Here is a 56,225-nt window from a genome sequence, read left to right as displayed (position 1 = left end):
GCCTGCGCGAAAGTGGCGTAACCGCCTTTTTCACCCGCAGCTCTGCCGCAAATATTCCGGTTAACATGGCGCTGGCGAAGAAGCTGGGTCTGGATGAAGATACCTATTCCGTATCGATTCCGATTGGCGCCAACATCAGTATGGCGGGCGCGTCGATCACCATCACCGTGCTAACGCTGGCGGCAGTCAATACGCTGGGCATTCACGTCGATACCGGCACGGCGATTTTGCTGAGCCTCGTGGCTTCTGTCTGCGCCTGTGGCGCTTCCGGCGTAGCTGGCGGTTCACTGCTGCTGATCCCGGTTGCCTGTAATATGTTTGGCATTCCTAACGAAGTCGCCATGCAGGTGGTTGCCGTTGGCTTTATCATCGGCGTGTTGCAGGATTCCGCGGAAACCGCGCTGAACTCCTCAGCAGATATTTTGTTTACCGCCGCGGCCTGTATGGCCGAAGAACGTCAGGTAGAACAAGAAGCGTAGGTGGCCTGTATGGCCAGGGAGCTGGTGAGGGAAACCCAGGCCTTCAATAAAGACGCAAAAGGCGGCCCTCTGTCGGCCGCCGACCATCGCCCGTAACGCTTTATTACAGGCTAATGCTCCCACGCCATCGTGGAGACGCTATGTTTACTGAAAATCCGCTTTGGACAGCCAATCTCCGCCAAATGCCTTAAAATAACCCTTTCTGCTGCACGCGGGCACCATTGTCGCCGCCACAATACTGGCAATTATGTCAGCCTGTGTAAAACTTCTTTGCACACTCATGTTGCGCCTGTAAAACATCCCAGGCATCGGGTTTCCCCTGTCTCATTTGACAGCGTTTTGTTACAGTTAAGCGCTTTTTGGCCGCTTTACTGGATGACTACCACAGGCCATTACTGCAAATCCTTTAAAGTTGCCCGTGTTAAGACACTGTTCCGAACGCATACTAACGATAAAAAATGTGAAGAACGCCGCCAGAACATGGCTAACAATGATGTTCAGGAACACTCAATGGATATTTTAAATGAATTAGTCCACGCCCTCTGGCATCAGGACTATGAATTGCTGGCTAATCCTTCACTGGTCTGGGCAATTTACTGCGTTCTGTTTGTGATTCTGTTTCTGGAAAACGGCCTGCTTCCGGCCGCTTTTCTGCCAGGCGACAGCCTGCTAATCCTGGTTGGCGTGCTGATTGCCAAAGGCACAATGACGTTCCCCCTTGCCTTACTTATTCTTACCGTCGCTGCCAGCCTTGGCAGCTGGATCGGCTATATACAGGGACGCTGGCTGGGGAATACGCCTACCGTCCAAAAATGGCTGTCACACCTGCCCGCACAGTATCATCAGCGCGCGCATCAGTTATTCCACCGTCACGGCCTTTCCGCACTATTGATGGGGCGTTTCATTGCGTTTGTCAGAACGCTATTACCAACGATTGCTGGCCTGTCCGGTTTGAATAATGCCCGCTTCCAGTTTTTCAACTGGATGAGTGCGCTATTATGGGTGCTCATTCTCACCGTGCTCGGCTTTGGCCTTGGCAAAACCCCCCTTTTTCGTAAATATGAAGATCAGCTGATGTTCTGTCTGATGCTGCTGCCGCTGGTGCTGCTGGTCTTCGGGCTGTTTGGCTCACTGTACGTTTTATGGAAAAAAAAGCGTAGTATTAACAATGAGAAAGGAAACTCATAATGTGGAATGTGATTAAACACTACGCCTCACCCCGGCTGATCGGTATAGGGGTTTTAGGGATATTTGCCCTTATAGTGGTGACGGTGCTGCCGGCTTTATTTCGTAGCGAAACCGCTTTACAGATACGCGCATCACGTCAGGGCACCGTGTTACCCGATGGTTTTTATGTTTATCAGCGGCTGAACGCCGAAGGGATTCATATCAAAAGCATCACCCCGGATAATAACTCGCTAATCATCAAGTTTGATTCGCTGGAAGAGAGTACCGCCGCGGAAAAAGTGCTGCGCGAACTGCTTCCTGAAGGTTTTGATATCGCCCAGCTTGAGCAACCCTCTTCATCTGAATGGATAAGCCGTATCAGCCTGCATAAGCAGTCAGTAGGTTGATCCTTGCCTTTGCCCGTCGCTCAGCGCTACGGGCATCGCTATCTCTAAGAATCTTCTCTCTTTTTGAGCTTTTCAGGTTTTCTGACTATGCTTAATGAAGCCAGAATTAACCTCTATGCACAACAGGACTAACCGGGGCATTTGAGCGCCCCAAACAATGGAAGGTCAAAACCATCATGAAATACCGGATCCTGGGACTCAGCCTCTTAACCCTGACCACTTTCGCTCAGGCGGCCGAATCGCTTTGCCTGCAAAAAGAGCAGGATATACAGCATGAAATTGACCTGGCGCGCCAGCATGATAATCAGCGTCGTGTCACCGGACTGGAGCGTGCGTTAACGGAAGCACGTGCGGGCTGTACGGATGCAAAGCTGCGCGATAATCATCAGGTAAAGATTAAAGAGCATCAGCAGAAAGTGGATGAGCGGCAGAAAGAGCTGGATCAGGAAAAAGCTGACGGCGATGACAGTAAAAAAATTGCAAAGCGTGAACAAAAGCTGGCAGAAGCAAAACGTGAACTAAAGGAAGTCCTGGCAGCACCGTACTGATCGGCCCAGGATACTCATTACTGACTGTTAAAGGAGTTTATTATGTCAAAAGATACCACTTCCGAGCATCTGCGTGCAGAACTGAAAAACCTGGCTGATACGCTGGAAGAAGTTCTCAGCAACACCGGCGAAAAGTCTAAAAACGAGCTGGATAAACTGCGCAGCAAAGCTCAAAGCGCGCTGAAAGACACCCGCGCTCGTCTGGGTGACTCCGGCGACCGTATTGCGCAGACTTCACGTGAAGTCGCCGATCATGCTGACGTTTACGTGCGTGAAAATCCCTGGACCAGCGTAGGTATCGGTGCCGCCATTGGTGTGGTGCTCGGTGTCTTGCTGACGCGTCGATAAGATGGCGGATTATCAGCAGAGCCAGGGCCCCGGCAAAGGGGTCGTTAACATTGGACAGCGCATTATCACTACGCTGGTAGGGATAGTCGAAACCCGTGTCAGGCTGGCGGTTGTTGAGCTTGAGGAAGAGAAAGCGAATCTAATCCAGATGCTGATTATGATTGGCCTGACGATGCTCTTTACTGCTTTCGGTTTGATGAGCCTGATGGTGCTGATTATCTGGGCAGTTGATGCGCAATATCGCCTGATGGCAATTGGCATCACGACCGCCGTGCTGTTCGCTCTCGCTATTATCTTCGGACTCTGGACGCTGGCTAAGTCACGGCGCTCCACGCTCCTTAACGCTACGCGCAAGGAACTAAAGTCCGATCGTAAATTACTGGAGGACGAGTAATGAGCCGTGAACGTAACGAGCGTAAAGCCGAACTGCTGCGCCAGATCCATCAGCAGCGGTTGGATCTCAGTATCAATACGAAATACTGGCTTGAAAGCACCGCCCGTTACGATCGCGGCTGGCTGACCGTTGTCAGTTTACGTCGCTACTTTGCGGTAGGAAGCGGGCTGATGGCAATCTGGTCAGTGCGTAATCCGCGTTTTATTACCCGCTGGGCTAAACGCGGCCTTGGCGCATGGAGTACCTGGCGGATGGTGCGCAATTTCCTGCCAAACCGCTAACCCCTTCTTTCTTAGTAATCTTGTCTCGCTTTATCTCTTCAGACCCGGCTGTCCCTGGGTCTGAAATCTCAATCAATTTTCCTGAAAAACATTAGCAATTTAACTCGCTTACAATGATTTCCTTTCGCGAATATTATCTTCTTCAACGAACGGCGATGACCGCTAATACAGCATCATCACTGGGCTAAGAGAGGTTGGAATTTTTTCAACCCATAAAAACTTACCAGGATTAATCATGAAAAAATCAGAAGATGTGGGCTTTTTAGTGGCGCGTATTTTACTGCCGGTGCTGTTTATCGTAGCTGGCTGGGGTAAAATTACCGGTTACGCGGGTACTCAACAATATATGGAAGCGATGGGCGTACCCGGCTTCTTTCTGCCGTTAACAATCCTGCTGGAATTTGGCGGTGGACTGGCAATTCTGTTTGGTTTTCTGACGCGCTTTACGGCAATTGCTACAGCAATTTTTACCCTCATTACCGCACTGGTATTCCATACCAACTTTAGCGTTGATGGCAACTCCATCAACTTTATGAAGAACCTGAGTATTGCCGGTGGCTACCTGCTGCTGTTTATTACCGGCCCGGGTGCTTACAGCATCGACCGGATCTGGCGCAAAAAGAGCTAATTTAGCTAATAAAATAAAGCAGGACAAAATGAGGTCCTGCTTTAAGTTCTAAGCCATTTAGATACAAAATAATTTTATCAGAATCTTATTTAACGCCTTCCATTTATCCTGCCGTGGAAATAACGGTTAATATGGAAACTTCAGGAAGCACCCTTAAAATAAGTCGTCGTTTTAAAAATATTTTTATGGCTGAGATGCATAATCAGGATGACTTTTTAGCAGCAATTTGTGATATGGCGCTGATACCGACGTTAACGATACCCACAATCCCCGATCCAATATTGCTGATGGCGCTGACAATATCCAGCTCAAGAATACTGCCAATGCCAGAGCCCAGCGTACCGCCTGCCGTTGTTGCATCTGTCGTCAAACCACCAGCAGAAGTGCCTAAATCAACAATTCCGCCAATAGCACTGCCAATACTCTTACCTAAATCAGCAAAAAACCGGCACCTGAAACAGCTTCAACTTCCTGAGTGTTTAACTCGCGCATAACCTCTCCTTGTCAATATTATGTCCTGTGATTTTACAGAACAGGGTAAGTTTATTGGCAGAGATATTAAAGTCAACCATAATACTAAGCAGATCGCGTTAATGACCAAAATTAAAAAACCCAAATAGAGCCAAAAGTTAATTTGAAAAATTAATTTAAAGATCGGTAAAGAAATTACAGCGCTAATAAATATCATATTCACCCCAAAAAAAAAGAGATGCAATTCAATATTTACTCAATAAAAATCCTCTTCAAAACGCGCTGATTAAAATTTATTTCAATGTAAACCCGACATCCTGGCTATACCAGGTTATATTTTATTGAGTAATAATCGGTAATTTTAATATGAGGAAGTTTGTATGGGACAGCTAATCGACGGTGTCTGGCATGATAACTGGTATGACACCAAATCTACCGGCGGCCGCTTCAAGCGCTCTGAATCCGTCTGGCGCAACTGGGTAACCGCCGATGGTTCTGCTGGCCCAACGGGTAAAAGCGGTTTTCGCGCTGAGGCAGACCGTTATCACCTTTATGTGTCTCTCGCCTGTCCGTGGGCACATCGCACTTTACTCATGCGTACGTTGAAAGGGCTTGAAAGCCTGATTGCCGTTTCGGTGGTGCATCCGTTGATGCTGGAGAATGGCTGGACCTTTGATGAAGATTTTGCGGCCGCAACCGGCGACAGCCTCTATCAAAACGACTTTCTGTATCAGCTCTATTTACATGCCGATAAAAACTACACTGGACGCGTTACCGTGCCGGTACTCTGGGACAAACAGCAAAACACCATTGTCAGTAATGAGTCAGCAGATATCCTACGCATGTTCAACAGCGCTTTTGATGCGGTGGGCGCACGCGCAGGCGATTTCTATCCGGCCGATCTGCGTGGGAAAATCGATGAGGTGAACAGCTGGGTTTACGATACGGTGAATAATGGCGTTTATAAAGCGGGGTTTGCAACCTCCCAGGCAGCCTATGATGAAGCCGTTACCGCTCTGTTTCACTCCCTGGAAAGGCTGGAGCAGATGCTTGGCCAGCATCGTTATCTGACTGGCGACAGGCTGACCGAAGCGGATTTACGCTTGTGGACGACGCTGGTGCGCTTTGATCCGGTGTACGTCACGCATTTCAAATGTGATAAACATCGTATCGGTGACTACCTGAACTTAAACGGTTTTCTGCGGGAGATTTATCAGCTGCCGGGCGTGGCGGAAACCGTGAATTTAGCCCATATCCGCCATCACTACTACCACAGCCACAAAACCATTAATCCGTCTGGCGTGATTTCAACAGGACCGGCATTTGACTGGGACGAACCGCACGGACGTGACGCGCGTTTTCGCTAATTAAGGGCAGCCAAAGTGGCTGCCTGTCTATAATGAATGGCGTTTCGCCAGCAGCTTAGGGATTTCCCGCAGGCACCAGGCTTTCGCCTCGCCCATGCTGTCACGACGCCAGGCCATGATGATATCGACTTCTTTTGTATATTCAGGGCTGACCACGCGCAAACGGCCTTCGGCGATATCCTTTTCTACCATCGGATAGGGCATTGAAGCAACGCCAAGCCCGGCCAGTAACGCACGGTGCTTATCTTCAATCGAACTGACGGTCAGCCGCTGCTGCTTATCCAACAGCTGTACGGTAAGCACAGGTCGTTCTCGTGCCGTATCGGCCACCGCGATGCCACGGTATTTCACTCGTGACACTTCAGACAGGGGTTCCGGCTCGTCATGAATAGGATGGCCAGGACTCGCCACAATCACGCTCATGATGCTGTAAAGCTTGCGGGTATTGATCTCTGATGAGGCGCGAAAATGCATATCGGGCGCGATCACAATATCGGCTCGTCCCTGCTCGAGCCGCTCCCAGGCACCGGCTAACACTTCCGTTACCAGTGAAATTTGCGTGTTCGCTTTATCAGCCAGTTTATCAATCAGCGGAAAGAGATATTCGCACGGGATCAGTGCTTCAGTGACAATCGTCAGATGCGTCTCCCAACCGCGGGCCAGCGCTTCCGCATCCGTCGTCAGCTTATCCGCCGCCTCAAGCAACACTCTGCCACGTTCCAGCAGCATCCGCCCAACGTTGGTAAATTTTGTACGATGACCAGAACGGTCGAACAGAACAACGTCCAGCTCTTCTTCCAGCTTCTGCATGGTGTAGCTGAGTGCGGAAGGGACACGGCCTAACTCATCAGCCGCCGCCGCGAAGCTACCACGACGATCGATGGCATCCATCACTCGTAGCGCTTCCAGCGTCAGAGCGCGATCTTTAGCCATAGTGATTCTCTGTCAGGAAATTTGAATATAGCCAGCAGATTAACTGGCTAACATTCCTGCGTCCAGCAACTTACCATAGCAACATAATAAACGGTCGTAGCAGACCAGCCGATTAGGAGAACAACATGATTACCAGTCGCACCGCGCAAGAGTGTGGCAAGGCTGATTACGGCTGGCTGCAGGCGCGCTATACCTTTTCTTTTGGTCACTATTTTGATCCCCAGTTAATGGGCTACGCGTCACTGCGTGTGCTCAACCAGGAAGTGCTGACACCAGGGGCTTCCTTTCAACCCAGAACCTATCCAAAGGTCGACGTGCTGAATCTGATTTTGCAAGGTGAGGCGGAGTATCGCGACAGTGACGGAAATCATGTCATAGCCCGGCAGGGAGAAGCGCTACTTTTCGCCACCCAACCGACTATCAGCTACAGCGAACATAATTTAAGTAAAGATCGGCCGCTGACAAGAATGCAGCTGTGGCTGGATGCCTGCCCGGAGCGAGAAAACGCCGCGGTGCAGCGCATGACTGTTGATGAGCATGCTCGCCATACCCTTATGGCTTCTCCTGACGGGCAAAAAGGCAGTTTGCAACTGCGTCAGCAGGTGTGGATCCATCATCTTCTGCTGGAGCCGGGCGAGAGTTACACCGTTGAACTGCACGGTTCACGTGCCTATCTGCAATCTATTCACGGCAGCCTGAGTGCCGTCACCCATTCCGAAGCCGAAGAAAAACTGATATGCGGCGACGGTGCATTTATCCGCGAAGAACAGAGCGTCACGCTGCGAGCCGATACGCCGCTGCGAGCGCTGGTGATTGATTTACCGGTTTAATGCTTGCCGCCAGTGGCGTTGACTTCAAAAATTGACTTCATTGCGTTTAAGTCAGACAATAGCGTCATCAAGTGTCGCTATGGAACAGCTGATGGTTGGATTACGGAAGAAGCATCAATGCACGCTTAATAAGATATTTACGTCGCCTCCTCCGGTTAATATCAAATGGAGTGATATCGAGTCGCTGATCAAAGCTTTGGGCGGCCGGGTTACTGAGGGAAACGGCTCACGATGCAGGTTTATCCTGAACGACAGTATCGCTAAATTTCACAGGCCGCATCCTCTACCTGATACGGATAGGGACGCAATTGTAAGTCTGCGGGAATGGTTAGAAAGTACAGGAGTTAAGCCATGAGCAAAACAAACTTTTTTGAAATAGCCGGACAACCCGCCGTAGTCAGTTTTGTTCCGGAACTCAACGCGATGCGCGGTAAATTTTTAGGGCTGAGTGGCTATTGTGATTTTGTCGCTGACAGCGTTGAAGGATTAAAAAGAGAGGGCGAAATCTCGCTGAGTGAATATCTTAATGATTGCCGCGAGGCAGGGATTGATCCCTACGTCAGGCAGGAAAAAACAAAGACGTTCACCTTACGCTATAACGAGTCTTTCGCAGAAAAACTGACGCAGGCCGCTGCTGAAAAAGGAAAATCGCTGAATGCCTTTATTATCGAAATCCTGGAAGCGCAGCTGAGTCTTATATAGATAAAATGCGCAGCAGAACTGAGTCGCAGGTAGTTATCTTTCCTTTTGCTGCCGCACATAACAAAAACCCCGCCGGAGCGGGGTTTTTTGTTGAATGAGTGTGAAGCTGACCGGTAAGCCGCTTTCTTTTCATAGAGAGTGTCGTGGACAGTCATCTGCTTTTTTGCTGCTGCGCATAACAAAAACCCCGCCGGAGCGGGGTTTTTTGTTGAATGAGTGTGAAGCTGACCGGCAAGCCGCTTTCTTTTCATAGAGAGTGTCGTGGACAGTCATCTGCTTTTTTGCTGCCGCGCATAACAAAAACCCCGCCGAAGCGGGGTTTTTGTTGAATGAGTGTGAAGCTGACCGGTAAGCCGCTTTCTTTTCATAGAGAGTGTCGTGGACAGTCATCTGCTTTTTTGCTGCTGCGCATAACAAAAACCCCGCCGGAGCGGGGTTTTTTGTTGAATGAGTGTGAAGCTGACCGGTAAGCCGGGTTCTGTCGTGGACAGTCATTCATCTAGGCCAGCAATCGCTCACTGGCTCAAGCAGCCTACCCGGGTTCAGTACGGGCCGTACCTTGTGAACCCCTATTTGGCCTTGCTCCGGGTGGAGTTTACCGTGCCACGAACTGTTGCCAGCCGCGCGGTGCGCTCTTACCGCACCCTTTCACCCTTACCTGATCCCACGAATGGGCCATCGGCGGTTTGCTCTCTGTTGCACTGGTCGTGGGCTTGCGCCCCCCAGGCGTTACCTGGCACCCTGCCCTATGGAGCCCGGACTTTCCTCCCCTCTGTCTGTCTCCCCCGAAGGAGGACGGCAACAAAGCGGCGACTGTCTGGTCAGCTTCGGCGCGGATAATAGGGCATTCCGCGCGCTTTGTCACCCCTCTTGCTGTTCCAGTGCATATTTATACAGCGCATTCTTTTTCACATCGTGGATTTCTGCCGTTAACTGGGCGGCTTTTTTCAGCGGAAGCTCTTTCTGCAACAGCGCCAGCGTACGCAGCGCTTCAGGCGGCAGCGCATCTTCCTGAGCATGGTAGCCTTCTACAATCAGCACCATCTCGCCTTTGCGGCGGTTCTCGTCCTCCTGCACCCACGCCAGTAGCTCTCCTACCGGCGCCCCATAAATCGATTCCCAGGTTTTGGTGATTTCTCGCGCCAGCACCACATAACGCGCCTCTCCCCATACCGCCACCATATCCTGTAGACTCTCCAGCAGACGATGGGTTGATTCGTAGAAAATCAGCGTGCGCGACTCCTGCTCAAGCGCCCGCAGCGTATCGCAGCGACCTTTGCTTTTTGCTGGCAGAAACCCTTCGTAACAGAATCGATCGGACGGAAGCCCCGCGGCGCTTAATGCTGTAATCGCTGCACAGGCACCCGGTAATGGAACAACGTTAATGCCTGCATCACGGCAAAGACGGACAAGATGGTAGCCCGGATCGTTAATCAGCGGCGTGCCGGCATCAGAAACTAACGCTATGCTTTGCCCGTCGCGCAGCTTAGCCAACAGCGTTTCCGCCTTCTGTTGCTCGTTATGATCGTGCAATGCGAACAGGCGCGCATTGATGGCGAAATGTTGTAGCAACAGTCCGGTATGACGTGTATCTTCCGCTGCGATCAGATCGACGCTTGAAAGCACCGTCAGAGCACGTTGGGTGATATCGCCCAGGTTCCCAATCGGTGTTGGAACGATATAAAGCGTGCTGGCAGAAATCTCTTCGCGTTGTTTCATTGTTTGATCCGAATAGCCGATTTAATATTGAGCATCTTGAAAAAAACATAACTGGATACAGTATGCTTCCTTCGAAAGTCATTCATAACAAAGCAGGACGCAACCTGGCTGTTCTGCTGGCCGCCCTGATTTTTGCCGGTTGTTCCGGCCAGGGTCCGCAAACGCCTCAGGCGGATGTGCAGGCCGCAGCCACTGGCACTTCCGATTCTTACCTGCAGCAAATGCAGCAAAGTTCAGATGATAACAAGGTTGACTGGCAATTACTTGCTATCCGCGCATTGCTGAACGAAGGGAAGATCCCTCAGGCCAACGATCAGTTCGCCAGCCTGCCACAGCAGCTCAGCGACACTCAGCGCCAGGAAGCCTTGTTACTTCAGGCACAGCTTAAAATCGCCCAGCAGGATCTGAACGGCGCAGGCCAGCTTCTGCAAAAGGTGGATACCGCCTCATTGTCGAAAGACCAACAGGCCCGCTATTTGCAGCTTCAGATTAACAGCAGCCAGGGCCGTCCTTCGCTGGCGCTGCTGCGCGCTTATATCGCTCAGGAGCCGCTGCTGACCACCCCCGCCGATAAGCAAAAAAATATTGATGCGACCTGGCAGGCGCTGGTGCAAATGACGCCCGATCAGATTAACAGTCTGGTGATCAACGCGGATGAAAATACGCTGCAAGGCTGGCTGGATCTGCTGAACGTTTACAAGGCTAACAGCAGCGACCCGGATATGCTGAAAGCCGGTATCAGCGACTGGCAGACGCGCTATCCCTATAATCCTGCGGCGAAAATGCTGCCGACAGCGCTGACTCAGGTGCAAAATTTCCAGCAGGCGTCGACCGCAAAAATCGCCCTGCTGCTGCCACTAAGCGGCCAGGCGCAAATTTTTGCTAATGCGATCAAGAAAGGCTTCGACGACGCCAGAAACGGTACGTTGACGCAGAATGGCACAGTACAGCCCGCAGCCGCCGCGCAGCCTGCTATCGGAAGCGCCGCGGCGCCCGTTCAGGCTCCGACCCAGGCAGGCGGCGAGAATTCAGCTGCGCCAGCGGATGCCAACGCCGCGGTCAGCCCTTCCGCCAGCCCGGATGCCGCAGCGACGCCAGCATCTACGCCGGAGCCGGCAGCGCCTGCTGCACAAAACGCTAACGTCGCGCAAACCGCCGCGCCATCCAGTTCAACCCAGGTACAGGTATACGACACCGGTTCTCAACCTGTCGATCAGGTACTGGCACAGGCACAAAAAGATGGCGCAACCCTGGTCGTTGGCCCGCTGATTAAGAATAACGTTGAGCAGTTAGCTTCCGTTCAGACTCCGCTGAATATCCTTGCGCTGAATGAGCCGGAGTCGGTACAGAACCATCCGAATCTTTGCTATTTTGCGCTTTCTCCTGAAGACGAAGCGCGTGATGCTGCCCATCATATGTGGGATCAGGGCAAACGCTCGCCATTGTTAATGGTGCCACGCAGCGCGCTGGGCGATCGCGTCAACAAAGCTTTCGCAACGGAATGGCAGAAGCTGGGCGGCAGTACCGTGCTGCAACAGCAGTTTGGCTCCACGGGCGAGCTAAAGCAGGGGATTAACAGCGGTGCAGGCCTGCGCCTGACCGGTACACCTGTTACGCTGCAACAGCCGCCGCAGCAGCCTCAGGATGCGAACGTTACCGGTCAGCCTCCGGTACAGCCCGCGCCGGTCAGCGACAGCGGCAACGTTGATTCGGTTTATATCGTGGCAACACAGGATGAAATGGCGCTGATCAAACCGATGATCTCTATGCGCGTCAGCAGCCGCAGCATGGTACAAATTTATGCCAGCTCACGCAGCTACCAGGCGGGTTCCGGCCCGGACTTCCGCCTGGAGATGGAAGGCGTACAGTTTAGCGATGCGCCGCTGCTGTCTGGCAACAACCCGGCGCTGTTACAGCAGGCCGCGAAGAACTTTAACAATGACTACTCGCTGGTTCGCCTGTATGCCATGGGCGTGGATGCCTGGACACTGGCTAACCACTTTAGCGAAGTGCGCCAGCTGCCGGGCTTCCAGATTCAGGGCGAAACCGGCAATCTGAGCGCGACAACGGATTGCGTTATCAACAGGAAGTTGACATGGAGCCAGTATCGTCAGGGACAAATCGTTCCGGCATCCTGAGTCGTCAGCAAACGGGGGCGGGCTATGAGCAACAGGCCCGCCGCCTGCTGGAGCAAGCAGGATTAACCTTTGTCGCCGCGAACGTGCGTTTTCGGGTTGGAGAAATCGACCTGATTATGCGCGACAAAACGACCTGGGTTTTTGTGGAAGTCCGCTATCGCCGCAATGCGCTTTTTGGCGGTGCAGCAGCCAGCGTGACCCGCAGCAAGCAGCTAAAACTGCTAAAAGCCGCAGCCTTTTGGCTGAATGGACGCAGAACCAGTTTTGAGAGCGCGGACTGTCGCTTTGATGTCATTGCGATAACCGGCACGCAGATCGACTGGTTGCCTAATGCCTTTACGGCGGAGTGAAACCTCCGCCTACGACTTACCAGGTGAAAAACGTGCTGGAAAGAATAAAAGTTTGTTTTACCGAAAGTATTCAAACACAGATCGCCGCGGCAGAAGCGTTACCGGATGCGATTTCTCGCGCCGCGATGACCATTGTGCAGTCGCTGCTGAACGGCAACAAAATTCTGAGCTGTGGCAATGGCACGTCCAGCGCCAATGCCCAGCATTTTGCGGCCAGCATGATTAATCGTTTTGAGACCGAGCGCCCCAGCCTTCCCGCTATCGCTTTAAGCGCGGATAACGTGCTGCTAACGGCAATTGGCAACGATCGTCTGCACGATGAAGTTTATGCCAAGCAGGTTCGTGCACTGGGCCATGCTGGCGACATTCTGCTCGCCATTTCAACACGCGGTAACAGCCGTGACATTGTGAAGGCAGTTGAAGCAGCGGTAACACGCGATATGACGATTATTGCGCTTACCGGTTATGACGGCGGCGAACTCGCCGGCTTACTGGGACCACAGGACGTGGAGATTCGCATTCCCTCGCACCGAAGCGCGAGGATTCAGGAAATGCATATGTTAACCGTAAATTGCCTGTGCGATTTAATCGATAACACCTTGTTTCCCCACCAGGACGCTTAAAGGAGCTTAAATGAAGGTATTCTCAGCAATGGCCGTGGTGATTACCGCCCTGATGCTACAGGGTTGCGTCGCGGCCGTCATCGGCAGCGCTGCGGTAGCAACCAAATCCGCCACGGATCCTCGTACTGTTGGCACTCAGGTTGATGACGGTACCCTGGAACTGCGCGTCAGCAATGCGCTTTCTAAAGATCAGCAGATTAAAAACGATGCCCATATCGTCCCTACCGCCTATCAGGGCAAAGTCCTGCTAACCGGACAGGCACCGACGGCTGACATCGCCAGCCGGGCGAAACAGATTGCGGTCGGCGTGGATGGCGCAACGGAGGTTTATAACGAGATCCGTACCGGCAGCAAAGCCAGCTTTGGTACCGCCTCTTCCGATACCTGGATCACCACCAAAGTGCGCTCCAACCTGCTGTCGAGCGATCAGGTTAAGTCATCAAACGTTAAGGTGACGACGGAAAACGGCGAGGTATTCCTGTTAGGTCTGGTGACGAATGAGGAAGCGAAAGCCGCGGCCGATATCGCCAGCCGGGTCAGTGGCGTGCAGCACGTGACCACCGCGTTTACCATCCTGAAGTAACCTCCGCTTCCGCCTGTGCGCAGCAGCGCACGGGCGGCAATGTTCTCAGGCAAGTTCTCTCGTTCGCTCAACGCTTCCCTTATAGCCTGCTCAAACAGTCCATCGCTACCGCTTTAAAACCGGCGAAATCTTCGCAGCCGCGTAGCCGGGTCATCGCTCTCTCACGCATAAAAGTAACAAACAGATCGTAGATGGCCATCGCCTCTTCATATTCGGTTTTACTGATAGCCAGCAGGAAAATGACGCAGGCGGTTTCATCGCCCCAGCGGATGCCATGAGGAGCCAGTACGGTATAGACCACGGTTTTTTTCGCCATCAGTCCCAGTGAATGAGGCAGCGCAATGCCTTCGCCCAGCAGCGTACTGACTATCGCCTCACGTTCCTCAACCGACGCATAAAACTGCTTATCTACCACGCCTTCCCGCTCCAGCTGATCGCACAGAACGCTGAACAGCTCTGTTTGCGTCATTGGCCGATCGATAATGCGAAAATGCCCGGCATCGAAGAATTTTTCCAACATGTAAGGCCGGGTGCGATCCACCAGCACCAGCTTGCCAAGCTGCTCCAGCTGGTATTCCGTCGGAAACGGCGCCATCACCACCACCGGTTTCCCCTTTTCGCTCAGGCGTACCGTAGAGATGACAAAATCTTCATCGATCGCGACCTGCTGCTCATATTCGCGCTGGGAGACAATGTTGCTGACGATAATCTGCGGATATTTACGCATCAGCATCGCCTGGATCATCCGCACGGTTGAATTGCCTGTATCGCACACCAGCAGCACTTTAGGATGACGCTGGTAGCCCACGTTATAATGGCGCTCCAGCCCGACGCCGATATGCAGTACCAGAAAACCGATTTCGTTTTCGCTGATGTTATACGGTGTGTACTTACTCCAGCTGGCTACAGCGGCCAGAGTGACATCATAAGCCAGCGGGTAGTGCTGTTTGATATTGCCAAGCAGCGGATTCGGGATAGCAATCTGGTAGCGCACACGGGTGATCATCGTTTTTATGTGCGTCAGTAAATCGGCCCGCAGCTGCGGATCGTTTTGCAGATCAAAATTGTAGTGCGTATTCACATAGCTGAGGATGTAGTTCACCAGCGATTCACCATCATCCGGACTGATGACGCTGGCGGCGATATCTTCAGTCCGTCGCGCGGCAATGTTCACCCGTAAATAGGCTTCCTCCGAGCTGGAAATTGCCTTGCCGGTCATCGGACGCAACAGATTAACGATATGGCGGGCGGCAGCCCGAACGTCGCGATCGACATCTTCTGCGCTGAAGTCAGATAACGGATAGCCCTCACTGATTCGCCTTACCGCAACCGCGCAGTACAGCCGCAGATAGAATTCGCTGTCATCACTCATTTTAATGCTGAAACGGCTGAAGCACTGATGCAACAGTGGCTGTAGCGTATCGAGTATGCCGCTGTTCAACGCTTCCAGATTCAATAGCGGATCGTCAGTATCTTCACGGGCGATATGATAAAGCAGATCGGTCAGACAGGTGCGGATCGCCACTTCGCTGCCAAACAGCTTCATGCCGTAGCGCGGTTTGGTTTCGATTACCAGATGATAGCGGCTTAGCTTTTCGCGGACTTCGGCCATATCGCTTTGTAACGTGGCGCGGCTGACGAACCATTCGTCGGCCAGATCTTCAAGTTTGAGCGCAAAAGCCGAGGTGAGAAAACGGGTCAGCAAATAGTTCACCCGTGCAGCTGAAGTGCGGGGGATCCGCAGCGGCGAAGCCGTCTGGCATTGTAGCTGGTTGTAACGATCGCGATCGTCCACTTTCAGCTGATAGCCTGCGCCACGGTTTAACACAAACCGCGCGCCGTGCGCCGCCAGCAGCTCATTCAGCGCGGTGATGTCCGTGCGGACAGTACGCGTCGTGACCGCAAAGTGCCGTGCCAGCTCATCCTGCGGCAGCGTTTCGTTTTGTAGCAGCTCAAACAGCTGAGCCAGACGCAGATTGGGAAATCTCACTGGCTCTCCCCCATCTTCTCAGGGACACCGGCGGCACGGTAAAAAGGGATTACGGCAAAGATCGTAGCGGTAAACATAGTTTTCCTCGTGCCGGAAAGATTAGCCGGTCAGTTTTTTGGTCATCGTTAATAGCTTACTGACATCGTCTGCCCGGGTGCATCCCGTTTCCTTATCGATAATCGAGCTGTAGATATGCGGAATGATTTTACTGACGCCTGCTTCCAGCGCGATCGTCAGGATCGCCTCATAGTTTTGCAGATCGATACCGCCGGTCGGCTCCAGCCAGAAATCCTGTTGTGCACAGGCCTGCGCCACCGCTTTGAATTCATCAATCGCCTGAAGGCCGCCCATCGGAAAATATTTCACCGAGCTGCCGCCCATATCTTTTAACAGCGCGATCGCCGTTTCAATCGGAACGACGCCGTCAGGTGCCTGCGAGCTACGCGGGCCGGTAGAGATTTTCACCTGTCCCGGCGTACCGGTGGGAGAAATCAGTCCATTGACCACGGTTTGATCCTGTCCCAGCAACGCACGGCTGGTAGCCACGCCGGTAAACACCTGGTTGACGTGCTGCGGCTGAACGGCAGCAGCAATCGAGCTGACCATTGCTGACTGATTCGGATCGCCAGCGCCCAGTCCAACGGAGAGCGCGTTATCAATCAGCGCCGCATAGTCACGCATATCGTCTACCGCGCGGGTAACGCTGTCATAGTTTTTCGACAGCACGCCAACCAGCACATGGCCTTCCGCCGCCTGCCAGATGTCACGGGCGTTCTCTTTTGAGCCAGCCAGCACGTTCAGACAGACGCGGTCACGATAAAAATTCGGGGTCAGCTTCATGCAGGGTTTCCTTGCGATAAAAGACGGTTAATTTGAGTGGCAATGATCTCCAACTGACTGGGCGATACGCTGCGCACGTCCACTTCTACCAGGCCTTCGTTCGCCTTGTACCCCCGGAAATAGATCGCGATGTCACCGGTTTTTAGCGCCTGAACCACCTCAGTCGTGGTGCGGCCAAGGGTGGCCTCATCAAAATGGATCTCTGTGCGGGCAATATCACGCCCCGCTGCATCCCACACCACCCGGGCGCTGATGCCATGAATGGCATTCAGGCTGTCGATAAACGGCGTCATTTTTTCCACCATCTGTGCGCCGGAAGCTTTTTCCAGCCGCAGATAGTTTTCAATGGCCTGAGTCAGGCCAAGAATGCCTTCTTTACCCACTTTCATCGCGCGGCCAATGCCCATCGACTGACGTTTTACCCACGCCACAGGCTCTTTGCGCCCCATCACCAGACCGCTGGTCGGCCCTTCAATCGCTTTGGCACCGCTGTAGATCACCAGGTCGGCACCCTCGCGGTAATAGCATTGCAGATCTTCTTCGGCGGCCGCATCAACAATCAGCGGAACGCCATGCCGGCGCGCAACTTCTGCGGCCTGCTTCACACTAAGGTGGCTTTTCTGCACGCAATGATGCGATTTGATATACATCACGGCGGCAGTTTGCGGCGTGACGGCGGCGGAAAGCTGCTCCGCGCTGCATTCGTTGGCATAGCCGGCTTCCACCAGGCGACCGCCGCCCATCGCTACCATGGTGCCGACCGGTGCGCCAAAGTTAACGTTATGGCCCTTGGGCACCACGATATCATGCGGCACGGTAAGCGGAGCCGCATGGAGGTTTTCCAGCAGCCAGTCATCGTCTTTCACAATCACTGCCGCGACGGATTGCGCAATACCGGCAGAGGCGCAGGAGACCACGACCGCATCTTCTGAGCCAAGCAGCCCGGCGATGTAGGCACCGGTTTTATTGACCAGATCTTTCATTTCGAAGTAGTGATTCAGGCCGTAGTTGACCGTTTCGACCACGTCGGCGGCGGGCGTTGACACCCCAAGGATCGTCATGCGCCCGGAAGCGTTGATCACCTGTTTTAAGCCATATTTTTCATAAATCGAAGACATGATGCTTTTTCCCTTCGTCAGTAATAAACCATTTCCCTTTAACCATGGCGGCCAGCGGTACCAGCTGCTTTTCACCCGCTTCCGATTTACCTTCGGAATCGGTGAACACGCAGGCGGCTTCGCTGAGGTCAAAGAGGGTCAGGTCGGCATCAAAGCCCACCGCAAGCTTCCCTTTGTTATGCAGCCGCAGCCCTTCTGCCGCATGACGGGTAACGCAGGCGATTATTTGTGGCAGCGTCATTCCCACGCTGAAGAACTTCGACATCACGTGCGCCAGGGTGTAAACCGGCCCGTTAAGGCGATTGCGGCAGTAGATATCGGAGCTGATGGTATGCGGCAGAATGCCTTGAGCGATGGCGACTCGCGCCACCTCAAAACTAAAACTCGCCGAGCCGTGACCAACATCCAGCCGCACGCCGCGTTTTATTGCCTTTGCAACAGAAGCACGCAGCTCGCCAGCCGGCGTCAGAATGCGGTTCGGCTTGCCGTTATAGCAGTGGGTGATAATGTCGCCCTGACCCAGCAGCTCGGCTATCTCATCCAGATCGGGTGGGTTATTACCGATATGCACCATCAGCGGCAGATTGCCGTTTTCCTGCTGGATTTCTTTCGCACCGATCAGCGGCTGGATGCCGTTAGCGCCAACGACGCTACTGCTCATGCGGGCTTTGATGCCGATGATAAAGCCAGGCAGGCGCTGAACCGCAGCCCGCACGCTCGCTTTGTCGATCTGCTGCATATCCGCCAGTTCGTTCTGCGTGACGATGCCGGTACGGGCAATATTCAACAGGGCATGAACCTGAGTGTTGGCGGTTCGCGTCAGCTGATAAAAGTCATCGACGTCGTCCGCGCCGGTACTGCCCGCATCCACGACCGTGGTTACGCCCGTTTCCACACCAATCCGATCCGCTTCATCATGATAAATGGGCGATTTGGGATAGCAGTGGACGTGAGAATCAATCCAGCCCGCACTCAGCCAGTAGCGTCCGGCCAGATCGATCTCCTGCGTCGCCTGCCCTTGCGGCTCGCCCAGCGCGGCGATTTTGCCGTCGTGAATGGCAATCGTCGTCAGGCTGCCGTCGGCCAGACGAGCGCGGCGAATAATCAAATCAAACATCACTCACTCCTTCCGCTTCTCACAGCGCAACCGGGAAAATCGCACCCAGCAGCATGGCGCCCAAAATGGCACCACCGGTGATAGGTTTGTTCCAGAGATAGAACAGCAGCGCGCCAATCAGCGATCCCAGCCCGATAGGAATGGAGGCGGCCATGGCCGACAGAATGATTAACGGCCCGAGAAAACGCCCGGACGAGTTGCCCGCGCCCATCATCACGTCTGCGCCATACGTTGAGTCGCTGTTATTGATGGTGAATTTACGGGCCAAAATAATGACGTAGCCAATGGCCAGCCCCAGCAGCAGCCCGGTAGCCAGCGACGCGGCAAAGTTGGCAACCGGGAAGACAATGCCCGCACCGAGCAGTAATGCAGGCACACCCAGCCCGATCCCCGTTTGGATCGCGCCGCCGATATCCAGGATGCCGACCAGCGAGCCTTCGATGATTCGGGCGAAGAGAAAGCTGGCGCCAAACGCCGCCACCGCGCCATAGACGCCGGTTTCCATTCCGGCTCGCAGCATGGAAACAAAGGCGACTTCATTGAACGCGCCCAGCCCGTAGACGTAATACATATGCGTACCGGCAAACACGCCCGCGGAGAGCAGCCCGACGAAAATCGGGAAAGACCAGTCGGCATACCAGAAACCGCTTTTAGATGCTTCCATTGTCATCTCCTTATTTTCCGCTCAGGGTGTTGTGGATCATCTCAAGCCAGCCCGGCACGCCCAGCTGGAAGGATTGCAGCATTTTCATATCGAAGCCGCGGAAGAAGCCGCTGAGAACGAACAGCAGAACGATGGCGAACATCATGATTTTGGTCACTTTGTTCCAGCCGCTCTCCTCCACGCCTTTGCCGATCAGAATGCCCAGCACCAGGCCCGGCACCGCATTGCCCATGATCAGCTGGGCAAGGCCGCCAAAAATGGTGGCCCAGAAGCCCGACTTTTTACCGGCATCGATGGCGGCCAGCCAGAAGATCACCGGCATCACCGTGTTCACCAGCAGGTTAGCGGCAGGCACCAGCACTTTTACCGCCGTCACCTGCAATGCGGCGGGCACCGCAGACGCGGTAGAATTGAGAAAAGCGACAACAACCATGCCGATCAGGCCGCAGACAATCGCCATTTTTTTCGGATTGTGCAGCGTTTCCGCCACGTTACGGTTTTTCACCATCAGCGCGGCCGCGCCCCAGTTCGGGATGATGCGGTGATCCACATCCTGCGTAAACGAGCCGGCAGCCACGGAAGAGGCCCAGGCGTTAAAGAAAAAACCCAGGCCGAAAGAGAAATGCGAAGCCGGATCGCCCTCGCAGGAATTCAGTTCACCCAGCGTACGAAAAGCGCCCATCCCCTGGGTCGTGGGCGCATGGAACATTCGCGCCGCACCCGCGCCAACGCCGACACCAACCAGACCGCCGATAATGAGCGACTTAAATAAAATGATTAAAAACATTTGGTTTTCCTTATTGATCGCGCCAACGTTTTCAGGTCATGTCCATCCAGCTTTATCGCGTGGCAAAATCGATCTTTGCGGTGTCGACAATGCTGACGTTGACGGTAATTTCCAGTTCAACGCCATAGCTCCGCCTCTCCCGCGCCAGAAAGAAAAACAGGAATTTTTCTTTTCTGACCTGCTGCCACGCCTGCACCACTTTTACCTCAGCGGGTTCAATGCGCAGCAGCACTTTACCGGTCGATTTTAATAGCGTGTTTTGTACCCGGCTCAGCGCATCGGCAAAGGCTTTTTCTTTACTGTCACCCTTACCGCTGACCTTCACCGTGGTCGCAAATTGTTCCTTCATCATCAGGCACCGTACTTCTTGTTCCAGGCCTGAACCAGGCGCTCTCCCAGCTCTTCCTTGTCCATAAAGCCGAAGCCAAGCACGGTTGCGCCTTCATTGATTGCCGTAACGCCTTCATCGACGGAACGCATGCCGTGTTTCGCTTTATAGCCATATTTGTTTTGCGCGGTGATAGCACCCGCGCCGCCGCTGCCGCAGAAGGAGATGCCGAAAGTGGCATTTTCAGCCTTCATCACGTCGCCCAGCTTCATGTCGGCGGCCATCCCCGGCACCACCACGGCTTTACCGCCGGCTTTTTCAATTCCGGCCGCGACTTTCTGGCCTTTACCCAAACGATCGCCAATAACTACAATGATTTGTGACATAGTGATTTCCTTAACAGGGTTAGCCTTCGTTTTTTGCGACTTCGAAATGCACGGATAAAAGCCAGGCCTCTTCAACAGGCAGATTGCCGAACAGATCCACGACCTGCTGGGCCAGCGTCATCGAGTCGGGCGAGATGTCTTCAAACAGCGCTTCCTCGACTTCCGGCAGAGGTTCGCCGGTCCGGGAACGCAGCGCCATTGCCCGCACATGTGAGACCAGCATCTGCTGCTGTACCGGCGTGGGAGTGATATGTTGAGCGAAAAACAGGTCGGCAATCTGACTCATCACCCTGTCCGCCAGCGCCTGAATAGCGCGCTCCTCAGCCGACATGTTTATTGATACGGCTCCATCTGCCATTGCACTCCCCTTATTTCCCGCCGCGGCTTTGATTAGCAGCGCAGTTTATTTGCGATAAAAAGAAACTAACGCCGGGAACGCTTTGTGTGGAGCAGCTTTTTTTCCGTTTCAAAACGGAAATTGCATCAAGGGATGTGATCGCGGGTACAAAAAGCGTTTTTTCCTGTAGGGACAGAATTTCGAAGCTGTAATAACGTTAAATGCAGCGTTAAAACGCTTTCAATACGGAATATTCCCTCAGGAACAGAACGCGGGAGAAGATAGCGAAGGGTAACTATTGGAAAAACTTATAAATTAATCAGGGTGCTGAAAATAAAAGGTGGGGAAGGCCCTGTTTTTACTGCCTGAACCGGGACGCTACTGGCCCGGTTCAGGCGACGGATAATAACGCTTAGCCAACCGCCCGGCTAAATTTACTGTCCGGCGATTTTCATTTCTGGAATCAGTACGGAACCACACTGAATATTACTGCGGGTTTCAATGTCGCTGCCGACCGTGACCATATTGCGCCACATCTCCTGTAAATTACCGGCAATGGTAATTTCACTCACTGGATACTGAATAACGCCGTTTTCCACCCAGAAGCCTGCCGCGCCGCGTGAATAGTCACCGGTGATGCCGCTCACACCCTGGCCCATCAGTTCTGTCACCACTAAACCGGTACCCATTTTTTTCAGCAGCTGTTCGAAGCTGTCGCCCTGACCGTTAATGCGCCAGTTATGAATGCCGCCCGCGTGACCGGTACTTTGCAGGCCCAGCTTACGGGCGGAATAGCTGGTCAGCAGCCAGGTTTGCAGGACGCCATCTTTGATGATGTCACGGTTCTCGGTACGAACACCTTCGCTGTCAAACGGCGTGGAAGCCAGTCCTTTCAGCAAATGCGGCTGTTCCTGAATCGTCAGCCACTCGGGCAGGATCTGTTTACCCATTGAATCCAGCAGGAAGGTCGATTTGCGGTAGACGCTGCCGCCGCTGATCGCGCCAACCAGATGGCCGAACAAGCCTGTTGCCACTTCGGCAGCAAAGATTACCGGTGCTTTCATCGTTGAAAGCTTACGCGGCGACAGGCGCGACAGCGTGCGGCGCGCGCACTCCTGGCCTACCCACTCTGGCGTTTGCAGATCGCCAATCGCGCGTCCAATCGTGTAGGCATAGTCACGTTCCATGTCGCCATCCGCCTCGGCAATCACGCTGGCAGAAATCGAATGGCGGCTTGAGGAATAGCCCTGGATCATACCGTGGCTGTTACCGAACACTTTAATACCGACGTGGCTGTTAAAGCTGCCGCCTTCGGTGTTAGTTATACGTGAATCGGATTTCAGCGCGGCTTCTTCCGCACGAGCCGCCAGCTCGATCGCCCGATCCGGATCGAGATCGGTGGGATGGAAAAGATCCAGATCGGGCGCATCGAACGCCAGCAGTTCGCGATCGGCCACGCCAGCGTAAGGATCCGGCGAGGTATAGCGCGCAATATCAATCGCCGCCTGCACGGTGCGCTTGATGGCGTCGGGGCTGAGATCGGTGGAAGACGCGCTGCCTTTACGGTTCTGATGATAAACGGTGATGCCCAGGGCGCCGTCGCTGTTGAATTCTACGTTTTCCACCTCGCTATAGCGGGTGCTGACGCTGATACCGGTGGTTCTGGTCACGGCAACTTCCGCCCCATCGGTGCTGACTTTAGCCAGTTCGAGTGCTGTCGCTACCGCCTGTTCGAGGGTTTTACGCTGTTCTGCAACTTGGGAGAGTAATTTCATTGACCTACCATATAATTAACAGAGGGCTGCTCCGGGCAAAAATCGCCAGATTTCCAGACTCTTTAGTGATTAGGGATGATTTGAGTCTAACAGACTCAGCGAACAATTTCGCAGTGGCCTGAGTTTCCTGATAGCATTAGCCTCTTTTTTAGGGAGCCTCCCATGACCAAACAGCCCGACGACTGGCTCGATGACGTACCAGATAACGAAGAAGAAGACGAAGAGATTATCTGGGTCAGTAAAAGTGAGATCAAACGCGATGCCGAGGAGCTTAAGCGCCTGGGTGCCGAACTGGTTGAACTGAGTAAGAATTCGCTGGATAAAATCCCGCTGGATGATGATTTGCGTGCCGCTATTGAGCTCGCACAGAAGATTAAAAAAGAAGGACGTCGCCGTCAGCTCCAGCTGATTGGGAAAATGCTGCGTTCGCGTGAAGAAGATCCTATTCGTCAGGCGCTGGACAAGCTGAAGAACCGTCACAACCAGCAGGTTGCGCTGTTCCATAAGCTGGAAGTGCTGCGCGATCGCCTGATTGAAACCGGTGATGATGCGATGCCGGACGTATTGGCGCTCTACCCGGATGCCGATCGTCAGCAGCTGCGTCAGATGATCCGTAATGCGCAAAAAGAGAAAGCGACTAACAAGCCGCCAAAAGCTTCCCGCCAGATTTTCCAGTATCTGCGCGAGCTGGCTGAAGCCTCTTAAGGCTCAGCGAGCCTTTTATGGCAGGCCAGACTGTCCGGCTCTATTACCGGCCGGTCTGGCTGCTATAAAAACGCCGGCGCCCGGCCTGAATTATTTCGCCAGTCTGTCCAGCAGCTTCTGATGAATGCCGCCAAACCCACCGTTACTCATCACCAGAATATAATCGCCCGGCTGTGCCGTTTTGGCGATCATCTCGACCAGCGTATCTACGTCAGCGCTCCAGTGCGCAGGCTGCACGCAGGCATCGGCCACTTCAGATACCTGCCACGGAATATGGTGCGGCTGTAGCAGGAACACCTCATCCGCACGGCCCAGCGCCGGCGCCAGATCGTCTTTGCTAACGCCCATTTTCATGGTATTGGAACGCGGTTCCAGCACGGCCAGAATACGCGCCCGTCCACCAACCTTGCTGCGCAAAGCGGTCATCGTGGCCAAAATCGCGGTGGGATGATGAGCAAAATCATCGTAAACCTTGATGCCGTTGGCTTCGCCACGCAGCTCCAGACGACGCTTAGCGTTGATAAAATCATTCAGTGCCAGCCCGGCGTCTTCCGGCTTCACGCCTACGTGCCGTGCCGCAGCGATAGCCATCATGCCGTTATGCATATTATGCTCGCCAACCAGCGACCAGTTCACTTCCGCCACGCGCTCGCCATCCAGCCAGACTTCCCAGTGCGACGCGTCCGGCGTCAGTTTCTTCGCCTGCCAGCGGCCGGTTTCCCCTACGCTTTCCTGCTCGCTCCAGCATCCCATGGCGATCACCTGTTTCAGGTTGCTGTCCTGTTCAGGCAGGATAATGCGGCCCTGTCCCGGCACGATACGCACCAGATGATGGAACTGCCGCTGAATAGCGCGCAGATCGTCAAAAATGTCCGCATGATCGAATTCAAGGTTGTTGAGGATCAGCGTACGCGGGCAGTAATGCACAAATTTAGAACGCTTATCGAAAAAGGCGCAATCGTATTCATCCGCTTCGATAACGAAGAATGGGCTTTTTCCTAAAGTTGCGGAAACCTCGAAATTCCCCGGCACACCGCCGATAACGAAGCCCGGTTCCAGCCCGCAAGCCTGTAAAATCCACGCTGCCATGCCCGCTGTGGTGGTTTTTCCATGCGTTCCGGCGACGGCAAGCACCCAACGGTCACGCAGTACAAAATCATGCAGCCACTGCGGCCCGGAAAGATAGGGAATGTTACGTTCCAGCACCGCTTCCACGCAGGCATTACCGCGCGTCATCGCGTTACCGATGATCACCAGATCGGGTGCAGGATCGAGCTGGGACGCGTCGTAACCCTGAATTAAATCAATGCCTTGCTTTTCTAAAAGCGTGCTCATTGGCGGGTAAACGTTGGCATCCGAACCGGTAACGTCATGACCCAGCGATCGGGCCAGCATTGCCAGACCGCCCATGAAAGTGCCGCAGATACCGAGGATATGAATACGCATAAAAGATCCGTTAACTGGAATGTCCGGCGCACAGTGTACCGTCCTCATCGTGCGGAAGAAACGGATTTGCCCTATGTTCTTTACCCTTCATTCGGCTAAACTGCCCGGGTATATGTTGGCAGCTTGTTTCGCAGGCTGCTGTTCAACCGCAGATTCAGGGATTGTGTTATGAAAACGTTAGGCGAATTCATAGTCGAGAAACAACACGACTTTCCTCACGCCACTGGTGAACTGACGGCACTGATTTCCGCCATCAAACTGGGCGCGAAAATCATTCACCGTGACATCAACAAGGCTGGTCTGGTCGATATTCTTGGCGCCAGCGGAGTGGAAAACGTGCAGGGTGAGCAGCAGATGAAACTCGATCTGTTTGCCAATGAAAAGCTCAAAGCCGCGCTGAAAGCGCGTGGCATTGTGGCGGGTATCGCGTCAGAAGAAGAAGACGAGATCGTCATCTTTGAAGGCGTGGAAAATGGCAAATATGTCGTGTTGATGGACCCGCTGGATGGCTCCTCCAACATTGACGTCAACGTTTCTGTCGGCACCATTTTCTCTATCTATCGTCGTATTACGCCACCAGGCACGCCGGTTACTGAGGAAGATTTCCTTCAGCCAGGCAGCCAGCAGGTTGCCGCAGGCTATGTTGTCTACGGTTCTTCCACCATGCTGGTTTATACCACCGGCTGCGGCGTGCATGCCTTTACCTACGATCCGTCACTGGGCGTGTTCTGTCTCAGCGCAGAAAAAATGACCTTCCCGGAAAAGGGTTACACCTATTCCATTAACGAAGGAAATTATATCCGCTTCCCACAGGGCGTGAAAAAATACCTTAAGTTCTGTCAGGAAGAAGACAAGGTTTCCCGTCGTCCTTATACCTCGCGGTATATCGGTTCACTGGTGGCAGACTTCCACCGTAACCTGTTGAAAGGCGGCATTTACTTGTATCCAAGCACCGCCAGCCATCCGAAAGGCAAGCTGCGCCTGCTGTATGAATGCAACCCCATGGCATTCCTGGCTGAACAAGCCGGTGGTAAAGCCAGCGACGGCCGCGATCGTATCCTCGACCTGGTGCCGGAAACGCTGCACCAGCGCTCGCCGTTCTTTGTCGGTAATACCGAAATGGTAGAGGATCAGGAACGCTTCCTGCGCGAATTCCCGGACGCATAACCTCACCGTTCTGTTGCTGAGAACATCTCGGGTGATTGAACGATCCCCGAGATGGCTCTGTACAGAGAGCATGCGTGTATAAAAAGCGCCGTCCATGTCTGCGCTTTACGGGCCGATCCGGGCCCGTAATCCTTTGCCACCGACGCTACAGGTTCGTCAGCTGTTTGCCCTTTCTCACGCCAGACTAATTTTAAATGCCGCCATTGACTGAACCAGCTGCCGGGACTGCTCCTCCAGTGACTGAGTAGCCGCGGCTGCCTGCTCCACCAGCGCGGCGTTCTGTTGCGCCACTTCATCCATCTGAGTGACCGCGATGTTAACCTGCTCAATACCGTGGCTTTGTTCCTGCGACGCGCTGGAGATCTCCCTCATCAGTGACGTTACGCGCGTGACTTCGCTGGCGATATTGTCCATGGTTTCCCCCGCCCGGGTCGCCATCTGCGATCCTTCACTGACCCGGCTCTGTGATTCGGCAATCAGCTCCCGGATCTCTTTTGCCGCCGTCGCACTGTTCTGCGCCAGCGTGCGAACCTCGCCAGCAACCACGGCAAATCCTCTGCCCTGCTCGCCAGCCCTGGCGGCCTCTACCGCCGCGTTTAGCGCCAGGATATTGGTTTGAAAGGCAATGCCATCAATGACCCCAAGAATGTCGCCAATGCGTGTTGAGCTGCGGGTGATTTCCTGCATTTTCTCCATCACCTGGCCGACCGCATCGCTGCCCCGCCCGGCGCTGACAGAAACGGAATGCGCCAGCTGATGTGCCTGAGAGGCGTTCTCCGCATTCAGCTTCACGGTCGCGGTTAACTGTTCCATGCTGGCCGCCGTCTGTTCCAGAGAGGCCGCCGACTCTTCCGTACGTTGTGAAAGATTCAGGTTGCCGGAAGAGAGCTCGCGGCTGCCCACGTCAATTTGCAGACTGGCATCCCGTACCCGACTGACGGAAAGCTGTAACGAAGCCTGCATTGCAGCCAGGGCGCCATTCAGGCGGCCCAGCTCATTTTTCCCGCTCTCGGGCAGAGTCTGAGTCAGATCCCCCGCGGCAACAGATTCCAGATGTTCAACGGCAACATTCAGCGGCTTGAGCAGGATTTCCCGCATCAGCGTCCAGGAGACCGCCAGCAGTACTGCCGTCAGTACACCGCAAAAAACGATCAGCGCCATTAGCACTTTCTGATTCCAGGCCGCTTCAGCCAGCTGCTGCTTCGTGGTCTGGTCAGCAAACATACGGAACCGATCGACCGACTGCCTGAACGACGTATTCAACGGCGTTAGCTTTTCTTCCAGCAGCTGATAATAAGTATTGAGGTCATTTGCCTGTAAGGCAGCAATCATCGGTTTAATTCCCTCGGCGAGGTATCGCTGATAATGGGCCGCTAACGCATCAGCCAGGGTCTTGCCCTGGGCGGTCACCGTTCCGGCATTGATAAACTGCCTGAATTCATCATTGGCATTTTGAACAAAATCATCAGCCTGATTAATCACTTCCCTGGCCTGCTCCGTCTGGCCCGTTTGCATCTTTCTGGCTGCTAACGCAGAAATCGTGCGGGTGCGTAACAGATAAGTATTGGCGCTAAACAGGCTGTTCAGTTCAGCACCCTGGATACGATTAACCACATCCAGCGAGCGGTTGCCCTTGTTGATGGCGGTAATGCCCATCACGCTGACCGCCAGTAACATCAGCGTCATGGTAATCATCAGGAGGGTTAATCCTGTGCGAATTGAAATTTTCTTCATCATTGCGGCGTAATCCTCAATCGAGTCTCTGTGACGAAATATATAAGCACAACTGACTTATCGGGCCGCTAAAAGCGATCTTTAGCGGTCGGAGGGTTCGCATCGCCAGTGAAACGTCTTTAGTTGATCTGGATCAATTTTGAGCGATGATTGCGGTGAAACGCGACACGATAAAAACCGGGCATTTTATCAATCTGTCGAAAACGGTCGATGGCGTTTCAGCGCAATACTGGAGCATTCCTAAAGGCCAAAAAGGGGGGATACTTTCAGATTCAGTTGGCTATAATGAGCGTCACTTGATTAAGACTGACTAAAGGAATTAACCATGAGTTTGAACCAGGTTCCAGCGGGTAAAGACCTGCCAGAAGATATCTATGTTGTTATCGAGATCCCGGCAAATGCCGATCCGATCAAATACGAAGTAGATAAAGATTCCGGCACCCTGTTCGTTGACCGCTTTATGTCTACAGCGATGTTCTATCCGTGCAACTACGGCTACATCAACCACACTCTGTCTCTGGATGGCGACCCGGTAGACGTACTGGTACCAACTCCTTACCCATTACAGCCTGGCTCAGTGATCCGCTGCCGTCCGGTTGGCGTGCTGAAAATGACCGATGAGTCTGGCGAAGATGCCAAACTGGTTGCGGTTCCGCACACCAAACTGACCAAAGAGTACGATCACATCAAAGATGTGAACGACCTGCCAGAGCTGCTGCGTGCTCAGATCACTCACTTCTTCGAGCAGTATAAAGCGCTGGAAAAAGGCAAATGGGTGAAAGTAGAAGGTTGGGACAACGCTGAAGCAGCTAAAGCTGAAATCGTTGCCTCTTTCGAGCGCGCTAAGAAGTAATTTGCCGCCCGAACGCTGCTGCCTTGTGCGCCCTGCGCTGCAAAGCAGTAAAAAAAACACCGCTCAATGAGCGGTGTTTTTATTTGTCAGCAATCAGGCTGGATCTGATGCGTTGCGCAACAACCAGTCACCGCTTTCTATATGTTGCTTACCTTCTACCGAACGCTGGTAGACATACAGCCAGGCGCTGCCATACGGCGTTTGCACCAGTTCGCGCTTGTATTCACCGCCCTTGGTTCTGAGCGCATCCAGCTCACCCAGCGTGGATGCATCTATCCGGTAAACCTCACAATAGACCAGGCCGTCACCCACAACGACGCCGGGATAATGGCCCAGATTATACAACGCGTAGCCAGCGATCTGATGATCGCCCAGCCACTGCCCATTGGTCATCCAGTGACTGTTGCCTTGCTTACGCCTCAGGCTGCCGTAGACAATTATTCGCATTTAAAACTCAAACTGATAAAGCACATCGAGTGCCTGGTCAATTCCAGACACCGCTTCTAAATAGAGTTTCGGCATCAGGCGATAACGCAGGGTTAAGGTCGCCAGTGAATCAAATATGCCAACACCGTATTTTACCTGTAGACCCGGCAGTACGTAGCCGCTGACCTGAACCTGCTGACTGTCGCCAACGCCAGCCGTATCCAGTGCGAGATTACTCACGCCAAACGTCTCCCCGATTTTACCCACAACCTGCCCACTTTGTGCAAGCCCCAATCCAACCAGTGCGGAAGTTAATGCGCTACTGTCGCTGCCGGTGGAGTCCAGCCCCTGTCCGCGAAGCAGATAAGAGAGCGCTTCCTGTTGCGACATCGTCGGGTCAGAGAACACTTCTGCCTTGGGTTCATCGGCAAGACCGGTGACGCGAACGCCAGCCGTCACGTCATCTTCTGTTGCTTCCGGGTTACGTATTGCCTCAAAGTTCAGGTAAGGCTGATTCGCGGGCCCGGAGAATTGCAGCTCGCCTTTACGCACGATCAGATCCTGTCCATAGGCATGGAAGCGCCCGGAAGGGATATTGATCTGCCCGTTCAGCCCCAGGCCGCGTTTATCCTGCGCCAGTTTCAGATCGCCGTTCAGCTTCGCTTTCAGACCAAATGCGCTGAGTCGGACATCGTCACCGACGTGAATAACCAGATTACTGTTGATCGGGATCGCGGTGCTTTTTGGCGCAATCGGCTGGAGATTTTTATCCAGCAGGACTTCGTCTGACGACACGCCCACCGCGCTTTCCGGTACTTCCTGCACGATAATTCTCGCCCAGGGAATATCCACGCGGCCGTTTAAATTAAACGCCTGTGGCGTAGCTTCGAACTCCAGATCGGGAGAAACATCCATCCGCACCATCGGCGGCACCGTTACCCGAATTTTGTCTCCTTTCGCCGCGATGCGGGCGCGCCAGGCATCAAGCTGCGCCCAGTCGGCGTTGCCGCTTAACGTCAGCTGCCCCCGGGAAGTCTGTATCAGCCCTTCCAGCGTTGAACTCATGCCGTTAAATACCATGTTAAGGTTCGCGGCAGTCAGATCAACCGGCATAAAACTGCCGTCCACGTTAACGTTTTTCAGGCCAAGCTGGCCGTAAACCTGTGGCTTTTGCAGGCTGCCGCCCAGACGCAGATTGCTGTTCAGCAAGCCCGCGACTTTTTCGCCTTTCATCAACGCCGGGTTGAGCATAGCCAGATCGATATTGGCAATATTGACGTTGCCGGACAGCGTGCGCCTTCCCTGGGGATCGGCGATCTGCACGTTGCCGTCCAGCTGTCCGTTTTTAGCAATACGGATCAGCCAGTCCAGCTGTGCCCGGCCATTACGCAGCGCCGCGTTGAGATTCAGCGTGTCAAAGGCGATGGGCAGCGTGTTGCCATCCACATCCTGTTCAACTTTCACGCCGTTGCCTTTCAGGGAAACGCTCCCCTGCGGCAGCGCGCCATCCGCTGTCCAGCTGACGTCCGCGTTACCATTGAACACGCCGCCAAGTTTGGTGCCGTCGCCCAGGAAAGGCTTGATCATCGCCAAATCGAAACGGTTAAGTACCACTTTCGCATGGCCCGAAGGCCCGGCTTCAATGGTTTGCGGCACGCAAAGCTCCGCGTTTGGATTCTGCCAGCAGTGCGCGCCAATCGAGACCGTCTGCTTGCTGTTGAGATAATCGAGCGCAATGGCTCGTGACAGCCGCCATTCGCCAACTGGCGTATCAAAACGGGTATTATTGAGCGTACCCTGCCAGCGCTGCGCCTGGCGATCGAAACTGCCGTTCAGCTGAAGCTGGCCCGCGACCGGTTCGCCGTTGACCACAAGCTTTAGCTGATGCTGCTTTTCGCTGCCGCTGGCATCCAGATTCAGTTGGGAGATTGCCAGCGCATCCTGCTTCAGTTGCTCCACGCGCAGCGCAAGCTTGCCCTGGATCTGCTCGCCAGAACGAACATCGCTTTGCAGGGAAACCCGGCCAATGCTCATTGCCTGCCAGCGCAGGCCAGTCGCGGTCAAATCGGCCAACAGCTGCGGCGCTTTTAAATCGCCCCGCGCTTTAATCGTGCCTTTGGCGACGCCGCCCAATCCCGGCAGGGCGTTATCCAGATGCTGCGCATCAATGTCCGCATCCAGTGCCAGCTTGTCGCCCAGCGAACCTTGCAGATTAATGTTGTTGCGGCCCAGCGTCAGTTTGATGCCGGGAATATTCCACTGGTTATAGCTGTTGCCATACAGCGAGCCGTTAGCGCTTACCGCATTCTGCTTCACGTTGCCGCGCAGCGTCAGCTCGGGAACCCGCATCTGCCAGCTTCCGCCATACAGGCTGCCGCGCGTGGTGATTTTGCCGTCCAGTTTTGCTGGCCAGTCAGGATACTGGCGAGCAGTATTGATACCAGAGAGCGTCAGTTCGCTCCGCCAGCTAATAGCCTTGCTCCAGTCCACCAGCGCCGTGAGATCGGTGTTGCCCTCCAGCGCAGCCAGCCGCAGTTTGTCGAGCGAGAACTGTTCGGTGTTGCCTTTGCCGTCAAGCGTCAGCGTGGCAGGCGGAATGGCCTCGCCTTGCAGCGCCGTTTTCAGCGACATCACATAGTCCGTCGCTTTGCCTTTAATACTGAAATTAACGTTGTCTGCCTGATACTGCGCCGGGCCAGTCAGCGGCCAGCGCAGCTGTGGGCTTTGCAGCGTCATGGCCAGCGGTAGCCCGGCCTCTGCCAGCTTCGTTTGCGCAGCCAGCTGAACCCGCACCGGGCCAGAAAGGTTAAGCGCCATGTTCAGCTGTTCGCGCAGACCGCCGCCAAGGGTCATTTTGATTTTCTCGCCCTTGATCGGATCGAGATTCAGCGAGCTGTAGAGCGTGAAGTTAACCGGCCAGTTGTCGGCAAGCGTCGCCTGACCCTGCGCGTTCAGCTGCCCCTGCGGCGAATCGACATCCAGCGTTTCAAGATGCAGCAGGCGATCCTGCGTTTTCGCTTTGACCAGCAGACGGGTTACGGCGATATCGGTATCACCGGTAATGCGCAGCTGTTCGCCAAGGATCTGCTGCACGTCGACATCCAGCGGCATTTTGAAGTCGGGTAAATCTGGCAGCAGCGGCTTGGCAAACATCGCTTTCAGCGTTTCGCCCAGCGGCGGCTCCTCGGCTTTCGGCTGCTGAACTTTCGGCTGCACGACCTGCTCATCCGCCACTTTGGCTGCTTTCGGCAGTGCGATCAGCAGCCCCTGGATATGCGTCGGCGTCAGGGTCAGCGCGCGCTGCTGCCAGTTGATACCCGAGGTGAAATCGGCCAGTGAAATCGCCGTGTCATCGACCTTCACGTTGATATTATGCAGCGCCAGATGCCGTAAGGTAATCGGATAAGGCGTACTGAGATCGCCGGAAGATTTCTCTTCTTCGGCAGGCGCTGGCGCAGCAGGCGCCATTTTTTTGCTGTCGACCACAACGTTGACGTCTTTCAACGACAGATCGTTAACGCAAAACGCGCTCTGTTTCAGGCAGCCCAGCTGCACCGCCAGATGAAACTCACCGGCGTTCACCGTGACGCCCTGCATCTCATACTGCACGCCGCTCAGCGTGAGGTTGCGCCAGCCGCCCTCGACCTTCTTGATGGCCAACCCAGGCACCCAGCGATCGGCCGCGCTTAACAGCAGGTGCAGACCAGGCGTGGTAGCGATTAAAAACGTAATGCTGCCCAGCAGCACGAGCAGAAAAATCAGGATACCAATAAGGACCTTTTTCCAGCGACTCATAGTTCAGGCCCCAGTCCGATATAAAATTGTATGTCTCTGTCTTCGCTGTCGCCGACGGGGCGAGCAATATCCAGTTTGATCGGCCCAACCGGCGACTGCCAACGCACGCCAAAACCGGCACCGGTTTTCACGTTGCTTTGCTTGATGTCATTGACCGCTTCCCCGGAATCGATAAACACCGCGCTCCACCACTTACCGGTTACGTTGTACTGATATTCCAGCGATCCGGTTGCCAGTTTGGAGGCACCGGTCAGCTTGCCGTCGTCATCACGTGGCGAGATGCCTTTATATTTGTAGCCGCGAATACTGCGATCGCCACCGGCGAAGAAGCGCAAATCTGGCGGGACGCGTTCAAAGTCATTGGTTTCGATCCAGCCGAGATTGCCACGCGCGACAAAACGGTGTTTGTCGGCCAGCGTGCGTATCCAGACGTTTTGCGCCTGCACAACGGCAAAGTCGATGTCCGATCCCCAGCTGGTATCAGAAACGTCCAGCGAGTACCGCTGCGAATCGCCCCATGTCGGCATCAGCCCGCCGCGTGAACGCGTACGGTTAATACTGACGCCGGGGTAGATCAGCATAGTGGTGTTGGTAACGTTACCTTGCGTAAAGTGATCCAGGCTCCAGTGCAGGTTGACGGCCCGCTGCCAGCCGGTGGACGATTCCCAATAGCGCGACGCGGCAAGCGTGGAGGAATCGGATTTGGTGTCGTTCAGATCGGTTCTTTTCAGGCCGCCCTGCAACAGGTAATACTGCTCAATCGGATTTTTTAGCAGCGGAATTTTATAGCTGAAGTCGAGCTGCTGCTCCGGCGCGGAGATATTGGCGCTGGTGGTAAAGCTGTGGCCGTAAGAGTTGACCCAGGGCCTTTTCCAGGTGGCTTTTACTCGCGGCCCCACGTCGGTGGAATAGCCGACGCCCGTTTCAATGGTGTTTTCGGTACGCGGGCTGACCACGCCATGCAGCGGCAGAACCTTGGTTTTTCGGGACTGGTCAAACTGAGGCGCGACCACTACCGAGTTGAACCAGCCCGTAGCGGACAGGCGGCGGTTCAGCTCGGCCAAATCTCGCGAGCTGTAGTAGTCGCCTTTTTTAAACGGCACGAGGTTTTGCAAATACTCTTCGCGGATCTGCGATCCCTCAAAGCTGACATCGCCAAAGCGATAGCGCTGCCCGCTGTCGTAGTCGATATCCCAGAAGGCTTCGCGCCGCTCAACGGACACGCCCAGCTGGCTTTTACGGTAGTCACCGTCGAAATAGCCTTTACGCAGCGCCATATTGCTCAGAGAGCTTTTAAAGCTGTCGTAGTCGCCGTGATTCAACACGCCGCCGATTTTCCCTTTGCCGCTACGCAGAAGTTCCTGGTAATCCTCGTCGGTACGGGCTTCTCCACGAATAATTACCGTTTCACCGGCCAGCTTCACCGGCTCGCCCGCCGTGACTTTAGTTAACAGTACGGGCCGCTTGCCGCCCGCTGGCGGAGGCTGAAGCTCGAACTCAATCGTCGGATCGTAATAACCGAGCGCTTTCAGTCCTTCTTTTACGGCATCGCTAACGCGCGCGCGAAAACGCCCATCTGCGGAAACTTCTTCGCCAGAGATGGTAGAAAGCCTTGCACGGACGTTTTTCTGTAATTCCCCTGACAATCCTGTCACCTGCAAGCGCACCGTTGCCGCCTGGGCGGCGGGTGCGGCAGCGATCAGACATAACATGCAATAAACATGAATTCGTGGCACGCTAACTCCTGATTTTGTTGCCGGCCCTGATTCCAGCTGGGCACAACCTCTGAATGACGATACGGCTTTGGATTCTAAGCATGGCAACTTTTTATCGCGCCCGAACCTCTTTTTATTCGAAAAGCCAAATTTTTGACGTATTGTGTGCAAAGAATCGACACGTTACAACTCGGGATGACGATCGAAAGGGAGGTTACACAAACATTTCCACCCGACTCAGACTAATCTCAGCCTTCTTTTCCTGCTCTCCGGCAAGAAAACTCTGCTTAGCGCCGTAATTGTAAGCAATCGTCACCACAGCTATAATTCACAGCTGTGGCCCCGTTGTGGCCTGTTGACTGAATTCTGCCCCCGGCTCTTTCGGCGGATGCAGACATTTTTGGCACGGATAGCCCAGCCTCGCTGAAAGGAGATAAACCTCTCTCTCATGCGCTGCCCAGGCCAAAAATGACAGGTAATTAACTCAAGGCCTGCTTTGGCGCGCTTTCATCCGAAAGCCACTAAGCCGAGCCATTTTATGGATGTTCTATGTTAGACAGCTTGCTTGTCATCTTCCTGCTGATTGCGATCAGCTCGTTTTTTTCTCTTTCCGAAATTTCACTGGCAGCCGCCCGCAAAATTAAGCTGAAGCTGTTGGCGGATGACGGCAACATCAATGCCCAGCGCGTGCTGAAAATGCAGGAAACGCCCGGCATGTTCTTCACCGTGGTGCAAATTGGTCTGAACGCGGTCGCTATCCTCGGTGGTGTGGTGGGCGATGCCGCCTTCTCCCCCGCTTTCCGTTCATTGTTTGATCGGATAGCCAGCCCGGTGCTGGCTGAACAGCTCAGCTTTATTGCCTCTTTCACCGTGGTCACCAGCCTTTTCATTCTGTTTGCCGATCTTTTTCCCAAGCGGCTGGGCATGATTGCGCCTGAGGTGGTTGCGCTAAAAATTATCAATCCAATGCGTTTCTGCCTGTTTATCTTCCGGCCGCTGGTGTGGTTCTTTAACGGCGGTGCCAACATCATTTTCCGCCTGTTTAAAATCCCGCTGGTGCGTAAAGACGATATTACGTCTGACGATATTTATGCGGTGGTAGAGGCAGGTGCGCTGGCGGGTGTGCTGCGTAAGCAGGAGCATGAGCTGATTGAAAACGTGTTCGAACTGGAATCACGCACGGTTCCCTCTTCCATGACCTCACGAGAAAACGTTGTCTGGTTCAACCTGAACGAGGACGAATCGAGCCTGAAAGAAAAGATTGCCAATCATCCTCACTCAAAATTCCTGGTCTGTAACGATGATATTGACCATATCGTCGGTTACGTCGACTCAAAGGAGCTGCTGCTGCGCGTGTTGGGCAATCAGAGTATGGCGCTGAACAGCGGCGTGCAGATACGCTCTGCGCTGATTGTGCCGGATACGCTAACGCTTTCAGAAGCGCTGGAAAGTTTCAAAACCGCGGGCGAAGACTTTGCGGTGATCATGAATGAGTATGCGCTGGTAGTAGGCATCATTACGCTTAACGACGTGATGACCACGCTGATGGGCGATCTGGTCGGCCAGGGCATGGAAGAGCAGATTGTGGCTCGCGACGAAAACTCATGGCTGGTGGAAGGCGGAACGCCGATTGACGATGTGATGCGCGTACTGCATATCGACGAGTTTCCACAGTCAGGAAACTATGAAACTATCGGCGGCTTTATGATGTATATGCTGCGCAAAATCCCTAAACGTACCGACTTTGTGAAATTCCACGGCTATAAATTCGAAGTCGTTGATATCGACAGTTACCGTATCGATCAGCTGCTGGTGACCCGAATTGATGCACGCCCAACGGCGGCGGCGGCTGTACTGACAAAGATTGTGGAAGAGTAAACGAAAACTATCATGGCCACGCCAGAATGAAACGTCTCTGCAAAGCGGATAAAGACTACGTGGCATTTTGATAATGGATTAAAATATCAACGGTAATATCGCTTATTATCTCCTGCCTGAAAACGGCCAAAAATCCGAATTCGGGCAGGAGGATAAGCGAAAAAATAGACTCCTGCCGCCTGCCATAATATATTCATCCTGTGTAAAGAAGATACCGAAAGACAATACAAGGAATGTATTACGATGGTTGAACTACAGTTTCCCTGCACAATATTCAAAACTCAAAAATGGATGGACGACTACAGCGCCGGTGATATGCAGTGTGGCGACTTAACTGAAGCGCAGTTAAAAACGCATTATCATCTGATGGATGTTTCGACCCGAGTCAATCCCTACACGCTGACAAAAGTCACCCCGTTCAGCCAGCCGCAGTCAATGTTTTATGGCTCCCGTGGCGCAGGCGAAAAAATTACCCGCCAGGAGTGCGTTAAAATCCTTTTTGATGAATTCCGCCACCTCTCGCAGTCTTTCGCTCTATATGGCCCCTACAAAAGCCTGATCGACAAAATGATCACCCATCTTCAGGACGGCAAGGGTAAACCTTTTCAGGACATGTCGCTGGACAGCGCATTGAAGGAGCATATTCTACGGGACACGTCTAAAAACAGTACATTGCTACGTATAAAACAGACCTTAACAGATACTATAGACTGGACAAGTAATACTTATCCTCGCGGGAAAAAAGGAGATTTAAGCGATGCGGTACTTGGTGGCAAGCTACCGAAATTCGACCGGTTTCAGGATAATTTTAACGGCATGGGCATCACCGTTCATGATACCTGGGCTACACATATCACGATTAAATCCTTACAAATAGAGAAGGGGCACTACCGTGCCGTGATTCATTATCAGGTACAGGATCACTTCGGTCTGGACGATAGCGATATTTTACAGTTCAAGTTTAACCAGTTCCGTTTTTTTCGTCTCTGGTTTGTACTCCAGCGCTACAATCAGTTCGGTTTCAAACCCTTTATGACCAATATAGCTGCCACAGTAGATATTACCGGAGGACGCGGTGACAGTAAAAAATAAGAAATTTTTCAGTGTATTACTTTTGGTTAGCGGTTCTTTTCTCGGTTACGTTCTTTGGCGGTTACTCAGTCCTGTAGAAGTTATCGCTGTCCATCAGAGAAATAACTTCAGTGATGTTTTGGTAAAAAACTTTCCTTTTACAGACAGAGGAAAAATCAGCTGGTGGCTAAAAAACAAAGAGATACTTAGAAAAAAATATAATATCCCCCAGCCGGCCTCTTATGGAAATTTCACCATTATGTTCTGGTCTTTTGGGGATGGCTATAAAGAAGAAGGAAAATATGACAGGCTCTGCTTTAAGGATATGAAGACCAAAGTCAACTGTATAGAAAAGGATGCCATTTTTTCTGTTAATAATGACAGCCAAAACAGAATACACTTTACTGTCTATGATGGTGAAAATTACCTGCTGAAAGAAAATGGCGAGGTGGTCGAATATGAGTATGAGTAAATTCCCCCACCCGCATTTTGATAGCAAGAAAATCCGTCTCCACAGCGGTTTACAACAGCTACGTAGCCGGACTTTCCTGTTGTGTGACGGGCAAGCTCAGCAGCCAACAGAAAAGGCGCAAATTTGCGCCTTTCGGTCATCATCACATCAGGGCACTCAGTTGAAATCGAGCTGCAACTGCATGACCTTGCGGTTGACTTCTGACATCACGCTGTAGTGCTGTTTATCTTTGATACGCGGGATAAGGATTTTACCCTTATCAAACTCAAAAGCGCCTACGTCTTTAATGTAAATCCTGCCGCGAAAAAGCGTTTTGACGTATTTGGCTACCTGCAGCGGATTATATCGCTGGAAAATCTTCATCGTGCTACTACTCCTGAAAAATGATACGTGCTGCGTCGTGTCCAAGCTCGGTACGAATCTGTGCAGCACAAAGTGGATTCACTATAGACCAATATCGGCTTCTAAAAGTCCTAAAAGCGAATTTTTTTACTGTTTTTACACACCATGACAGTACGCTCTGTCATGCGGACACGTGCAAGCAGTATAAACCTTCAATGGCTACAGAATTGTGCTATGTGTTGCAAAGATGTTATATCCTGGCGACAGGCGCATCATCCCTGTTTAATATTGCAGGAACATGACGAACCATCTGATTATCGATAAAAGGAGTCATCATGCATTACGGCCGTCTTTTCCCCTGGCTCGCCCTGTTGCTGCCGCTAACCGCCAGCGCGCATAATTTTGTGCAGGGCGAGCGAGTTCCACCCGTTGGCATCAACGACCGTGGCGAGCTTCGTTACCAGCAGGACAAATTCACCTATCAGAGCTGGAACAGCGCAGCACTGCCGGGCAAGGTCCGGGTGCTGTTGCATATTGCAGGCCGCGCCTCGTCGAAAGAAAAGAATGCGGCGCTGATTGAAGCGATCAAAGCCGCCCGCTTCCCTCACGACCGCTATCAAACCACCACGCTGGTCAATACCGACGACGCGATCCCCGGGACCGGCATGTTTGTGCGCAGCAGCATTCAGAGTAATAAGCAGCAGTTTCCCTGGTCGCAATTTATTATCGACAGCAATGGCGTGGCGAAAAAAGCCTGGCAGCTGGAAAACGAAGGGTCCGCGATTGTCGTGCTTGATAAAGAAGGAAAAGTGCGTTTCGCGAAAGATGGCGCCCTGACTCAGGATGAGGCAAAGCAGGTCATCACGCTGGTGCGCCAGCTACTGCAACAGAAGTAGCAGAGACAGTTATTCTGCCTCTGCTGACGAATGACCTGTTAAAATATCGAAACGCGGAAGCCCGGGTTCAGGAACGCCTCACGTGGCGCATAGTCCAGCGTTTTACCCTGCCAGTCATGAACATGTGCACCTGCGGCAATCGCTACGGCGTGGCCTGCACCGGTATCCCAGATATTGGTCGGCCCAAAGCGTGGATAGAGCTGGGCTTTACCTTCTGCAACCAGACAGAACTTCAGGGATGAACCGATGGCAATGGTCTGGTGCTCGCCTAAATGGCTCAGATAATCTTCCAGCTCGGTATCAGAATGTGAGCGACTGACTACGACCAGCGGAGGATGCGCTTCACGGACGTGGATTTGTGATTTGACGCCGCCTTCTTCTTTCCAGGCTTTGCCCTCCGCAGCAGAATACATCACGTCAGAAGCGGGGGCATAAACCACGCCCAGCACCGGTTTTCCCGCTTCAATCAGCGCAATATTGACGGTAAATTCACCATTACGCTTGATGAACTCTTTGGTGCCGTCCAGCGGATCGACCAGCCAGTAACGCTGCCAGTGCTGACGCACGTCCCAGCCGGGCGGATCTTCTTCAGACAGCACGGGAACGTCAGGGTAAAGTGCTGATAATCCCTGTAAAATAACTTTATGCGCGGCGATATCCGCGGCGGTTACCGGAGAGTCATCTGATTTATGCGCGACATCAAGCGGTGCCTGTCCGTCATAAATTTTCATGATGGCATCGCCCGCTTCCCGCGCCAGCTGGCATATATTATCTAACATTTTTCACCTCTTGATTAGCATCCTGGCACCGGCTTTTGCCAGTTAGTGAACTGCCCTTCCCGTTAGCAAAAATCCATAACGTGATCATAGCAGTTGATCGCCACAGAGCGCTGTTGAGCTAACAGGCCGGCTTTGTTTCTCTTTACCCACAGCATAATTCATTTACTGCCGTATAAGCTGCTGTTTTACTGCTGATTGCCTCACAAATGCAGCAGGCGACCTTCTGGCAGACATAAGAGGTAAATATTTGTCGTGGGTCACATATTTATGAGACATAAAGTAATAGTTTCATCTCTTTTTGAGAGGCTATGGAGCCTGGCCAACCATTTTAAGGAAAAAATAATGTTCAAACCCACATTGTCACTCATCGCTTTGCTGATTAGCGGGACTTTACCCGCCGCTACGGTAGATTTTCGTTTGTTAGAAACCACCGACCTGCACAGTAATATGATGGATTTTGACTATTACAAAGACGCCGCCACGGAAAAGTTTGGCCTGGTGAGAACGGCTACGCTGATTGAAGCGGCGCGCAAAGAAGCAGCAAATAGCGTACTGGTAGACAACGGTGATGTGATTCAGGGCAGCCCGCTTGGCGACTACGTTGCAGCAAAAGGCTTGCAGCAGAACGAGGTACATCCGGTTTATAAGGCAATGAATACGCTGGATTACACGGTGGGAAATCTGGGCAATCATGAATTTAACTACGGCCTGGATTATCTGCAAAAAGCCATCAACGGCGCAAAATTTCCCTATATCAATGCCAACATCATTGACGTTAAAAGCGGCAAGCCAAAATTCACGCCCTTTTTAATCAAGCCGGTTAGCGTCACGGACCGGCAAGGCCAGCCTCATCAGCTGAAAATCGGCTACATCGGCTTTGTTCCGCCACAGATAATGATCTGGGATAAAAAGAACCTTCAGGGGAAAATCACCGTAGAAGATATCACTGCAACAGCCCGAAAATGGGTGCCGGAAATGCGCAGGCAGGGCGCGGATTTAATTGTTGCTATTCCCCACTCCGGGCTGTCCGGCAATCCCTATCAGGCGATGGCAGAAAACTCCGTTTACTATCTCAGCCAGGTTCCCGGCATTGATGCCATCCTCTTTGGTCACGCTCATGCCGTGTTTCCCGGCAAGGACTTCGCCAGCATCAAAGGCGCGGATATCGCCAAAGGGACGTTAAACGGGATACCCGCCGTGATGCCAGGCATGTGGGGCGATCATCTGGGCGTCGTCGATTTAGTGCTGAATAATGATTATGGGCGCTGGCAGGTTAGCGATGCCAAAGCCGAAGCGCGCCCCATTTATGACACGGCTGCTAAAAAATCGCTGGCGGCAGAAGATCCGGCGCTGATAAAAGTGCTGGAAGATGACCACAAAGCCACTCGCGAATTTGCCAGTAAACCCATTGGCAAGTCGGCCGACGTGATGTACAGCTATCTGTCGCTGGTGCAGGACGATCCCACGGTACAAATCGTTAATAATGCCCAGCGGGACTACGTAGAGCATTTTATTCAGGGCGATCCCGATTTGGCCAACCTGCCGGTGCTCTCCGCCGCGGCGCCGTTTAAAGCAGGAGGACGGAAAAACGATCCGGCGAGCTATGTTGAAGTGGAAAAAGGCACGTTGACGTTTCGCAATGCGGCAGATCTCTATCTTTATCCCAACACGCTTGTGGTGATGAAAGTGAGTGGGGAGGAAGTTAAAGCGTGGCTGGAATGCTCCGCCGGACAATTTAACCAAATCGATCCGGGCAGCTCAAAACCGCAGTCGCTGATTAACTGGGATTTCCGCACCTACAATTTTGACGTTATTGATGGCGTTAACTATCAGATAGATGTGACTCAACCGCCACGCTATGACGCTGAATGCCAGCTGATAAATGATAAAACGTCACGCATCCGCAATTTGACGTTCAAAGGCCAGCCGATCGATGCCCATGCCACTTTTTTAGTCGCAACCAATAACTATCGGGCCTACGGCGGAAAATTCGCCGGTACCGGTGAAGATCATGTCGCCTTTGCCTCGCCCGATGAAAATCGCGCTGTGGTGGCGGCTTATATCAGTGCGCAAACGAAGGCTGAGGGAGAAGTAAAACCCCAGGCAGACAATAACTGGCGTTTGGCGAAGATTAACAGCAAGGTTCCGCTGGATATTCGTTTTGAAACGTCACCCCTGTCAAAAGCGGCTGAGTTTATTACAAAGCATTCGCAATATAAGTTGCAGAGAGCAGGTAACGATGAAGTTGGATTTGCGATTTATAAAATAAAATTAGAAGAATAAAACCACTGATACCATAAACACAGCCAGCCTGATCTGCCGGAAAACGCGAACGTCGTTTTCCGGCAGCAGCAGTCTTACAGGATTTCCAGCAGCTCTACTTCAAATACCAGCGTGCTGAACGGTGGGATTGAAGCACCTGCGCCACGCTCGCCATACGCCAGATTCTGTGGAATAACCAGTTCCCATTTAGAACCAACCGGCATCAGCGTCAGCGCTTCGATCCAGCCTGGGATCACGCCGCTAACCGGAAACTCAGCCGGCTCGCCACGGGCCACGGAGCTGTCAAAGACGGTGCCGTCGATCAGCTTACCGGTGTAGTGAACGCGTACACGATCCTGGCGAGATGGGATTGCGCCTTCGCCCTGAGTCATCACGCTGAACTGCAGACCAGACTCGGTGCTGCTCACGCCTTCACGCTGGCTGTTCTCTTCAAGGAATTTCTGGCCTTCAACGGCCATCGCTTGCTGACGCTCGCGGCGAACGGCATCGGCACGCTCATGCACTTCACGCAATGCACGGTGAACCACATCCACCGGTACCGCCGGCGCATTCCCTTCCAGCGCATCGCGCAAACCCGCCAGCAGCGCTTCTGGCTGCAGACCCTGTAGCCCGGATTCCAGCAGCTGCTGGCCGACCTGTAAACCGATACCGTAACTTGCCTGCGCTTCTACGCCGTCAAAAGAAGGGGTTGTCATGGATTTTCCTTTCATCATTGATAAAACCGAGGACGAAGCATAACAGCGCAGGCAACGGGCGTAAAACGCCATCTTCTTCAGGTGACTTTTCCTGCGCAAAAGGAAACAATACGCCTGTCCCATTAACGGACTAAACTCCGTCCGGACAACGCGTTATCAGCTATATTTTAATCGAGGTGAACATGGGGCATATTGCCCGCAGACGAAAGAAAAAGCCGCATCCACTGCGTGGCCTGTTTCAGCGGTTTTTACTGGTGCGAAGAATGCACAAGGAGGACGATGCCATGCCTGAAGCATCTTCAACAGCACGTTTATGGTTTAACAAGCTTTGGCACCTGACGGATTCAGCCCGCTGGATGGATCCCCTTCCCCTTTTTCATCGCCGTGGCATCGTTGTTGCCGCCATTGTGGTGTTACTGGCTTTTCTGTGGCCATCGCCCACGCCGCAGCAGCCGCAGCGCCCGATAACCTATCATTCAGGCGAAACCGACGTCCCGATTCAGGCTGAGCTGAGCGGACAGCAGCCGGATAGTAACGAGCAGCAGCAAACCGCTGCAACAGCCGATTCTCAGGGACAATGGCACGATTACCAAATCGCTGCTGGTCAGACGCTGGCGCAATTATTCCGCGATCATAATTTACCGGTAAATGATGTGTTTGCGATGGCCCGGGTTGAAGGCACAACCAAGCCATTGAGTAATCTGCAAACCGGCCAGCGGGTCAGGATTCGACTAAATGCACAGGGCGTGGTGACGGGTCTTACGGTGGAGGTCGATGAGGGACAGGTACTCTTTACGCGCCAGCCAGATGGCACCTTTCTCCAGGCACAGTAAACAAAAACGCCGGCACAAGGCCGGCGTTTTTATGCGGAACCGAAGCGATTAAGCTTCAGAAACCACGTTTACAGTCAGTTTAGCGAAGACTTCGCTGTGAACCTGGAAGTCCACTTCGTGCTCACCGGTGGTGCGCAGAACGCCGTTCGGCAGACGAACTTCGCTCTTAGCCACGTCAACGCCAGCTGCAGTTACAGCGTCAGCGATGTCGCGGGTACCGATGGAACCGAACAGTTTACCTTCGTCGCCTGCTTTAGACGCGATGGTAACGGTGCCCAGTGCAGAGATTTTCTCAGCGCGTGCGTTAGCCGCAGACAGAACGTCAGCCAGTTTGGCTTCCAGTTCTGCACGACGTGCTTCGAAGAACTCAACGTTTTTCTTGGTAGCAGGAACAGCTTTGCCCTGTGGTACCAGGAAGTTACGAGCGTAGCCCGCTTTAACGTTAACCTGATCACCCAGGCTGCCCAGGTTTGCTACTTTATCAAGCAGAATAACTTGCATTACCTTATCCTCTTTAAGTCGTTAATGGACAGCAGCCGATTACTGATGACGATCAGTGTACGGCAGCAGAGAAAGGTAACGCGCGCGCTTGATAGCACGAGCCAGCTGACGCTGGTATTTAGCGCGAGTACCAGTGATACGGCTTGGTACAATCTTACCGCTTTCAGTGATGTAGTTTTTCAGCGTTGCGATATCTTTATAATCGATCTCTTGAACGCCTTCCGCGGTGAAACGGCAGAACTTGCGACGACGGAAATAACGTGCCATTAGGCTAGTCTCCAGAATCTATCAATTCAATCTGCTCGGCATGCAACACCGTCTTATTCAGTCCATTGCGCCCTTGATGGCTGCTAATGAAACCTGAAACGGTGAGAGGCGTGCCGACCGTTATACTTTGAGTAATGGCCTGATGGGCTTTGCCGCTGATAATCACCGGCATCCGACACCAGGCTTGCCGGGTAAAACCGGCTTCCACCTGCGTAGATCGATGCTCAAGCACGAACTGGCAGTGTGGAATACCTGACGGGCTGACTTTACGCATCGGCGTCTTGCACACGGTGCCAGACAGCGTCAGCCGATTAGCCGTCACGGTCAATTACTCTTCAGAATCCCCAGCATCTGCTTCATCAGAGGTTTCGTTAGCAAAATCTTCACGACGCTCACGGCGCTCGTCTTTCGCTTTAACCATCGGAGAAGCTTCAGTTACCGCGTGCTTAACGCGCATAACCATGCTGCGGATAACGGCGTCGTTGAAGCGGAAGTTAGTTTCCAGCTCATCGATCGCTTCCTGCGGAGCTTCAACGTTCAGCAGAACGTAGTGCGCTTTGTGCAGTTTATTGATCGGGTAAGCCAGCTGACGACGGCCCCAGTCTTCCAGGCGGTGGATCGTACCTTCTGCACCAGTGATGGTGGCAGAGTAACGTTCGATCATGCCAGGAACCTGTTCGCTTTGGTCAGGGTGAACCATAAAAACGATTTCGTAATGACGCATCGAATTTGCTCCTTACGGATTATTCAGCCTCCTGTCAGGGTCAACCGCGGCCCATGGAAGCAAGGAACGTGTTTGTGTGCGGCTGAAAAATTGACGCGTAATCATACTACGGCGTGCGGGAAACTCAAGGTAAAGTCATCGTGGGGTGTAAATTATTTGTCAACGATCGCTGCGCACGGGCAGAGAGGCCTGGTTAAGTCCCTCAGAACACTCAGTTAGTGCAATAAACGTTCAGACAGGCGAAAATAATGAGCAAGAATTACTAATACACTTTATGCCGGGCGGGGCTAAACTATACACGTTGCCTGTAATAAGACCCTGACGTTCGCGTCAGAAGCATGCCCTGATTGTGGAGTTGAATCATGAAAACCATCGCAATCGCCACCTTACTCGGAATCGTACTTTCCACATCCGCCCTTGCCAGCACAACTGGCTGCGCGCAGCAGGTGAAAAGCTCCACCAGCAAAGCGGCGAACAGTTACGTCTACATTAACCGTATCGCTTCACCTATAGACGGTACCGCCTTTATAGAACCCAGCATCGCCGCAGAAAAACTGGCGACGCAGCTGTAGGGACTTCGTACACCTATGCGGCAAGCAAGGGGCTAAGCGCCTCAGGCTCCCGCGCTATAAGTGATGTTTAAAGAAAGCTGCCACAGCGTTAAGCGCTGGCGGCGTGATGCGATGCCCGATGCCTTTCTCCGTTAAAAACGTCAGTCTGGCATCGAGTTTCGCTTCTCTCATCGCCTTCTCCAGCCGAAAGCTTTCTGCTGCCGGCACGACGTCATCCGCTTCCCCGTGCCAGACCAGCAGCGGTCTGTCCGCCAGCTTTTCCAACTGTTCACTGACGTCATATTCCGCCAGCGGAGCCATTCTCCCGGCAAAGATCTGCTGCTGCTCCGGCGTTTTAGCCACCAGCGGCGGGAAAAGCGTATGCGACAGCGACATAAAATAGCCAGAGCCCATCATACAGGCGACGCTGGCAAGATGCGGATAGCGCGCCATTGCGCCCAGCGCCGTCATACCGCCCATTGATGCACCTGCCACCGCAAAGCGCGCGCCGTCAATCAGCTGTTTTTCGCGCAGCGCCTGTTCCAGGAGAGGAACTTCATCAATATTGCTTTTAAGAATCTCCCAGAAATGCGTGAGGCGAGCGTCGGTGTCACCATCGTAACGCGAACCATGTCGGTCGGCATCGGGCAGGATGACCCGGAAACCCGCCTGAGCCAGTGCAACACCGAAATAGCTGTAAACCTCTTTTGAAGAGGTAAAACCGTGGAAAAAAAGTAGCGTTGGTAAAGGTTCATGCCGTTTTCCTGCGGGAGCGGCGTGAAGGCATTCAATATTGGCAAAAAATTCTGTACTGATTTCAATCATCGCATCTTCCTTATGTCACAGTTAAATCTGGCATTAAATTCAGATAGATAGAACAAAAAACCATAATTTGATTTTAGGCTTTGTTTTGCAAGCCTGCTCACAAAATTATCCGCTAAATATTTTCTCAGCAATGCCGTTAACCGTTTTACCCCCTCTAATAACTACAAGGCTATTTATGAAACACCTGTCATTTCGCCGTTGGAGCCTCGGCGTCAAACTGTCGGTCATTACATCGCTGAGCGTGGCCGCTCTGTTTTTAATCCTGACGCTGGCTTTGACGCATAATGCCTCAAAACAGCTACAAGCATTGACGCTGGAAAATATGGAAAACCAGGTCGATGGCATCGGTGATATGGCCGCGATGTTTAACAGTACGTTAAGCGAAGAAGTGGGGAACTATACCGCGCTGTTCCAGAGCTTTTTGCCTCAGGCGTTTTCGTTAGACAATACACAAAAAATCGCCGTGGGTGCAGAGCAGGCGCCTGTTTTGCGTAACGGCTCGAAAACGCTGAACATGGACGAAACGCTGGTAGATGATTTCCAGCAAAGAACCGGTGCGATCTCCACCATTTTTGTGCGCATGGGGGACGACTTCCTGCGCGTCTCAACATCATTAAGAAAACAGGATGGGCAACGCGCAATCGGTACCCGCCTGGATCGGCAAAGCCCCGCCTGGAAACTGGCGCAGGAAGGTAAAATCTTCCAGGGTGTCAGCATGCTGTTTGGCAAACGCTATATCACCCAATATCAGCCAGTGAAAGACAGCAGCGGTCAGGTGGTGGCAATCCTGTTTGTTGGTGTCGATATCACAAAACAGTACGCATTGATCCGTGAAAAAGTCCTCGCCAAAAAGCTGGGCGACAGCGGACACTTCTCTGTTCTGAGCGACGCTGAAGGCAGCACCCGTGGGCAGTATGTTTTCCATCCTGAGCGCGAAGGTAAACTTCCCGCCTGGCCGGAAGCGCTGGAACAACAGCTGTTAACGCAGCCGCGCGGCACCCTGGAAGTTAAAGATAATCAGGGCGAAACGCAGATTATGACCTGGCATCATCTGCCGGAATGGCATTGGGTGATCCTCGGCGAAGTAAACAAAGCCAGCCTGCTGGCGCCGATCGAACAGACGCGCGATCTGTTCCTGCTGATTGGCTCCGCATTGGTTGTGCTGTTTGCGCTGGGCTTTGTTTTTGTCACCCGTAGCTGGTTGAGTAAGCCGTTACAGCAAGTTATCGAGCTGGCGCAGCACTACTCGGCAGGGAATTTGCAGGCTACGCTGGAGACCCAACGTCATGACGAAGTCGGACAGCTGATTGTGGCGATCAACGGCATTGGCGATGGATTGAACCGCATCGTTTCTCAGGTGCGTGAGTCCGCACAGGATATCAGCGACGGCACCGATGCTATCGCCCTGAGCAGCGAGAATATCAGTGAGCAGATCACGCGTCAGGCCGCCAGTGTGGAAGAGACTTCCGCCAGCATGGAACAGCTGAGCGCTACCGTGGAACAGAACGCCGCTAACGTCTCTCAGGCGCTGACGCTGGTTGGCGAAGCCGCGCAGGCGGTGGGGAAAGGCGGCGAAACGGTTTCGCGTTCGGTTGTCACCATGACCGATATTAAAAGCGCGTCACAGAGCATTGCTGACATTACTCATGTGATTGAGTCAATCGCTTTCCAGACCAATATCCTGGCGCTGAACGCCGCGGTGGAAGCGGCGCGCGCCGGCGAGCACGGAAAAGGCTTCGCGGTCGTAGCGGCCGAAGTTCGTGCCCTGGCGCAGCGCAGCGCCGTGGCGGCAAAAGAGATTGATGGCCTGATTGAGAACTCGCTCAGTAAAGTGGTACAGGGCCATAACCTTTCTGAGCAGACCCGCCAGTCGATGGAAGATATTGTTGGCCGGATGGAACAGGTGAAAGTGCTGATGAGTGAGATCAATGTGGCGTCGAAAGAACAGGCGGCCGGTATTGGTCAGGTGAATCTGGCAATGAACCATATCGGGCAGGCGACTCACCAGAGCACGGAACTGGTCGCCACGTCCGAACTGACGGCGCAGGAGCTGAGCCGTAAAGGCCATCATCTGACCGAACTGGTGCAGATATTCCGCGTAAAAGCTTAAAGTGGCGGGATAGCTTACACTGTAGGCTATCCCCACTGTTGAGGAGCGGCTATGCGCCGGTTACTGCCTGTTTTGATCGCCCTGCTGCTTGCCAGCTGTGCTCAGTTTAAAACCACGCCTGAACCTCCGCCACCTGCTGGTGCGACGGCCCAGGAGATCACTCGCGCCCAAAGCATGACGCTGACCCGTATTGGCACCGTGAGCGTAACGGAACGCGGATCGCCGGACGACGCAGAGCGGGCGATTGCCGCTAAAGCTAACGAAGCGGGAGCAAAATGGTATGTTATCCAGCTGGTCAGTGAAACGGTGATGCCGGGTATCTGGTATGCGAAGGCGCTGCTCTATGGCCCTTCAACGTCCACCAGCACGCAGCAGTAGCCGCTCACAAACTTTTTCCGGCAGGGTGCGGCAGCCACGTGGATCCAGCATCTGCCGGCACCATGCGTCGGCAATGCCCGGTTCCAGGTTCGTCATCACCTGAACGCCGCAGGCGAGGGTGAACAGCTGTTCCGTCAGCCAGCGGGCCTGACTTTCATGAGGATGGCGCAGCATCAGCTGCAACTGCCGCCAGCCGCGATCAAAGTGCCGATTCTGCCCTTTTACCGCTTCAAATTCTGCCGTCAGTAATTCATTTATGCCGGGCTGCTTCGTCATCACGCGTAGCACGTCCAGGCACATCACGTTGCCCGATCCTTCCCAAATACTGTTCACCGGCATCTCACGGTACAACCTTGGCAGCTCGCTCTCTTCGCAATAGCCGATGCCGCCCAGCACTTCCATCGCTTCCGCGACAAAGCCTATTCCCCGTTTGCAGATGACATATTTAGCCGCTGGGGTAAACAAACGGCTGAACAGCCTGCCTTGGTTGTCATTGCCCATCGACCACGCCCGCGCGAGCCGCATCAGCATCGCCGTTTGCCCTTCCAGCACTAATGCCTGTGAGCAAAGCACCTGCCGCATCAAGGGCTGATCGATAAGATTTAGACCCAGCACCTGGCGCTGATGGGCGTGATAGAGGGCGATGGAGAACGCCCGACGCATCATCGCATGGCTGCCCAGCGCACAGTCGAAACGCGTGGAGCCGCCCATCTTCAGGATTTGCCTGACGCCCTCACCTTCTTCACCAATCAGCCAGCCCGTCGCGGCAAAAAACTCCGCCTCGCTGCTGGCATTGGAACGGTTGCCCAACTTCTCTTTCAGGCGTTCAAGCCGAACGGTGTTTCTGTCCCCTTCCGGCAGCAGACGCGGCACAAAGAAGCAGGAGAGACCGCCTTTTGTCTGGGCAAGCACCAGGTGAGCATCGCTTTGCGGTACGGAGAAAAACCATTTATGGCCAGTGAGGCGATATCTTTCTCCATTCCCGCGCGATGCAACCGGTTCAGCATGCGTGGTATTGCTCAACACATCGGTACCGCCCTGCTTTTCTGTCATGCCCATGCCAATCAGCAAGCCTCGCTTTTGTGCGCCATTTTTCAAATGAGGGTCGTAGCGATCGGAAAGCAGCGGCGGCAGCCAGTCGCGAAAAGCAGCAGGCAAATAGTGTTGCAGCAGCGGGATGGCGCCAAAGGTCATCGTTACCGGGCAGAGCGTGCCGGCCTCGACCTGCGCATGCAGGAGGAATCGGGCCGTACGGGCAACAAATGCGCCAGCTGGCGCGTTTTCCTGCCAGGGCAGATTATGGACGCGGTTGCTGCAAAGCCCCTGCATCAGCAGATGCCAGGCAGGATGAAAGCGAAGCTCGTCCAGCCGCTCGCCGCACGCATCGTAACGCAGCAGCTCGGGCGGAAAGCTGTTAGCCAGCCGTCCCAGCTCAAGCGACTCCGCATTCCCGAGCTGCTGGCCGACAGAGGCTAACAGCTCGCTGTCCCAACCGGCACCTTCGCGCATAACCGCTTCACGCAACGGCGTGTCAGAAAGGAAGAGATTGCTGTTGGTCAGGGGGCGTGGCTGATTAAAAACGGTATGGGTTTTCCCGTCCATTTTGGCATCCTGTTGGCGGTGACACTATCAGTATGCAAAAGAGAGCGGAACAGGCGAGGGAAAGAGCGGAATTTCGGGGCGCAGGTCACGCCCCGAACGATTTATTTACTGCGTTGACGAACCGCTTCAAACAGGCAGACGCCTGTTGCAACCGATACGTTTAGCGAGGAAACGCTGCCCGCCATCGGAATGCTGATCAGTTCATCGCAGTGTTCACGGGTAAGACGGCGCATACCTTCGCCTTCCGCGCCCATCACCAGCGCCATCGGGCCGGTCATTTTGCTCTGATAGACGTTGTGATCGGCTTCACCAGCCGTGCCAACGATCCAGACGTTTGCTTCCTGAAGCACACGCATGGTGCGGGCAAGGTTAGTTACGCGGATCAACGGCACGTTTTCTGCTGCTCCGCTGGCAACTTTCTTCGCGGTCGCGTTCAGCTGGGCGGAGCGGTCTTTTGGCACGATAACCGCGTGCACGCCTGCTGCATCTGCACTACGCAGGCAGGCACCAAGGTTGTGGGGATCGGTAACACCGTCCAGAATCAGCAGGAAAGGCGAATCCAGGCTGGCGAGCAGATCCGGCAGATCGTTTTCCTGATACTGACGGCCCGGCTTTACGCGCGCCACAATTCCCTGATGGACACCGCCTTCAACCTGGCTGTCGAGCCACTGGCGATTCGCAACCTGGACGACAATCCCCTGAGCTTCAAGCGCTTTGACCACAGGCTGCAGGCGACGGTCGTCGCGGCCTTTAAGGATAAACACTTCCTGAAAGCGCTGAGGGTCGCTGTCGAGCAGCGCCTGCACGGCGTGGAGTCCAAAAACAATTTCACTCATTAATCAGTTACTCAGTAGAAAATTTTTATGCGCGAGGAACATCAGTTCCCTCGCGCAGTTTCCGCAAATCGTCCTGGCGTGGTTTAACCCACATCGCAGGACGCGGCGTTACGCAGTAGTGTCTTTCTTCGCCGCGCGCTTTGAACGGGTAGCGGCGGCGATTTTACGGGTTTTATCCGAAGGTTTTCTCGGTTTTTTTTCTTTTTTCGCGCCGGTACTGGCGCTTTCAGCCGCGCCCTTGCAGTTACGGAACGCGCTATCTGGTTCAAAGTTCGACCTTTTGCTCTGCTCGCGACGGCGTTTTCCGCTGTGCTGAGGTGCCGCTTTTTTAGCGCGATCGCGTTCGGTTTTGCCTTCGCCACGCGGTTTACGGGCGCTGGAGATCAGGGCAAAATCGATTTTGCGTTCGTCCATATGGACCGCATCAACCCGCACTTCAACCGTATCGCCCAGACGATAAGTCTTACCGCTGGACTCGCCAATCAGGCGCTGACCAATTTGATCGAAGCGGTAGTAATCGTTGTCCAGCGTGGAAACATGCACCAGCCCGTCGATAAACAGATCGGTCAGACGAACGAAGAAGCCAAAGCCGGTGACGCTGGAGATTACGCCGGTAAAGGTTTCACCAACCTGATCCTGCATAAAGTCGCACTTCAGCCAGTCGGCAACGTCACGCGTGGCCTCATCGGCACGGCGCTCGGTCATCGAACAGTGCTGACCAAATTGCAGCATCTGCTGTAAATCGTAATGGAAACCACCGGTTGGCGTGGTGTTGCCTTCCAGCGTGCCGTTCTCTTTCGCCAGCAGATACTTGATTGCGCGATGCAGCAGCAGATCGGGATAGCGACGAATCGGCGACGTGAAGTGTGCATAGGAAGCCAGCGCCAGGCCAAAGTGGCCACGGTTTTCCGGATCGTAAACGGCCTGCTTCATTGACCGTAACAGCATGGTTTGCAGCATTTCCGCATCCGGGCGAGCAGAAATCTGCGTTAGCAGCTCGGCATAATCCAGTGGATGCGGCTTATTACCGCCGCCAAGCGTCAGCCCCAGCTCGTTCAGTACGGAGCGGAAGCTTTTGATATTTTCTTCGCTGGGGCGATCGTGATCGCGGAACAGCGCCGGTTCGTTGTTCTTCTCAACAAAGCGTGCGGAAGCGATGTTGGCCAGGATCATGCACTCTTCAATCAGTTTGTGCGCATCGTTGCGGGATACCTGCTCCACGCGTTCGATACGGCGATCGGCGTTGAAGACAAATTTCGCTTCATCGGTCTCAAAAGAGATGCCGCCGCGCTGTTCACGAGACTTCTCCAGCACCAGATACATGCGGTGCAGCTCTTCCAGATCTTTAACCAGCGGCTGATACTGCTCGCGCAGATCCTGATCGCCTTGCAGAATGCTCCAGACTTTATTGTAAGTCAGGCGTGCCCAGGAATTCATGACCGCTTCGTAGTGCTTGTAACCGGTCAGTTTACCGGTCGCGGAGATGGTCATTTCGCAAACCATACACAGGCGATCGACCTGTGGATTCAGCGAACACAAACCGTTCGACAGCACTTCCGGCAGCATTGGAATAACCTGCGACGGGAAGTAGACTGACGTACCGCGGTTAACCGCTTCGTCATCCAGCGGGGTGCCCGGACGAACGTAATAACTAACGTCGGCAATCGCTACCCACAGGCGCCAGCCGCCGCCACGTTTTCTTTCACAGAATACCGCGTCATCGAAGTCGCGGGCGTCTTCGCCATCAATGGTCACCAGCGGCAGATCGCGCAGGTCCACACGGCCCAGCTTCGCCTCTTCCGGCACTTCTTCTTTCAGCTTCGCAATCTGACGCTCCAACTCTGGCGGCCAGACGTGTGGGATATCATGGGTGCGCAGCGCCATTTCAACGGCCATGCCGGTGCCCATGTTGTCGCCCAGCACTTCCACGACTTTACCAACGGCTTTGCTGCGGCGCGTAGGACGCTGCATCAGCTCGACGACCACCACAAAGCCCATTCGGGCATTCATCAGCTCTTCCGGCGGGATCAGAATGTCGAAGCTCAGACGGCTGTCGTCCGGCACCACAAAGCCCACGCCCGCTTCGGTGAAGTAGCGGCCAACGATTTGATTGTTACGCGGCTCAAGCACGCGAACTACGCGGGCTTCGCGACGACCTTTGCGATCCGCGCCCATTGCCTGCGCCAGAATCACATCGCCGTGCATGCACATTTTCATCTGCTCGGCAGAGAGGTAGAGATCGTCTTTGCTGCCTTCGATGCGTAAAAAGCCGAAGCCATCACGGTGGCCAATAACTTTGCCTCGCAGCAGGTCCAGACGTTCAGGCAGCGCATAGCACTGACGACGCGTAAAGACCAGCTGACCGTCACGTTCCATGGCGCGCAGGCGGCGGCGCAGCGCTTCAGTCTGCTCTTCGCCAGAAATTGAAAGTTCTGTCGCCAGCTCTTCGCGGCTGGCCGGTTTTTCGCGTTTATCTAAGTGCGCGAGGATAAATTCGCGACTGGGAATGGGGTTCTCATATTTTTCAGCTTCCCGTTCCTTAAAAGGATCTTTTGACATTGCGGTTCCTCCGTTGTCATCAGTTGCGGATTGTTTGTTTAATCTGCAACAATTGGTAGAGCGGATGGTTGTCTTCAACCAGGTCAGCCAGCGTATAGCTATCCAGCACGGCAAGGAAACTCTGTACGGCATCATGCAGCGCCTGTTTCAGGCGACAAGCTGGCGTGATGTGGCAAAAATCACTGTGGCAGTTCACCAGCTGTAGCGGTTCCATATCGCGGACCACCTGCCCGATCACGATCTCCGAAGCAGGTTTTCCCAGCCGGATACCACCGTTTTTGCCGCGTACTGCGGAGACGTAACCTGCCCGACTGAGCTGATTAATGATTTTGACCATATGGTTACGCGATACGCCGTAAGTTTCCGTCACTTCAGTAATGTTGGTCATCTTACCCTGGGGTAAAGCGGCCATAAAAATCAGCGCACGTAAACCGTAATCAGTGAAACTTGTTAGCTGCACAGAGTGACCTCAAAAGCGCGACAGTATTGAAAGCGCCAGTAATCCGCTCAAAAATGAGTGTTATAAATGATGATAAACCAGCCTTCGCATTCGAGGCCATTTTATTTCAGCAAGCGCGGGTTATTGAGAAGCAGAATGGGAAAGCGCAGGGAGAATGAGTAAGGCCGGGCAGTGCCCGGCCTGAATGACGGCTTATGCGTCAAATGGGTCACGCAGGATCATTGTTTCACTGCGATCCGGACCGGTAGAAATGATGTCTACCGGCACGCCCGTTACTTCTTCTACACGCTTGATATAGTTGCGTGCTGCCTGCGGCAGGCCATCCAGCGTTTTCACACCGAACGTTGTTTCAGACCAGCCTGGCATGGTTTCGTAAATCGGCTCAATGCCTTCCCAGCCTTCTGCTGCCAGCGGGGTGGTGGTCACTTCGCGGCCATCAGGCATGCGGTAAGCCACACAGATTTTAACTTCTTTCAGGCCATCCAGCACGTCCAGTTTGGTCATGCAGAAACCGGAAAGGGAGTTGATCTGCACGGCGCGACGAACGGCAACCGCATCCAGCCAGCCGGTACGGCGGCGGCGGCCAGTGGTCGCGCCAAACTCGTTACCCTGCTTGCACAGGAACTCGCCGGTCTCGTCGAACAGTTCGGTCGGGAACGGACCTGCGCCCACGCGAGTAGAGTAAGCCTTTACGATGCCCAGCACGTAATCGACATAGCGTGGACCAATGCCTGAACCTGTCGCCACACCACCAGCGGTAGTGTTAGACGAGGTGACATACGGATAAGTTCCGTGGTCGATATCCAGCAGCGTACCCTGTGCACCTTCGAACATGATCAGATCGCCACGCTGACGCGCGCCGTCCAGCAGTTCAGAAACGTCCACAACCATACCGGTCAGGATATCGGCAACCGCCATCATATCGCTGAGCACTTTGTCATAGTCGACCGCTTCTACTTTGTAGTAGTTCACCAGGGTGAAGTTATGGTATTCCATCACTTCTTTCAGCTTG

The 56,225-nt window shown here is 53.6% G+C and carries 60 protein-coding genes and 1 other RNA gene (2 of these 61 cut by a window edge); 30 read left to right on the top strand and 31 right to left on the bottom strand.

Going from position 1 to position 56,225, the window contains the following annotated elements:
* From sstT to EHV07_RS02485, 10 genes are all read left to right on the top strand, one after another.
* On the top strand, positions 1-479 hold the end of the coding sequence (sstT, locus tag EHV07_RS02530; RefSeq protein WP_147200499.1) for a serine/threonine transporter SstT. 754 nt of this gene lie to the left of the window's left edge; the window shows 479 of its 1,233 coding nt (coding positions 755-1,233); its start codon lies beyond the left edge, outside the window; it ends in the stop codon at positions 477-479.
* A 510-nt stretch (positions 480-989) separates the two neighbouring features.
* Positions 990-1,667 carry a DedA family protein gene (locus EHV07_RS02525; protein WP_147194661.1) on the top strand — a complete coding sequence of 226 codons (678 nt, stop codon included), beginning with the start codon at positions 990-992 and terminating at the stop codon, positions 1,665-1,667.
* On the top strand, positions 1,667-2,053 hold the full coding sequence (gene mzrA / locus EHV07_RS02520) for an EnvZ/OmpR regulon moderator MzrA (protein ID WP_147194658.1): 387 nt from the start codon (positions 1,667-1,669) through the stop codon (positions 2,051-2,053). The genes EHV07_RS02525 and mzrA overlap by 1 nt, the downstream gene beginning before the upstream one ends.
* A 176-nt stretch (positions 2,054-2,229) precedes the next feature.
* A complete protein-coding gene (locus EHV07_RS02515) occupies positions 2,230-2,601 on the top strand; it encodes a DUF1090 domain-containing protein (protein ID WP_147194655.1) in 372 nt (123 codons plus the stop codon).
* A gap of 42 nt (positions 2,602-2,643) precedes the next feature.
* Positions 2,644-2,949: a YqjD family protein gene (locus EHV07_RS02510; RefSeq protein ID WP_147194652.1), complete on the top strand. Its 306-nt coding sequence runs from the start codon at positions 2,644-2,646 to the stop codon at positions 2,947-2,949.
* 1 nt (position 2,950) lies between these two features.
* Entirely contained in the window at positions 2,951-3,343 is a 393-nt protein-coding gene (locus EHV07_RS02505; RefSeq protein ID WP_147194649.1) for a phage holin family protein, read from the top strand.
* Entirely contained in the window at positions 3,343-3,624 is a 282-nt protein-coding gene (locus EHV07_RS02500) for a YqjK-like family protein (RefSeq protein ID WP_147194646.1), read from the top strand. Before EHV07_RS02505 ends, EHV07_RS02500 begins: the two co-directional genes overlap by 1 nt.
* A gap of 235 nt (positions 3,625-3,859) precedes the next feature.
* Positions 3,860-4,252 (top strand): DoxX family protein, encoded by a 393-nt coding sequence (locus EHV07_RS02495; RefSeq protein ID WP_147194643.1) that lies wholly within the window; start codon positions 3,860-3,862, stop codon positions 4,250-4,252.
* Between the two features lie 131 nt (positions 4,253-4,383).
* Positions 4,384-4,746 carry a hypothetical protein gene (locus EHV07_RS24430; protein ID WP_168199584.1) on the top strand — a complete coding sequence of 121 codons (363 nt, stop codon included), beginning with the start codon at positions 4,384-4,386 and terminating at the stop codon, positions 4,744-4,746.
* Positions 4,747-5,103: 357 nt separating this feature from the next.
* On the top strand, positions 5,104-6,090 hold the full coding sequence (locus tag EHV07_RS02485; RefSeq protein WP_147194641.1) for a glutathione S-transferase family protein: 987 nt from the start codon (positions 5,104-5,106) through the stop codon (positions 6,088-6,090).
* A gap of 27 nt (positions 6,091-6,117) precedes the next feature.
* On the opposite strand, the gene EHV07_RS02480 is transcribed toward EHV07_RS02485, so the two are convergent.
* Positions 6,118-7,023 (bottom strand): LysR family transcriptional regulator, encoded by a 906-nt coding sequence (locus EHV07_RS02480; RefSeq protein WP_147194638.1) that lies wholly within the window; start codon positions 7,021-7,023, stop codon positions 6,118-6,120.
* A gap of 125 nt (positions 7,024-7,148) precedes the next feature.
* Between EHV07_RS02480 and EHV07_RS02475 the strand changes: the two genes are divergently transcribed.
* The 3 genes from EHV07_RS02475 (at position 7,149) to EHV07_RS02465 (ending at position 8,555) form a co-directional block, all read left to right on the top strand.
* Positions 7,149-7,853 (top strand): pirin family protein, encoded by a 705-nt coding sequence (locus EHV07_RS02475; RefSeq protein ID WP_147194635.1) that lies wholly within the window; start codon positions 7,149-7,151, stop codon positions 7,851-7,853.
* 79 nt (positions 7,854-7,932) lie between these two features.
* A complete protein-coding gene (locus EHV07_RS24810) occupies positions 7,933-8,208 on the top strand; it encodes a type II toxin-antitoxin system HicA family toxin (RefSeq protein WP_147194631.1) in 276 nt (91 codons plus the stop codon).
* A complete protein-coding gene (locus EHV07_RS02465) occupies positions 8,205-8,555 on the top strand; it encodes a type II toxin-antitoxin system HicB family antitoxin (RefSeq protein ID WP_147194628.1) in 351 nt (116 codons plus the stop codon). The genes EHV07_RS24810 and EHV07_RS02465 overlap by 4 nt, the downstream gene beginning before the upstream one ends.
* Positions 8,556-9,006: 451 nt before the next feature.
* Here EHV07_RS02465 and rnpB read toward each other — a convergent pair.
* Both rnpB and rsmI read right to left on the bottom strand, forming a co-directional pair.
* Positions 9,007-9,384, bottom strand: an RNA gene (rnpB, locus tag EHV07_RS02460) — RNase P RNA component class A.
* A gap of 32 nt (positions 9,385-9,416) precedes the next feature.
* Entirely contained in the window at positions 9,417-10,274 is an 858-nt protein-coding gene (gene rsmI / locus EHV07_RS02455) for a 16S rRNA (cytidine(1402)-2'-O)-methyltransferase (RefSeq protein ID WP_147194625.1), read from the bottom strand.
* Between the two features lie 62 nt (positions 10,275-10,336).
* On the opposite strand from rsmI, the gene EHV07_RS02450 reads away from it, so the two are divergent.
* From EHV07_RS02450 to dolP, 4 genes are read left to right on the top strand one after another with little or no spacing between them, the layout of a single operon-like run.
* Complete coding sequence (locus EHV07_RS02450) at positions 10,337-12,412, top strand: penicillin-binding protein activator (protein ID WP_147194622.1); 2,076 nt, start codon at positions 10,337-10,339, stop codon at positions 12,410-12,412.
* On the top strand, positions 12,370-12,762 hold the full coding sequence (locus tag EHV07_RS02445) for a YraN family protein (RefSeq protein ID WP_147194619.1): 393 nt from the start codon (positions 12,370-12,372) through the stop codon (positions 12,760-12,762). Before EHV07_RS02450 ends, EHV07_RS02445 begins: the two co-directional genes overlap by 43 nt.
* A 32-nt stretch (positions 12,763-12,794) precedes the next feature.
* Positions 12,795-13,385: a DnaA initiator-associating protein DiaA gene (gene diaA, locus EHV07_RS02440; protein ID WP_147194616.1), complete on the top strand. Its 591-nt coding sequence runs from the start codon at positions 12,795-12,797 to the stop codon at positions 13,383-13,385.
* A gap of 10 nt (positions 13,386-13,395) precedes the next feature.
* Positions 13,396-13,968 (top strand): division/outer membrane stress-associated lipid-binding lipoprotein, encoded by a 573-nt coding sequence (gene dolP, locus EHV07_RS02435; protein WP_147194614.1) that lies wholly within the window; start codon positions 13,396-13,398, stop codon positions 13,966-13,968.
* A gap of 79 nt (positions 13,969-14,047) precedes the next feature.
* On the opposite strand, the gene EHV07_RS02430 is transcribed toward dolP, so the two are convergent.
* The 10 genes from EHV07_RS02430 to pmbA form a co-directional block, all read right to left on the bottom strand.
* Positions 14,048-15,958, bottom strand: coding sequence for a transcription antiterminator (locus tag EHV07_RS02430; RefSeq protein ID WP_147194611.1), 1,911 nt, complete (start codon positions 15,956-15,958; stop codon positions 14,048-14,050).
* 99 nt (positions 15,959-16,057) lie between these two features.
* Entirely contained in the window at positions 16,058-16,798 is a 741-nt protein-coding gene (locus EHV07_RS02425; RefSeq protein WP_147194607.1) for a KDGP aldolase family protein, read from the bottom strand.
* Positions 16,795-17,916 (bottom strand): DgaE family pyridoxal phosphate-dependent ammonia lyase, encoded by a 1,122-nt coding sequence (locus EHV07_RS02420; protein ID WP_147194604.1) that lies wholly within the window; start codon positions 17,914-17,916, stop codon positions 16,795-16,797. Before EHV07_RS02420 ends, EHV07_RS02425 begins: the two co-directional genes overlap by 4 nt.
* Positions 17,900-19,033, bottom strand: a complete 1,134-nt coding sequence (locus EHV07_RS02415; protein ID WP_147194601.1) for an amidohydrolase/deacetylase family metallohydrolase — start codon at positions 19,031-19,033, stop codon at positions 17,900-17,902. Before EHV07_RS02415 ends, EHV07_RS02420 begins: the two co-directional genes overlap by 17 nt.
* A 19-nt stretch (positions 19,034-19,052) precedes the next feature.
* Positions 19,053-19,697: a DUF4310 family protein gene (locus EHV07_RS02410; RefSeq protein ID WP_147194598.1), complete on the bottom strand. Its 645-nt coding sequence runs from the start codon at positions 19,695-19,697 to the stop codon at positions 19,053-19,055.
* Positions 19,698-19,707: 10 nt separating this feature from the next.
* A complete protein-coding gene (locus tag EHV07_RS02405) occupies positions 19,708-20,484 on the bottom strand; it encodes a DUF4311 domain-containing protein (RefSeq protein WP_147194595.1) in 777 nt (258 codons plus the stop codon).
* A 52-nt stretch (positions 20,485-20,536) separates the two neighbouring features.
* Positions 20,537-20,833: a DUF4312 family protein gene (locus EHV07_RS02400; protein WP_147200498.1), complete on the bottom strand. Its 297-nt coding sequence runs from the start codon at positions 20,831-20,833 to the stop codon at positions 20,537-20,539.
* A gap of 2 nt (positions 20,834-20,835) precedes the next feature.
* Positions 20,836-21,198 (bottom strand): SFCGS family glycine-rich protein, encoded by a 363-nt coding sequence (locus EHV07_RS02395; protein ID WP_147194592.1) that lies wholly within the window; start codon positions 21,196-21,198, stop codon positions 20,836-20,838.
* Between the two features lie 19 nt (positions 21,199-21,217).
* Entirely contained in the window at positions 21,218-21,556 is a 339-nt protein-coding gene (locus EHV07_RS02390; RefSeq protein WP_147194589.1) for a glycine dehydrogenase, read from the bottom strand.
* 413 nt (positions 21,557-21,969) lie between these two features.
* Entirely contained in the window at positions 21,970-23,310 is a 1,341-nt protein-coding gene (pmbA, locus tag EHV07_RS02385) for a metalloprotease PmbA (protein WP_147194586.1), read from the bottom strand.
* A gap of 162 nt (positions 23,311-23,472) precedes the next feature.
* Here pmbA and yjgA point away from each other — a divergent pair, with 162 nt between their 5' ends.
* A complete protein-coding gene (yjgA, locus tag EHV07_RS02380) occupies positions 23,473-24,015 on the top strand; it encodes a ribosome biogenesis factor YjgA (RefSeq protein ID WP_147194583.1) in 543 nt (180 codons plus the stop codon).
* A 90-nt stretch (positions 24,016-24,105) separates the two neighbouring features.
* On the opposite strand, the gene mpl is transcribed toward yjgA, so the two are convergent.
* Entirely contained in the window at positions 24,106-25,461 is a 1,356-nt protein-coding gene (gene mpl, locus EHV07_RS02375; RefSeq protein WP_147194580.1) for a UDP-N-acetylmuramate:L-alanyl-gamma-D-glutamyl-meso-diaminopimelate ligase, read from the bottom strand.
* A gap of 168 nt (positions 25,462-25,629) precedes the next feature.
* On the opposite strand from mpl, the gene fbp reads away from it, so the two are divergent.
* Positions 25,630-26,628, top strand: coding sequence for a class 1 fructose-bisphosphatase (gene fbp / locus EHV07_RS02370; protein WP_147194578.1), 999 nt, complete (start codon positions 25,630-25,632; stop codon positions 26,626-26,628).
* A gap of 174 nt (positions 26,629-26,802) precedes the next feature.
* Here the strand turns inward: fbp and EHV07_RS02365 are convergent, their stop codons facing one another.
* Positions 26,803-28,365 carry a methyl-accepting chemotaxis protein gene (locus EHV07_RS02365; protein WP_147194575.1) on the bottom strand — a complete coding sequence of 521 codons (1,563 nt, stop codon included), beginning with the start codon at positions 28,363-28,365 and terminating at the stop codon, positions 26,803-26,805.
* 143 nt (positions 28,366-28,508) lie between these two features.
* Here EHV07_RS02365 and EHV07_RS24425 point away from each other — a divergent pair, with 143 nt between their 5' ends.
* A complete protein-coding gene (locus EHV07_RS24425) occupies positions 28,509-28,676 on the top strand; it encodes a hypothetical protein (RefSeq protein ID WP_168199583.1) in 168 nt (55 codons plus the stop codon).
* Between the two features lie 11 nt (positions 28,677-28,687).
* On the top strand, positions 28,688-29,215 hold the full coding sequence (ppa, locus tag EHV07_RS02360; protein ID WP_147194572.1) for an inorganic diphosphatase: 528 nt from the start codon (positions 28,688-28,690) through the stop codon (positions 29,213-29,215).
* 93 nt (positions 29,216-29,308) lie between these two features.
* Here the strand turns inward: ppa and EHV07_RS02355 are convergent, their stop codons facing one another.
* From EHV07_RS02355 to EHV07_RS02345, 3 genes are read right to left on the bottom strand one after another with little or no spacing between them, the layout of a single operon-like run.
* Positions 29,309-29,662 (bottom strand): gamma-glutamylcyclotransferase, encoded by a 354-nt coding sequence (locus EHV07_RS02355; RefSeq protein ID WP_147194569.1) that lies wholly within the window; start codon positions 29,660-29,662, stop codon positions 29,309-29,311.
* A complete protein-coding gene (locus EHV07_RS02350) occupies positions 29,663-33,436 on the bottom strand; it encodes a translocation/assembly module TamB domain-containing protein (RefSeq protein ID WP_147194566.1) in 3,774 nt (1,257 codons plus the stop codon). It lies immediately after the preceding gene.
* Positions 33,433-35,148 (bottom strand): autotransporter assembly complex family protein, encoded by a 1,716-nt coding sequence (locus EHV07_RS02345; RefSeq protein ID WP_174822376.1) that lies wholly within the window; start codon positions 35,146-35,148, stop codon positions 33,433-33,435. Before EHV07_RS02345 ends, EHV07_RS02350 begins: the two co-directional genes overlap by 4 nt.
* 552 nt (positions 35,149-35,700) lie before the next feature.
* On the opposite strand from EHV07_RS02345, the gene EHV07_RS02340 reads away from it, so the two are divergent.
* The 3 genes from EHV07_RS02340 (at position 35,701) to EHV07_RS02330 (ending at position 38,572) form a co-directional block, all read left to right on the top strand.
* Entirely contained in the window at positions 35,701-37,029 is a 1,329-nt protein-coding gene (locus EHV07_RS02340) for a hemolysin family protein (protein WP_147194560.1), read from the top strand.
* 243 nt (positions 37,030-37,272) lie between these two features.
* Positions 37,273-38,121 (top strand): YPO3983 family protein, encoded by an 849-nt coding sequence (locus EHV07_RS02335; protein ID WP_147194557.1) that lies wholly within the window; start codon positions 37,273-37,275, stop codon positions 38,119-38,121.
* Complete coding sequence (locus tag EHV07_RS02330; protein ID WP_147194554.1) at positions 38,105-38,572, top strand: DUF943 family protein; 468 nt, start codon at positions 38,105-38,107, stop codon at positions 38,570-38,572. Before EHV07_RS02335 ends, EHV07_RS02330 begins: the two co-directional genes overlap by 17 nt.
* A gap of 156 nt (positions 38,573-38,728) precedes the next feature.
* On the opposite strand, the gene EHV07_RS02325 is transcribed toward EHV07_RS02330, so the two are convergent.
* Positions 38,729-38,935, bottom strand: coding sequence for a DUF1107 domain-containing protein (locus EHV07_RS02325; protein ID WP_147194551.1), 207 nt, complete (start codon positions 38,933-38,935; stop codon positions 38,729-38,731).
* Between the two features lie 314 nt (positions 38,936-39,249).
* On the opposite strand from EHV07_RS02325, the gene EHV07_RS02320 reads away from it, so the two are divergent.
* Positions 39,250-39,810, top strand: coding sequence for a YtfJ family protein (locus tag EHV07_RS02320; protein ID WP_147194548.1), 561 nt, complete (start codon positions 39,250-39,252; stop codon positions 39,808-39,810).
* Between the two features lie 38 nt (positions 39,811-39,848).
* Here the strand turns inward: EHV07_RS02320 and cysQ are convergent, their stop codons facing one another.
* Positions 39,849-40,589, bottom strand: coding sequence for a 3'(2'),5'-bisphosphate nucleotidase CysQ (gene cysQ, locus EHV07_RS02315; RefSeq protein WP_147194546.1), 741 nt, complete (start codon positions 40,587-40,589; stop codon positions 39,849-39,851).
* Between the two features lie 342 nt (positions 40,590-40,931).
* Between cysQ and EHV07_RS02310 the strand changes: the two genes are divergently transcribed.
* Entirely contained in the window at positions 40,932-42,872 is a 1,941-nt protein-coding gene (locus tag EHV07_RS02310) for a bifunctional 2',3'-cyclic-nucleotide 2'-phosphodiesterase/3'-nucleotidase (RefSeq protein WP_147194543.1), read from the top strand.
* A gap of 74 nt (positions 42,873-42,946) precedes the next feature.
* Here EHV07_RS02310 and fklB read toward each other — a convergent pair whose 3' ends face one another.
* A complete protein-coding gene (gene fklB / locus EHV07_RS02305; protein ID WP_147194540.1) occupies positions 42,947-43,567 on the bottom strand; it encodes an FKBP-type peptidyl-prolyl cis-trans isomerase in 621 nt (206 codons plus the stop codon).
* A gap of 284 nt (positions 43,568-43,851) precedes the next feature.
* Between fklB and EHV07_RS02300 the strand changes: the two genes are divergently transcribed.
* A complete protein-coding gene (locus EHV07_RS02300) occupies positions 43,852-44,400 on the top strand; it encodes an OapA family protein (RefSeq protein WP_168199582.1) in 549 nt (182 codons plus the stop codon).
* Positions 44,401-44,448: 48 nt separating this feature from the next.
* Here EHV07_RS02300 and rplI read toward each other — a convergent pair whose 3' ends face one another.
* From rplI to rpsF, 4 genes are read right to left on the bottom strand one after another with little or no spacing between them, the layout of a single operon-like run.
* Positions 44,449-44,901, bottom strand: coding sequence for a 50S ribosomal protein L9 (gene rplI, locus EHV07_RS02295; RefSeq protein ID WP_147194534.1), 453 nt, complete (start codon positions 44,899-44,901; stop codon positions 44,449-44,451).
* Positions 44,902-44,940: 39 nt separating this feature from the next.
* Entirely contained in the window at positions 44,941-45,168 is a 228-nt protein-coding gene (gene rpsR / locus EHV07_RS02290) for a 30S ribosomal protein S18 (RefSeq protein WP_000135199.1), read from the bottom strand.
* Positions 45,169-45,172: 4 nt separating this feature from the next.
* Entirely contained in the window at positions 45,173-45,490 is a 318-nt protein-coding gene (gene priB, locus EHV07_RS02285; protein WP_147194531.1) for a primosomal replication protein N, read from the bottom strand.
* A gap of 6 nt (positions 45,491-45,496) precedes the next feature.
* The gene (rpsF, locus tag EHV07_RS02280; protein ID WP_125290324.1) at positions 45,497-45,892 is read right to left on the bottom strand and encodes a 30S ribosomal protein S6; all 396 of its coding nucleotides are present in this window, start codon (positions 45,890-45,892) and stop codon (positions 45,497-45,499) included.
* Between the two features lie 362 nt (positions 45,893-46,254).
* Here rpsF and EHV07_RS02275 point away from each other — a divergent pair, with 362 nt between their 5' ends.
* On the top strand, positions 46,255-46,464 hold the full coding sequence (locus EHV07_RS02275; protein ID WP_147194528.1) for a hypothetical protein: 210 nt from the start codon (positions 46,255-46,257) through the stop codon (positions 46,462-46,464).
* Positions 46,465-46,518: 54 nt separating this feature from the next.
* Here the strand turns inward: EHV07_RS02275 and yjfP are convergent, their stop codons facing one another.
* Positions 46,519-47,268, bottom strand: coding sequence for an esterase (gene yjfP / locus EHV07_RS02270; RefSeq protein WP_147194525.1), 750 nt, complete (start codon positions 47,266-47,268; stop codon positions 46,519-46,521).
* 175 nt (positions 47,269-47,443) lie between these two features.
* On the opposite strand from yjfP, the gene EHV07_RS02265 reads away from it, so the two are divergent.
* A complete protein-coding gene (locus tag EHV07_RS02265; protein ID WP_147194522.1) occupies positions 47,444-49,378 on the top strand; it encodes a methyl-accepting chemotaxis protein in 1,935 nt (644 codons plus the stop codon).
* 51 nt (positions 49,379-49,429) lie between these two features.
* Positions 49,430-49,756, top strand: coding sequence for a biofilm peroxide resistance protein BsmA (bsmA, locus tag EHV07_RS02260; RefSeq protein WP_147194519.1), 327 nt, complete (start codon positions 49,430-49,432; stop codon positions 49,754-49,756).
* Here bsmA and EHV07_RS02255 read toward each other — a convergent pair.
* The 5 genes from EHV07_RS02255 to EHV07_RS02235 form a co-directional block, all read right to left on the bottom strand.
* Positions 49,730-51,358, bottom strand: coding sequence for an isovaleryl-CoA dehydrogenase (locus EHV07_RS02255; protein ID WP_147194516.1), 1,629 nt, complete (start codon positions 51,356-51,358; stop codon positions 49,730-49,732). The genes bsmA and EHV07_RS02255 overlap by 27 nt on opposite strands.
* Before the next feature lie 101 nt (positions 51,359-51,459).
* Entirely contained in the window at positions 51,460-52,194 is a 735-nt protein-coding gene (rlmB, locus tag EHV07_RS02250) for a 23S rRNA (guanosine(2251)-2'-O)-methyltransferase RlmB (protein WP_147194514.1), read from the bottom strand.
* A 108-nt stretch (positions 52,195-52,302) separates the two neighbouring features.
* Entirely contained in the window at positions 52,303-54,753 is a 2,451-nt protein-coding gene (rnr, locus tag EHV07_RS02245) for a ribonuclease R (RefSeq protein WP_147194511.1), read from the bottom strand.
* Between the two features lie 19 nt (positions 54,754-54,772).
* On the bottom strand, positions 54,773-55,213 hold the full coding sequence (gene nsrR, locus EHV07_RS02240; protein WP_147194508.1) for a nitric oxide-sensing transcriptional repressor NsrR: 441 nt from the start codon (positions 55,211-55,213) through the stop codon (positions 54,773-54,775).
* Between the two features lie 192 nt (positions 55,214-55,405).
* Positions 55,406-56,225 carry the 3' portion of an adenylosuccinate synthase gene (locus EHV07_RS02235; RefSeq protein ID WP_147194503.1) on the bottom strand. 479 nt of this gene lie beyond the right edge of the window, so 820 of the gene's 1,299 nt are visible here — the last part of the coding sequence; the start codon falls outside the window, past its right edge; the stop codon is at positions 55,406-55,408.

The organism is Pantoea sp. CCBC3-3-1, assembly GCF_007981265.1.
GTDB lineage: Bacteria > Pseudomonadota > Gammaproteobacteria > Enterobacterales > Enterobacteriaceae > Erwinia.
This window is presented reverse-complemented; position numbering and strand designations above follow the sequence as displayed.

Coding starts and splice junctions, on each gene's coding strand:
- rnr (WP_147194511.1), bottom strand. CDS start 54,753: ATGTCAAAAGATCCTTTTAAGGAACGGGAAGCTGAAAAATATGAGAAC.
- EHV07_RS02525 (WP_147194661.1), top strand. CDS start 990: ATGGATATTTTAAATGAATTAGTCCACGCCCTCTGGCATCAGGACTAT.
- EHV07_RS02500 (WP_147194646.1), top strand. CDS start 3,343: ATGAGCCGTGAACGTAACGAGCGTAAAGCCGAACTGCTGCGCCAGATC.
- pmbA (WP_147194586.1), bottom strand. CDS start 23,310: ATGAAATTACTCTCCCAAGTTGCAGAACAGCGTAAAACCCTCGAACAG.
- EHV07_RS02425 (WP_147194607.1), bottom strand. CDS start 16,798: ATGAAGCTGACCCCGAATTTTTATCGTGACCGCGTCTGTCTGAACGTG.
- EHV07_RS02350 (WP_147194566.1), bottom strand. CDS start 33,436: ATGAGTCGCTGGAAAAAGGTCCTTATTGGTATCCTGATTTTTCTGCTC.
- rsmI (WP_147194625.1), bottom strand. CDS start 10,274: ATGAAACAACGCGAAGAGATTTCTGCCAGCACGCTTTATATCGTTCCA.
- EHV07_RS02415 (WP_147194601.1), bottom strand. CDS start 19,033: ATGTTTGATTTGATTATTCGCCGCGCTCGTCTGGCCGACGGCAGCCTG.
- mzrA (WP_147194658.1), top strand. CDS start 1,667: ATGTGGAATGTGATTAAACACTACGCCTCACCCCGGCTGATCGGTATA.
- EHV07_RS02345 (WP_174822376.1), bottom strand. CDS start 35,148: ATGTTATGTCTGATCGCTGCCGCACCCGCCGCCCAGGCGGCAACGGTG.
- EHV07_RS02515 (WP_147194655.1), top strand. CDS start 2,230: ATGAAATACCGGATCCTGGGACTCAGCCTCTTAACCCTGACCACTTTC.
- EHV07_RS02495 (WP_147194643.1), top strand. CDS start 3,860: ATGAAAAAATCAGAAGATGTGGGCTTTTTAGTGGCGCGTATTTTACTG.
- EHV07_RS02365 (WP_147194575.1), bottom strand. CDS start 28,365: ATGATGAAGAAAATTTCAATTCGCACAGGATTAACCCTCCTGATGATT.
- EHV07_RS02450 (WP_147194622.1), top strand. CDS start 10,337: ATGCTTCCTTCGAAAGTCATTCATAACAAAGCAGGACGCAACCTGGCT.
- cysQ (WP_147194546.1), bottom strand. CDS start 40,589: ATGTTAGATAATATATGCCAGCTGGCGCGGGAAGCGGGCGATGCCATC.
- EHV07_RS02445 (WP_147194619.1), top strand. CDS start 12,370: ATGGAGCCAGTATCGTCAGGGACAAATCGTTCCGGCATCCTGAGTCGT.
- EHV07_RS02335 (WP_147194557.1), top strand. CDS start 37,273: ATGGTTGAACTACAGTTTCCCTGCACAATATTCAAAACTCAAAAATGG.
- EHV07_RS02420 (WP_147194604.1), bottom strand. CDS start 17,916: ATGTCTTCGATTTATGAAAAATATGGCTTAAAACAGGTGATCAACGCT.
- EHV07_RS02275 (WP_147194528.1), top strand. CDS start 46,255: ATGAAAACCATCGCAATCGCCACCTTACTCGGAATCGTACTTTCCACA.
- rpsF (WP_125290324.1), bottom strand. CDS start 45,892: ATGCGTCATTACGAAATCGTTTTTATGGTTCACCCTGACCAAAGCGAA.
- EHV07_RS02480 (WP_147194638.1), bottom strand. CDS start 7,023: ATGGCTAAAGATCGCGCTCTGACGCTGGAAGCGCTACGAGTGATGGAT.
- EHV07_RS24810 (WP_147194631.1), top strand. CDS start 7,933: ATGGAACAGCTGATGGTTGGATTACGGAAGAAGCATCAATGCACGCTT.
- EHV07_RS02325 (WP_147194551.1), bottom strand. CDS start 38,935: ATGAAGATTTTCCAGCGATATAATCCGCTGCAGGTAGCCAAATACGTC.
- EHV07_RS02505 (WP_147194649.1), top strand. CDS start 2,951: ATGGCGGATTATCAGCAGAGCCAGGGCCCCGGCAAAGGGGTCGTTAAC.
- fbp (WP_147194578.1), top strand. CDS start 25,630: ATGAAAACGTTAGGCGAATTCATAGTCGAGAAACAACACGACTTTCCT.
- EHV07_RS24425 (WP_168199583.1), top strand. CDS start 28,509: ATGATTGCGGTGAAACGCGACACGATAAAAACCGGGCATTTTATCAAT.
- dolP (WP_147194614.1), top strand. CDS start 13,396: ATGAAGGTATTCTCAGCAATGGCCGTGGTGATTACCGCCCTGATGCTA.
- EHV07_RS02410 (WP_147194598.1), bottom strand. CDS start 19,697: ATGGAAGCATCTAAAAGCGGTTTCTGGTATGCCGACTGGTCTTTCCCG.
- ppa (WP_147194572.1), top strand. CDS start 28,688: ATGAGTTTGAACCAGGTTCCAGCGGGTAAAGACCTGCCAGAAGATATC.
- EHV07_RS02300 (WP_168199582.1), top strand. CDS start 43,852: ATGCCTGAAGCATCTTCAACAGCACGTTTATGGTTTAACAAGCTTTGG.
- yjgA (WP_147194583.1), top strand. CDS start 23,473: ATGACCAAACAGCCCGACGACTGGCTCGATGACGTACCAGATAACGAA.
- EHV07_RS02355 (WP_147194569.1), bottom strand. CDS start 29,662: ATGCGAATAATTGTCTACGGCAGCCTGAGGCGTAAGCAAGGCAACAGT.
- yjfP (WP_147194525.1), bottom strand. CDS start 47,268: ATGATTGAAATCAGTACAGAATTTTTTGCCAATATTGAATGCCTTCAC.
- rlmB (WP_147194514.1), bottom strand. CDS start 52,194: ATGAGTGAAATTGTTTTTGGACTCCACGCCGTGCAGGCGCTGCTCGAC.
- EHV07_RS02405 (WP_147194595.1), bottom strand. CDS start 20,484: ATGTTTTTAATCATTTTATTTAAGTCGCTCATTATCGGCGGTCTGGTT.
- EHV07_RS02475 (WP_147194635.1), top strand. CDS start 7,149: ATGATTACCAGTCGCACCGCGCAAGAGTGTGGCAAGGCTGATTACGGC.
- rpsR (WP_000135199.1), bottom strand. CDS start 45,168: ATGGCACGTTATTTCCGTCGTCGCAAGTTCTGCCGTTTCACCGCGGAA.
- EHV07_RS24430 (WP_168199584.1), top strand. CDS start 4,384: ATGGAAACTTCAGGAAGCACCCTTAAAATAAGTCGTCGTTTTAAAAAT.
- EHV07_RS02510 (WP_147194652.1), top strand. CDS start 2,644: ATGTCAAAAGATACCACTTCCGAGCATCTGCGTGCAGAACTGAAAAAC.
- mpl (WP_147194580.1), bottom strand. CDS start 25,461: ATGCGTATTCATATCCTCGGTATCTGCGGCACTTTCATGGGCGGTCTG.
- fklB (WP_147194540.1), bottom strand. CDS start 43,567: ATGACAACCCCTTCTTTTGACGGCGTAGAAGCGCAGGCAAGTTACGGT.
- rplI (WP_147194534.1), bottom strand. CDS start 44,901: ATGCAAGTTATTCTGCTTGATAAAGTAGCAAACCTGGGCAGCCTGGGT.
- EHV07_RS02485 (WP_147194641.1), top strand. CDS start 5,104: ATGGGACAGCTAATCGACGGTGTCTGGCATGATAACTGGTATGACACC.
- EHV07_RS02320 (WP_147194548.1), top strand. CDS start 39,250: ATGCATTACGGCCGTCTTTTCCCCTGGCTCGCCCTGTTGCTGCCGCTA.
- EHV07_RS02395 (WP_147194592.1), bottom strand. CDS start 21,198: ATGTCACAAATCATTGTAGTTATTGGCGATCGTTTGGGTAAAGGCCAG.
- EHV07_RS02390 (WP_147194589.1), bottom strand. CDS start 21,556: ATGGCAGATGGAGCCGTATCAATAAACATGTCGGCTGAGGAGCGCGCT.
- EHV07_RS02255 (WP_147194516.1), bottom strand. CDS start 51,358: ATGGACGGGAAAACCCATACCGTTTTTAATCAGCCACGCCCCCTGACC.
- EHV07_RS02310 (WP_147194543.1), top strand. CDS start 40,932: ATGTTCAAACCCACATTGTCACTCATCGCTTTGCTGATTAGCGGGACT.
- EHV07_RS02265 (WP_147194522.1), top strand. CDS start 47,444: ATGAAACACCTGTCATTTCGCCGTTGGAGCCTCGGCGTCAAACTGTCG.
- bsmA (WP_147194519.1), top strand. CDS start 49,430: ATGCGCCGGTTACTGCCTGTTTTGATCGCCCTGCTGCTTGCCAGCTGT.
- EHV07_RS02465 (WP_147194628.1), top strand. CDS start 8,205: ATGAGCAAAACAAACTTTTTTGAAATAGCCGGACAACCCGCCGTAGTC.
- EHV07_RS02340 (WP_147194560.1), top strand. CDS start 35,701: ATGTTAGACAGCTTGCTTGTCATCTTCCTGCTGATTGCGATCAGCTCG.
- EHV07_RS02400 (WP_147200498.1), bottom strand. CDS start 20,833: ATGAAGGAACAATTTGCGACCACGGTGAAGGTCAGCGGTAAGGGTGAC.